This window comes from Burkholderia sp. HI2714 (genome assembly GCF_002223085.1).
In the GTDB taxonomy this organism is placed as follows: Bacteria; Pseudomonadota; Gammaproteobacteria; order Burkholderiales; family Burkholderiaceae; genus Burkholderia; species Burkholderia lata_D.
Map to the genome: position 1 here is coordinate 1 of NZ_NKFM01000055.1, position 56,515 is coordinate 56,515.

53 protein-coding genes and 1 pseudogene (1 of these 54 cut by a window edge) are annotated in these 56,515 nt (G+C 64.6%); 18 read left to right on the forward strand and 36 right to left on the reverse strand.

Annotated features, from left to right (window positions below):
• Positions 1 to 144: 144 nt before the first annotated feature.
• Both CFB82_RS29375 and CFB82_RS29380 read right to left on the reverse strand, forming a co-directional pair.
• Positions 145 to 1,329, reverse strand: a complete 1,185-nt coding sequence (locus CFB82_RS29375) for a hypothetical protein (RefSeq protein WP_089486310.1) — start codon at positions 1,327 to 1,329, stop codon at positions 145 to 147.
• Between the two features lie 150 nt (positions 1,330 to 1,479).
• A complete protein-coding gene (locus CFB82_RS29380) occupies positions 1,480 to 2,268 on the reverse strand; it encodes an NAD(P)H-dependent oxidoreductase (RefSeq protein ID WP_089486311.1) in 789 nt (262 codons plus the stop codon).
• Between the two features lie 86 nt (positions 2,269 to 2,354).
• Between CFB82_RS29380 and CFB82_RS29385 the strand changes: the two genes are divergently transcribed.
• Positions 2,355 to 3,248, forward strand: a complete 894-nt coding sequence (locus CFB82_RS29385; RefSeq protein ID WP_089486312.1) for a LysR family transcriptional regulator — start codon at positions 2,355 to 2,357, stop codon at positions 3,246 to 3,248.
• Between the two features lie 163 nt (positions 3,249 to 3,411).
• Positions 3,412 to 3,816: a DUF2471 family protein gene (locus CFB82_RS29390; protein ID WP_039344831.1), complete on the forward strand. Its 405-nt coding sequence runs from the start codon at positions 3,412 to 3,414 to the stop codon at positions 3,814 to 3,816.
• A 196-nt stretch (positions 3,817 to 4,012) separates the two neighbouring features.
• On the opposite strand, the gene CFB82_RS29395 is transcribed toward CFB82_RS29390, so the two are convergent.
• Entirely contained in the window at positions 4,013 to 6,046 is a 2,034-nt protein-coding gene (locus CFB82_RS29395; RefSeq protein WP_089486492.1) for an NADPH-dependent 2,4-dienoyl-CoA reductase, read from the reverse strand.
• Between the two features lie 85 nt (positions 6,047 to 6,131).
• Here CFB82_RS29395 and CFB82_RS29400 point away from each other — a divergent pair, with 85 nt between their 5' ends.
• Positions 6,132 to 7,232 (forward strand): AraC family transcriptional regulator, encoded by a 1,101-nt coding sequence (locus CFB82_RS29400; RefSeq protein WP_089486313.1) that lies wholly within the window; start codon positions 6,132 to 6,134, stop codon positions 7,230 to 7,232.
• Here CFB82_RS29400 and CFB82_RS29405 read toward each other — a convergent pair.
• Complete coding sequence (locus CFB82_RS29405; RefSeq protein WP_089486314.1) at positions 7,229 to 8,119, reverse strand: LysR family transcriptional regulator; 891 nt, start codon at positions 8,117 to 8,119, stop codon at positions 7,229 to 7,231. The two genes, CFB82_RS29400 and CFB82_RS29405, sit on opposite strands and share 4 nt — an antisense overlap.
• A 155-nt stretch (positions 8,120 to 8,274) precedes the next feature.
• Between CFB82_RS29405 and CFB82_RS29410 the strand changes: the two genes are divergently transcribed.
• The gene (locus tag CFB82_RS29410) at positions 8,275 to 8,694 is read left to right on the forward strand and encodes an ester cyclase (protein WP_089486493.1); all 420 of its coding nucleotides are present in this window, start codon (positions 8,275 to 8,277) and stop codon (positions 8,692 to 8,694) included.
• 44 nt (positions 8,695 to 8,738) lie between these two features.
• Here CFB82_RS29410 and CFB82_RS29415 read toward each other — a convergent pair.
• The 3 genes and pseudogenes from CFB82_RS29415 to CFB82_RS29425 form a co-directional block, all read right to left on the reverse strand.
• A pseudogene (locus CFB82_RS29415) lies at positions 8,739 to 9,204 on the reverse strand (aconitase X swivel domain-containing protein).
• Positions 9,197 to 10,444, reverse strand: coding sequence for an aconitase X (locus CFB82_RS29420; protein ID WP_089486315.1), 1,248 nt, complete (start codon positions 10,442 to 10,444; stop codon positions 9,197 to 9,199). The pseudogene CFB82_RS29415 and the gene CFB82_RS29420 overlap by 8 nt, the downstream one beginning before the upstream one ends.
• Before the next feature lie 187 nt (positions 10,445 to 10,631).
• Complete coding sequence (locus tag CFB82_RS29425; RefSeq protein ID WP_069250990.1) at positions 10,632 to 11,060, reverse strand: MarR family winged helix-turn-helix transcriptional regulator; 429 nt, start codon at positions 11,058 to 11,060, stop codon at positions 10,632 to 10,634.
• 90 nt (positions 11,061 to 11,150) lie between these two features.
• Between CFB82_RS29425 and CFB82_RS29430 the strand changes: the two genes are divergently transcribed.
• The 5 genes from CFB82_RS29430 (at position 11,151) to CFB82_RS29450 (ending at position 16,793) form a co-directional block, all read left to right on the forward strand.
• Positions 11,151 to 12,071 (forward strand): LysR family transcriptional regulator, encoded by a 921-nt coding sequence (locus CFB82_RS29430; RefSeq protein ID WP_089486316.1) that lies wholly within the window; start codon positions 11,151 to 11,153, stop codon positions 12,069 to 12,071.
• Between the two features lie 81 nt (positions 12,072 to 12,152).
• Positions 12,153 to 12,584: a MarR family winged helix-turn-helix transcriptional regulator gene (locus tag CFB82_RS29435; RefSeq protein WP_069250988.1), complete on the forward strand. Its 432-nt coding sequence runs from the start codon at positions 12,153 to 12,155 to the stop codon at positions 12,582 to 12,584.
• Positions 12,585 to 12,648: 64 nt separating this feature from the next.
• Entirely contained in the window at positions 12,649 to 13,743 is a 1,095-nt protein-coding gene (locus tag CFB82_RS29440) for an HlyD family secretion protein (protein WP_089486317.1), read from the forward strand.
• A gap of 13 nt (positions 13,744 to 13,756) precedes the next feature.
• A complete protein-coding gene (locus tag CFB82_RS29445; RefSeq protein WP_089447268.1) occupies positions 13,757 to 15,331 on the forward strand; it encodes a DHA2 family efflux MFS transporter permease subunit in 1,575 nt (524 codons plus the stop codon).
• Between the two features lie 19 nt (positions 15,332 to 15,350).
• A complete protein-coding gene (locus CFB82_RS29450) occupies positions 15,351 to 16,793 on the forward strand; it encodes an efflux transporter outer membrane subunit (protein WP_089486318.1) in 1,443 nt (480 codons plus the stop codon).
• Between the two features lie 50 nt (positions 16,794 to 16,843).
• Here the strand turns inward: CFB82_RS29450 and CFB82_RS29455 are convergent, their stop codons facing one another.
• The 3 genes from CFB82_RS29455 to CFB82_RS29465 form a co-directional block, all read right to left on the reverse strand.
• On the reverse strand, positions 16,844 to 17,026 hold the full coding sequence (locus CFB82_RS29455; protein WP_089486319.1) for a hypothetical protein: 183 nt from the start codon (positions 17,024 to 17,026) through the stop codon (positions 16,844 to 16,846).
• Positions 17,027 to 17,032: 6 nt separating this feature from the next.
• A complete protein-coding gene (gene yfcF / locus CFB82_RS29460) occupies positions 17,033 to 17,665 on the reverse strand; it encodes a glutathione transferase (RefSeq protein WP_089486320.1) in 633 nt (210 codons plus the stop codon).
• Positions 17,666 to 17,807: 142 nt separating this feature from the next.
• A complete protein-coding gene (locus tag CFB82_RS29465; protein ID WP_089486321.1) occupies positions 17,808 to 18,218 on the reverse strand; it encodes a TIGR02594 family protein in 411 nt (136 codons plus the stop codon).
• Positions 18,219 to 18,401: 183 nt separating this feature from the next.
• Here CFB82_RS29465 and CFB82_RS29470 point away from each other — a divergent pair, with 183 nt between their 5' ends.
• From CFB82_RS29470 to CFB82_RS29480, 3 genes are all read left to right on the forward strand, one after another.
• Positions 18,402 to 19,313 (forward strand): LysR substrate-binding domain-containing protein, encoded by a 912-nt coding sequence (locus CFB82_RS29470; protein ID WP_089486322.1) that lies wholly within the window; start codon positions 18,402 to 18,404, stop codon positions 19,311 to 19,313.
• A gap of 138 nt (positions 19,314 to 19,451) precedes the next feature.
• Complete coding sequence (locus CFB82_RS29475) at positions 19,452 to 20,768, forward strand: MFS transporter (RefSeq protein ID WP_089486323.1); 1,317 nt, start codon at positions 19,452 to 19,454, stop codon at positions 20,766 to 20,768.
• Positions 20,769 to 20,780: 12 nt separating this feature from the next.
• Positions 20,781 to 22,016, forward strand: coding sequence for a metal-dependent hydrolase family protein (locus CFB82_RS29480; protein WP_089486324.1), 1,236 nt, complete (start codon positions 20,781 to 20,783; stop codon positions 22,014 to 22,016).
• Positions 22,017 to 22,267: 251 nt separating this feature from the next.
• Here CFB82_RS29480 and CFB82_RS29485 read toward each other — a convergent pair whose 3' ends face one another.
• From CFB82_RS29485 to CFB82_RS29530, 10 genes are all read right to left on the reverse strand, one after another.
• The gene (locus tag CFB82_RS29485) at positions 22,268 to 25,261 is read right to left on the reverse strand and encodes an AAA family ATPase (protein WP_089486325.1); all 2,994 of its coding nucleotides are present in this window, start codon (positions 25,259 to 25,261) and stop codon (positions 22,268 to 22,270) included.
• A complete protein-coding gene (locus CFB82_RS29490; protein ID WP_089486326.1) occupies positions 25,258 to 25,851 on the reverse strand; it encodes an ABC-three component system middle component 1 in 594 nt (197 codons plus the stop codon). Before CFB82_RS29490 ends, CFB82_RS29485 begins: the two co-directional genes overlap by 4 nt.
• A gap of 2 nt (positions 25,852 to 25,853) precedes the next feature.
• Entirely contained in the window at positions 25,854 to 27,821 is a 1,968-nt protein-coding gene (locus CFB82_RS29495; protein WP_143750979.1) for an ABC-three component system protein, read from the reverse strand.
• A 254-nt stretch (positions 27,822 to 28,075) separates the two neighbouring features.
• Positions 28,076 to 28,531, reverse strand: a complete 456-nt coding sequence (locus tag CFB82_RS29500; RefSeq protein WP_089486328.1) for a GNAT family N-acetyltransferase — start codon at positions 28,529 to 28,531, stop codon at positions 28,076 to 28,078.
• A gap of 190 nt (positions 28,532 to 28,721) precedes the next feature.
• Positions 28,722 to 29,510, reverse strand: a complete 789-nt coding sequence (locus tag CFB82_RS29505) for a hypothetical protein (protein ID WP_089486494.1) — start codon at positions 29,508 to 29,510, stop codon at positions 28,722 to 28,724.
• A gap of 105 nt (positions 29,511 to 29,615) precedes the next feature.
• The gene (locus CFB82_RS29510; RefSeq protein ID WP_089486329.1) at positions 29,616 to 31,478 is read right to left on the reverse strand and encodes a methyl-accepting chemotaxis protein; all 1,863 of its coding nucleotides are present in this window, start codon (positions 31,476 to 31,478) and stop codon (positions 29,616 to 29,618) included.
• Positions 31,479 to 31,647: 169 nt separating this feature from the next.
• Complete coding sequence (locus CFB82_RS29515; protein ID WP_089486330.1) at positions 31,648 to 32,322, reverse strand: OmpA/MotB family protein; 675 nt, start codon at positions 32,320 to 32,322, stop codon at positions 31,648 to 31,650.
• A gap of 39 nt (positions 32,323 to 32,361) precedes the next feature.
• On the reverse strand, positions 32,362 to 33,126 hold the full coding sequence (locus tag CFB82_RS29520) for a flagellar motor protein (RefSeq protein ID WP_089447258.1): 765 nt from the start codon (positions 33,124 to 33,126) through the stop codon (positions 32,362 to 32,364).
• Positions 33,127 to 33,139: 13 nt separating this feature from the next.
• Positions 33,140 to 34,381: a cyclic nucleotide-binding domain-containing protein gene (locus CFB82_RS29525; RefSeq protein WP_089486331.1), complete on the reverse strand. Its 1,242-nt coding sequence runs from the start codon at positions 34,379 to 34,381 to the stop codon at positions 33,140 to 33,142.
• 235 nt (positions 34,382 to 34,616) lie between these two features.
• Positions 34,617 to 35,282, reverse strand: a complete 666-nt coding sequence (locus CFB82_RS29530) for a glutathione S-transferase family protein (protein WP_089486332.1) — start codon at positions 35,280 to 35,282, stop codon at positions 34,617 to 34,619.
• Positions 35,283 to 35,571: 289 nt separating this feature from the next.
• Here CFB82_RS29530 and CFB82_RS29535 point away from each other — a divergent pair, with 289 nt between their 5' ends.
• Positions 35,572 to 36,927 carry a polyhydroxyalkanoate depolymerase gene (locus CFB82_RS29535; protein ID WP_089486333.1) on the forward strand — a complete coding sequence of 452 codons (1,356 nt, stop codon included), beginning with the start codon at positions 35,572 to 35,574 and terminating at the stop codon, positions 36,925 to 36,927.
• Between the two features lie 105 nt (positions 36,928 to 37,032).
• Here the strand turns inward: CFB82_RS29535 and CFB82_RS29540 are convergent, their stop codons facing one another.
• From CFB82_RS29540 to kdpF, 13 genes are all read right to left on the reverse strand, one after another.
• Positions 37,033 to 37,500, reverse strand: a complete 468-nt coding sequence (locus CFB82_RS29540) for a DUF3761 domain-containing protein (protein ID WP_069250966.1) — start codon at positions 37,498 to 37,500, stop codon at positions 37,033 to 37,035.
• 61 nt (positions 37,501 to 37,561) lie between these two features.
• Positions 37,562 to 37,699, reverse strand: coding sequence for an HHHH-motif protein (locus CFB82_RS44145; protein WP_167347852.1), 138 nt, complete (start codon positions 37,697 to 37,699; stop codon positions 37,562 to 37,564).
• 310 nt (positions 37,700 to 38,009) lie between these two features.
• Positions 38,010 to 38,444 (reverse strand): cupin domain-containing protein, encoded by a 435-nt coding sequence (locus tag CFB82_RS29545; RefSeq protein ID WP_089486334.1) that lies wholly within the window; start codon positions 38,442 to 38,444, stop codon positions 38,010 to 38,012.
• Between the two features lie 93 nt (positions 38,445 to 38,537).
• Entirely contained in the window at positions 38,538 to 39,305 is a 768-nt protein-coding gene (locus CFB82_RS29550) for an ABC transporter ATP-binding protein (protein WP_089447253.1), read from the reverse strand.
• A 33-nt stretch (positions 39,306 to 39,338) separates the two neighbouring features.
• On the reverse strand, positions 39,339 to 40,052 hold the full coding sequence (locus tag CFB82_RS29555; RefSeq protein ID WP_089486335.1) for an ABC transporter permease: 714 nt from the start codon (positions 40,050 to 40,052) through the stop codon (positions 39,339 to 39,341).
• Positions 40,049 to 40,738: an ABC transporter permease gene (locus tag CFB82_RS29560; RefSeq protein ID WP_089486336.1), complete on the reverse strand. Its 690-nt coding sequence runs from the start codon at positions 40,736 to 40,738 to the stop codon at positions 40,049 to 40,051. Before CFB82_RS29560 ends, CFB82_RS29555 begins: the two co-directional genes overlap by 4 nt.
• 174 nt (positions 40,739 to 40,912) lie before the next feature.
• Complete coding sequence (locus CFB82_RS29565) at positions 40,913 to 41,686, reverse strand: ABC transporter substrate-binding protein (protein WP_089486337.1); 774 nt, start codon at positions 41,684 to 41,686, stop codon at positions 40,913 to 40,915.
• Positions 41,687 to 41,977: 291 nt separating this feature from the next.
• Positions 41,978 to 42,712, reverse strand: coding sequence for a response regulator (locus tag CFB82_RS29570; RefSeq protein ID WP_089486338.1), 735 nt, complete (start codon positions 42,710 to 42,712; stop codon positions 41,978 to 41,980).
• Positions 42,709 to 44,415, reverse strand: coding sequence for a DUF4118 domain-containing protein (locus CFB82_RS29575; RefSeq protein WP_089486339.1), 1,707 nt, complete (start codon positions 44,413 to 44,415; stop codon positions 42,709 to 42,711). Before CFB82_RS29575 ends, CFB82_RS29570 begins: the two co-directional genes overlap by 4 nt.
• Positions 44,416 to 44,495: 80 nt before the next feature.
• Positions 44,496 to 46,544, reverse strand: a complete 2,049-nt coding sequence (gene kdpB / locus CFB82_RS29580; RefSeq protein WP_089486340.1) for a potassium-transporting ATPase subunit KdpB — start codon at positions 46,542 to 46,544, stop codon at positions 44,496 to 44,498.
• A gap of 56 nt (positions 46,545 to 46,600) precedes the next feature.
• A complete protein-coding gene (gene kdpC, locus CFB82_RS29585; protein WP_179255469.1) occupies positions 46,601 to 47,302 on the reverse strand; it encodes a potassium-transporting ATPase subunit KdpC in 702 nt (233 codons plus the stop codon).
• 10 nt (positions 47,303 to 47,312) lie between these two features.
• Positions 47,313 to 49,016: a potassium-transporting ATPase subunit KdpA gene (kdpA, locus tag CFB82_RS29590; protein WP_089486341.1), complete on the reverse strand. Its 1,704-nt coding sequence runs from the start codon at positions 49,014 to 49,016 to the stop codon at positions 47,313 to 47,315.
• Positions 49,017 to 49,154: 138 nt separating this feature from the next.
• Entirely contained in the window at positions 49,155 to 49,481 is a 327-nt protein-coding gene (kdpF, locus tag CFB82_RS43745; protein ID WP_217481555.1) for a K(+)-transporting ATPase subunit F, read from the reverse strand.
• An 89-nt stretch (positions 49,482 to 49,570) separates the two neighbouring features.
• Between kdpF and CFB82_RS29600 the strand changes: the two genes are divergently transcribed.
• The 3 genes from CFB82_RS29600 (at position 49,571) to hutC (ending at position 52,075) form a co-directional block, all read left to right on the forward strand.
• Complete coding sequence (locus CFB82_RS29600) at positions 49,571 to 49,885, forward strand: hypothetical protein (protein WP_083266060.1); 315 nt, start codon at positions 49,571 to 49,573, stop codon at positions 49,883 to 49,885.
• Between the two features lie 184 nt (positions 49,886 to 50,069).
• Positions 50,070 to 51,197, forward strand: a complete 1,128-nt coding sequence (locus tag CFB82_RS29605) for a porin (protein WP_089486343.1) — start codon at positions 50,070 to 50,072, stop codon at positions 51,195 to 51,197.
• A 182-nt stretch (positions 51,198 to 51,379) separates the two neighbouring features.
• On the forward strand, positions 51,380 to 52,075 hold the full coding sequence (gene hutC / locus CFB82_RS29610; protein WP_089428141.1) for a histidine utilization repressor: 696 nt from the start codon (positions 51,380 to 51,382) through the stop codon (positions 52,073 to 52,075).
• Positions 52,076 to 52,090: 15 nt separating this feature from the next.
• Here the strand turns inward: hutC and CFB82_RS29615 are convergent, their stop codons facing one another.
• A complete protein-coding gene (locus CFB82_RS29615; RefSeq protein WP_089486344.1) occupies positions 52,091 to 53,332 on the reverse strand; it encodes a glycosyltransferase in 1,242 nt (413 codons plus the stop codon).
• Positions 53,333 to 53,426: 94 nt separating this feature from the next.
• Here CFB82_RS29615 and CFB82_RS29620 point away from each other — a divergent pair, with 94 nt between their 5' ends.
• Entirely contained in the window at positions 53,427 to 54,047 is a 621-nt protein-coding gene (locus CFB82_RS29620) for a TetR/AcrR family transcriptional regulator (RefSeq protein WP_089486345.1), read from the forward strand.
• A 286-nt stretch (positions 54,048 to 54,333) separates the two neighbouring features.
• Positions 54,334 to 54,687, forward strand: a complete 354-nt coding sequence (locus tag CFB82_RS29630; RefSeq protein ID WP_089486347.1) for a hypothetical protein — start codon at positions 54,334 to 54,336, stop codon at positions 54,685 to 54,687.
• Positions 54,688 to 54,724: 37 nt separating this feature from the next.
• Here the strand turns inward: CFB82_RS29630 and CFB82_RS29635 are convergent, their stop codons facing one another.
• Both CFB82_RS29635 and CFB82_RS29640 read right to left on the reverse strand, forming a co-directional pair.
• Positions 54,725 to 55,540, reverse strand: a complete 816-nt coding sequence (locus tag CFB82_RS29635) for an alpha/beta fold hydrolase (protein ID WP_089486348.1) — start codon at positions 55,538 to 55,540, stop codon at positions 54,725 to 54,727.
• Between the two features lie 109 nt (positions 55,541 to 55,649).
• Positions 55,650 to 56,515, reverse strand: partial view of a LysR family transcriptional regulator gene (locus tag CFB82_RS29640; protein WP_069250953.1) — the 3' portion only. Its footprint extends 52 nt past the window's final position; 866 of the gene's 918 nt are visible here — the last part of the coding sequence; its start codon lies off the right edge, out of view; its stop codon occupies positions 55,650 to 55,652.

Sequence of the window (56,515 nt, forward strand, 5' to 3'; positions counted from 1 at the left end):
GTGCGGTCCGCCTTCGACTGGAAATCAGCGATGAACCAGTTTGCTATCCTGTTCGGAGAGCGATTTATGCAGGCGCGCGGATAACGTGCTGTTCAACCGCCTCGCCCACAAAAATGCGGACAGGTTCTCAGGTTGCCGCGCGCCCTACTTCTTCGCGTCCATCTTGTCGGCGACGTCGTCGCCATACACCTTCGCGACGCGTCGCGCGACGATCGCCTCCATCAGCGTCTTGTCGAAATCGTCGGCGGCTTTCCAGCCGCTGCCCTCCTTGACGAACGTGAAATCGCCCTTCAACTGCAGCATCGACGGCGCGCCGATCGCACCGAGCAGCCGGTCGCGATAATCGATCAGCAACGGACACGACACGTGGTCGCCGTCGATCTGCTTGCAGTCGGCGGCCGGCATGACACCGAGCACGCTGCTCGTCAGCGTCGTCGGCTTGTCGTCGCCGAACATCGGCTTGCCGTAGCGCGGCATGCGCGCCGACACGTTCTTGTCGAGTTGCGCGACGCCCGCCATGAAAGCGGCGCTGATGACGTCGCGGCCGAGCGGTGCGCCGAGCTTCGGATCGAGACCCTGCGCACTGTAGCGAGCCGTCACGTATTCGGGCGGGAACGTCTGCACGACAAAGGCGCTCTTGTCCTTGTCGTCGTGCCGGACCACATAGCCGAGCGTCGCGTGCTCGTCGGCGATACTCACGTCCGTCAGGCAGCCGCGCGCCCGATTGGCCTCGTCGTAGCCGACTTCACGTGGGTTGCTGACGTGCGGAAACGACTTGCTGCCCTGTTCGAGCATCTGCATCGGGTTCTTGAGCATCATGTCCCTGCGCGCGTCGAACAACAGCGAATTCAGCGCCTTGGTGGTGCTCGACGCGCCGCACGCGGGCGCCGATGCGGGCCACAACAGGTAGGCGCCCACCGCGAGCGCGGCAGCCAGGACGCCGAAGCCGATCAGCATCTGCTTCTTCTTTTGCTCACGCTGCATCGATGCGACCGTTTCTTCCAGACGCTGTTTGAAGCGGGGCGGATCGATCTCCTCCAGCATCGTCAGCAGGATGAGTTTCGCGTTGCCGGTCGCATAGTGGCCGTCCAGCAGTTCATGCGTGGCTTTCGCTTCGGCGTCCGCCGTCGTATAGCCCTCGGCGATCAGCCAGTCGAGCATTTTGCGCGCGGAATCGGTGTCGGGAAGCTCGGCCGGCGCGTCCCTCAGACGCTGGGTGACGCGCGCCGCCTGCTCCTCCGTCAGATAGCCGCCGGCTTCGAGTTCGATCAGCAGGACGGCGCGGTTGTCATCGATCGGTTCTGCGTGGCCCGGTGATTCGAAAGTCATCGTTGTTGTTCTCCGTCGAGACCGATTCGCTGCGCAGACCGTGTTGGCTTATTGTGCAGACGAATCGTGTCGGTCACCGGAAACTACTTCATTTGGGCGCAGGTGTCGATATGCCCGCGCGTCGCGTTCTCTCGCGGGCCGCGCCATGCATCATCCATGCTCGTGCGCCAGATGCGCCGCAAATCCCACCTTCCCCGGCACGATTTCGTCCTTCAGCGTCAACGCCGGAATCTCGTAATCGCCCGCGTTCTGCCGGCGGAACGGAATCGGCTGCGTCGTCCACAGTTCGTCCAGGCGCTTGCCGAGCGCCGCGCGCGTTTCGTCGAAGCGCGCTTCGTTCATCTTCCCCGTCCGGTAGATCACGAACGGCGGCAGCACATCGAACCCCGGGTAATACAGCACGCCGTGCTGGATCGGAAACAGCACATCGTCGATCGGCCCGTTGATGCCGCGCGGGCTGTAATGCGACTCCCACCCGCCCGCCGTGACGATGACCATCGCGCGCTTGCCGGCAAACGAGCCTTCGCCGTAGCGATCGCCCCAGTGCGTATCGGAATGCTCGCCGACACCGTACGCAAAACCGTAGGCATACACGCGCTCGAACCAGCCCTTCATGATCGCCGGCATCGAGAACCACCATAGCGGAAACTGCAGGATCACCGCATCAGCCCACTTCAGCTTCTCCTGCTCGCGTGCGATGTCTTCGCTTTGTGTGCCCGCCGCGAACGCGCGCTTCGAGTCGAGCGACGGATCGAACCGCGCATCGGGCGCACGATCGGTCACGTCGTCCGCGTCGAATGCCGCCTTCCAGTTCATCGCATACAGGTCGGTCACCTGCACCGTGTGGCCGGCCGCTTCGAGATGCGTGACGGAAAAGTCGCGCAATGCGCCGTTCAGCGAACGCGGTTCGGGATGGGCATAGACGATCAGCACATTCATGTTCGGTACTCCGTTGATTGAATGACAGCAGGATGCCGCCGCCAACGGTATATTTGAAATGAATTCCTGATATTCCAGGTATAGCCATGAATAATCTCAGACGACTCGATCTCAATCTGCTCGTCACGCTGGACGTGCTGCTCGCCGAGCACAACGTCACGCGTGCGGCCGAGAAACTGAACATGTCGCAGCCGTCGGTGAGCGTGCAATTGCAGAAGCTGCGCGACGTGTTCGGCGATCCGCTGCTGCTGCCGGGGCCGCGTGGAATGCGGCCGACCGCGCGCGCGGAAGCGCTGCGCGAACCGTTGCGCGATGCGCTCGAAGCGGTCGAGCGCGCGGTGATTCCGGCCACGCCGTTCGATCCCGCGACCGCGACGAACACGTGGCGTGTGGCCGCGACCGACTATGGCGAATCGACGATCGTGCTGCCCGCGCTGAACACGCTGCGTTCGGCCGCGCCCGCCACGCGCCTCGCCGTGGTCGAGCTGGTACCGCCGCGCATCGAGCAGGATACCGAACGAAACGGCATCGATCTCGTCTTCCATATGACCGAAGCGTCGCCGCCCGGCATGCGACGCTTGCCGCTGTTCGCCGAGCGTTACGTGCTCATCGGCCGGGCCGGGCACCCGAAGCTGAAGCGGCGCCCGACGCTCGCGCAGTTCGGCACGCTCGAGCACGTGATCGTGTCGCCCGACGGTGGCGGCTTCATCGGCGTGACGGACGAAGCGCTCGCGAAGGTGGGCGCCACGCGGCGCGTCGTGCTGTCGGTGCCGCATTTCCTGTTCGTGATGTCGGCCGTGGCCAGCACCGATCTCGTCGCGATGGTGCCCGAGCGGCTGGCGCGCGACGTGCCCGCGCTGCGTGTCGTGGAAGCGCCCGTCGACGTGCCCGGCTACGAAATGTCGATGCTGTGGCACGAACGCGTGCATCGCGATCCGGCGCATCGGTGGTTGCGGGAGACGATCGCGGCAGCGGTGTAGAGCGGTCGCTGCCCGGTGCGGGCGCCCGCTTCGATCGCCATCGCACGAAATCCTTCATCCGGGGCTTGAAACCGCGCCAAACACTGTATATATTTACAGTGCTTTTGCACCATTTGACCCGAATTCCGTCATTCACAGACGAACGGACTTTTGTGAGGCGACCATGTTCCAGGCATCCGCATTCGATCCCGAGCAACCCGGCTTCAACCCCGTCCACTTTGAGCGCGCCGCGCAGCGGGCGGTCGTCGATCTGCAGCGTGTCGCGGGCGGCCCCGCGCAGCGGGCGCTCGGCCTGCGGCGCCGCACCCATCCCGCGGCCGTCCGCACGATGAGCTGGCAGGCGCTGCTGAACGTCGAAGAGCTGGCATTCTCGAATGCCGGCTTCCTGAGCCGCAACGATCCGGCCGTCGTCGACGCGTTCATCCGGCTGCGCGACAGCCGCCTGGTCGCCGCGGATGTCGAGGAGCCGGTCGACTGGCGCCGCGACGATGACGACCTGCCGGCCATCTACCTGATCGTCAAGGCGATGCTGGAAGCGGAAGAGGAAGAACGGGCCGAAGCGGCCTGAGCCGTATGATGGCCAATCGCCGCCACGGCCTGTCGGGGTAGCGCCGCCACGTTGCGTGGCGACGCGTCCGGCGTGGCGGCTCGTTTCAGTCCTGCGCCGGCGAATCGGTACAGCAGACGGTGAGCCACGAACGGCCGCGCAGGCGGGTCATCGCCCCGCGGCGCACCTTCTCGGTGGCCGTTGCAGCGACCGCCCGTTACAGCCGCGCGGCGAGCCGTGAGCCCTGATCGATCGCGCGCTTCGCGTCGAGTTCGGCGGCCAGTTCCGCGCCGCCGATCAGGTGCACCGAGCGCCCGGCTGCCTGCAGCGGCGCGAGCAACGCGCGCTGCGGCTCCTGCCCCGTGCAGAGCACGATCGTGTCGGCTTCGATCAGTTCGTGATCGGTGCGCTGCTCGCCGTACGACACGTGCAGGCCGCGCGCATCGATCTGTTCATAGTTCACGCCGCCGATCATCTTCACCTGCTTCATCTTCAGCGTCGCGCGGTGAATCCAGCCGGTCGTCTTGCCGAGCCCCTTGCCGAGCGGCGCGGCCTTGCGCTGCAGCAGCGTCACTTCGCGCGCGGGCGCCGTCACCTGCGCACGCGTCACGCCGCCACGCGTCGCGGCCGGGTCGGTCACGCCCCACTCGGCCTTCCACTCCTCCAGGTCGAGCGCCGGCGATTCGCCCTCCTGCACCAGATACTCGGCGACATCGAAGCCGATCCCGCCCGCGCCAACCACCGCGACACGCCGGCCAACCGGCTGCCGGCCCGCGAGCACGTCGATGTAGCTGAGCACGTTCGGCCCGTCCTGCCCCGGGATCTTCGGGTCGCGCGGCGCGACGCCGGTCGCGAGCACGATCTCGTCGTAGCCGCCCGCGATCAGGTCGCTCGCGTCGACGCGGCGGTTCAGGTGCAGGTTCACGCCGGTCAGCTCGACCTGGCGGCCGAAGTAGCTCAGCGCTTCGTGAAACTCTTCCTTGCCCGGAATCCGCTTCGCCATGTTGAACTGGCCGCCGATCTCGGCCGCGCCATCGAACAGGTCGACCTGATGGCCGCGCTGCGCGAGCACGGTCGAGCATGCGAGCCCGGCCGGCCCCGCGCCGACCACCGCGATGCGCTTCGGCTGCGCGGCGGGCGTGTATTTCAGTTCCGTCTCGTGGCACGCGCGCGGATTCAGCAGGCACGACGCGATCTTGTTCTTGAACGCGTGATCGAGGCACGCCTGGTTGCAGCCGATGCACGTATTGATCTCGTCGGCACGGCCCTGCGCGGCCTTGACCACGAACTCCGCATCCGCGAGCAGCGGGCGGGCCATGGACACCATGTCCGCGCAGCCGTCCGCGAGGATCTGCTCGGCCACTTCGGGACGGTTGATCCGGTTGGTGGTCACGAGCGGAATGCCGACCTCGCCCTTCATTTTCTTCGTCACCCACGCGAACGCGCCGCGCGGCACCGACGTCGCGATCGTCGGCACACGCGCCTCGTGCCAGCCGATCCCAGTGTTGATGATGGTCGCGCCGGCGCGCTCGACAGCCTTCGCGAGTCGCACGGTTTCGCTCCAGTCGCTGCCGTCCGGAATCAGGTCGAGCATCGACAGCCGGTAGATCAGGATGAAATCGCGGCCGACCGCTTCGCGCGTGCGCTCGATGATCTCGATCGGCAGCCGGATGCGGTTCTCGTACGAACCGCCCCACTGGTCGGTGCGCTTGTTCGTATGCATCGAGATGAACTGGTTGATCAGGTAGCCTTCGGAGCCCATGATCTCGACGCCGTCATACCCGGCTTCACGCGCGAGCTTCGCGCAGCGGACGAACGCGCGAATCTGCCGCTCGACACCGCGCGCGCTCAGTTCGTGCGGCGCGAACGGCGAGATCGGCGACTTGATCTTCGACGGCGCGACCGCGAACGGGTGATAGCCGTAGCGTCCCGTATGCAGGATCTGCAGCGCGATCTTGCCGTCCTCCGCATGCACGGCGTCCGTGATCTCGCGATGCCGCCGCGCGGCCGCCGACGTCATCAGCGTGCCGCCGAACGGCTTGGTCCAGCCGGCCACGTTCGGCGCGAAGCCGCCCGTCACGATCAGGCCGACGCCGCCGCGGGCGCGTTCGGCGAAATATTCGGCGAGCCGCGGCAGCGTCTTGCGGCTGTCCTCGAGGCCCGTATGCATCGAGCCCATCAGCACGCGGTTCTTCAGCGTCGTGAAGCCGAGGTCGAGCGGTGCGAGCAGGTGGGGAAAGGTCGTGGTCATGATGAGCGTGCCGATTCGTGCCAGTAAGCGATGCGTGACATCGTAGGCGCGCGCCGCCTTGAACGTGAGGGGGCAAACAGCCATAATGCTTGTCATTTCCGGCCAAGACGACATGACCTCCCCTCTCGCCAAGGACCGCCTCGGGCTGCGCCGGCCGACGATTCCGGTCGCCTATCCGCGCCTGATGCTGCAGGCGCTGGCCGCGCGCGGCGTCGACCTGGCCGCCGTGCGCGCCGGCACCGGCCTGCGCGATGCGGTATTGGCCGAACCGGACGCGCGCGTCGCGCCGTCGCAATGGGGGCGGCTCGTGCTCAATGCGATCGAGATCGGCGGCGATCCGGGCATCGGGCTCGCGTTCGGGCTGCTGCTGAAGCCGACCGTGCACGGCTTTCTCGGCTACGCGACGCTGACCGCGCGGGACATCCGGGAAGCGCTCTCCGTCACGCAACGCTACTTCCGGATGCGCAACCGCCAATATCGGCTGGTCTATGAAGAAGACGAACGCGGCGCGACGCTCGAACTGCACGGCGTACAGGCCAGCCCCGTTCTGCAGCATCACGTGATGTTCGAGTTCGTGTTGACCGGGCTTGCGCAGAACATCTCGCAATGGGCCGGACGCACGTCGCCGCCGATCAAGATGCAGTTCGCGTGGCCGGAGCCACCCTATTTCGCGCGCTATCGCGATCAGTTGCCGCCGGTCGAATTCGGCTGCGCCGCCAACGCGCTGTGGATCGCGCGCGACGTACTCGACTGGCCGCTGCCGCTCGCCGACGAAGTCGCGCACCGGCAGGCGCTCGTGCAGGTGGAGCGCGAGTATGCGCAGGTGCGTCAGGAGGAAGGCGATCTCGTCGAACGCGTGCGCGCGGAGCTGGCACGCGGCGCCGACGACTACCCGGGGCCGGAGACGCTCGCCGACGCGCTGCTCGTGTCGACGCGCACGCTGCGGCGCCGGCTGGAGGAAGCCGGTTCGAGCTATCGGCAATTGCTCGACGAAGCGCGGTTTCGCGACGCGAAGCAGTTGCTCGCCGCGTCGGATCTCGACCTGAAGACGATCGCCGAACGGCTGCAATTCACCGACCCGGCCAATTTCACGCGCGCGTTCCGGCGCTGGGCCGGGCAGACGCCGAGTGCGTATCGTGAAGCGGCTGCCGGGTTGACGGGACAGAAGCCGGAAAGCGCATGCTAATCCGCTTCGATCGTCGCATCCAGGCTCGTCGACGAACGCGCCGTCAGGACTTCGACGAACATGCCGACGAGCGGCTCGACGACGGACTGCGTGGCCGGGCCCTCACCGATCACGGCGACTTCGGACGCGGGCAGCGCCGGCCATTGCGCGGACGTCGGCAGGATCTTCATGCCGGGCTGCAGGAACGACTTGCCCAGCGCGGTGACCCCCAACCCACCCGCCACCGCGGCCTGCACGCCGGCGAGATTGCTGGCCGTGCAGCCCACCGACCATTCGCGGCGTGCCGCATCCAGGCTTTCGGTCATCACTTCGCGATAGGCGCAAGGCGGCGGCATCATGACGAGGCGCGCAGGGCGGCCCGGGTCGTTCCGGTAGTTTTTCGCGGCCAGCCACACCAGCGGCTCGCGCCAGATCACGCGGCCGCGCAGTGGCGCGCCTTCCTGCTTCTGCCGCGCGAAGACCACGTCGAGCAGGCCGGCCCGATGCGCGTCGGCGAGTTCCTGGCTCGATCCGGTGACGAGTTCCAGCTGAACGGCCGGGAAGCGCTCGCCGAAGCGCGCCAGGATGAGCGGCAATTGCGCGTGCACGAGATTTTCGGAGACGCCGAGCCGCAGCCGCTCGACTCGCGGCGGCTCACGCCATTCGCGCATGAACGCGTCGTACTGCGCCAGCAACCGCCGCCCGCCGGCGAGCACGCGCTCACCTTCCTGCGTCAGCCTCAGCGAGCGGCTCGTGCGCTCGAACACGCGCACGCCCAGCGCATCCTCGAGCCGCAACACTTTCTGGCTGACGGCCGATTGCGAACGGCCGACGACGTCGGCAGCCGCCGTGAAACTGCCCGTCTCGGCCACGGCGACGAACGCGTGCAGCAAATCCAGATCCAGCATCGTGCCCCATCCATTCGATAATCTTCTAGATCCGAGAAAGATTATTCGTTTGTTTTCTTGTTCGCAAGTTCACACAATGACTGCGTGTCAGCCGGACTCGATCGCGAGTCGCGGCAGGCAACGGATCAATGACGCTGTTTCAACGGAGCAGGAAGATGAGCAAACGCAATTCGGTCGAGATCGTCGAGCACTTCTGGCGGGAAGTCTGGCAGGCGCGCAACCCCGACGCGGTGGACGCACTCGTCGCCGAGGATTTCGCGATCACGTCGGGGGGCGTGGTCATCCGCTCGCGCGCGGCATTCAAGACGTGGGTCGCGGCGTTCCTCGCGAGCATCGACGACTTCCGGTTCGAAGTCGTCGAAACGTTCCAGAACGAAGCGGGCGACCGCGTCGCGAGCCGCTGGCGCGTGACGGGGAAAAACAACGGGTTCATGGGATCGGCGCCGTGCGGGTCGCCCATCGACATGACGGGCACGGCCGTCTGGCACGTGCGCGACGACGGGCTGCTTCAACACAACTGGGTCGAACGCAATGCGCTCGAAGTGCATCGCAACCTGAAGGGGTCGCAGCTGTAGCGCTCGGATGCGGCGAGCCGGAGCGCTCGCCGCGCGCGAATCGGTCAGGCCGAACGCGCCGCGTCGCCCAGATCAATCCGCGCGCCGCTGTCCCCCTCTTCCGCCTCGATCCGCACCTCCCCCGTCGCGGCGACGATCGCGTCGTACACGTCGTCGGTCACGCACACCACCGGCACCGCGATCGCATACAGCTCGGCCGCCACGATCGCGCCGATCGAGATGATCAGGTCGCGCTCCTTCAGCACGATCGCGACCGGCCCCGTGCCGTTGCGCACGGCTTCCGCCAGCACGCTGCTGCTCGAACTCGAGCCCTTCGCATGCGGCATCACCATCACCTTGCCGGCGAGGCTCGCACCGGCCTGCGGATGCCCGCGATCGACGATTCTTTCCCGCGCCCGAGTCGTAGCCGCCCCAGAAGCTGAGCGGCTTGTCGAGCACGAACGGGCGCGCGCATGCGCTGCCCGGCACGAGCGTGTCGCCCGTCAAACCCTTGCGCGTGGCTTCAGTCATCGAATCGCACCTTTCCTTCGTATGCCGAACGTACGCATTCGCGCATGCTGCCGTACGCGACCGTCACGCCGATGTTCGCGGGCGCATACGACGCCCATTTCCCCGAATTGGTCATCACGAGCCCCGACAGTTGCTTCATCACCGGCGTGATGTACGTGCAGGTATCGACGACGATCTGGATGCCGCGTGCAGCGAATTTCTCCGCGAGGCCGGCCTCCTCCAGCTCCCACAGGATGAACCGGCTCGTGTTCACGTAGAAATCGCAGGCCGGCTTGCCGTCGAACGCGTCGAGCAAGGTATCGAGCGTGCGGAATTCGGCCAGCGAGAAATGCGGCGTGCCGAGCGCCACCGCGACGAGCGCATCGCCGGCCGCGCCGTGGTTCAACGTGCGGCGAATCTCGTCGAGATCGGCCATCGCGACATCGACCGTCCGTTGCGCCGCCTGCCCGTGCAATGCGGCGTCGAGCGTGGGCGCTTCCGGCGTCACACCGACCGCATGGAACAGCGCGACAGCGCCACTCGACGCGGCAGCCGCACCCAGCGCCTTGAGTTCGTCTTCCGTGGTGTCCGCCGGCAGCCCGACGATCGCCGGCACGACCGCGCCCGCGATCCTGCCGATCAGCAGCCCGAGCGCGGCGAAATAGATGTCGCGCGAGGCCAGGCGGCTGAAATCCGGTGCGTTGAACACGATCCTCGCAGCGCGATTCGCTTCGACATGCAGCCCCGCATACGGCGCACGCCCGGTGATCGCGGCGGCCAGGTCGAGAAAATCGCCATACCGGCTCGTCCGCGCGCCGAGCACCGAATTCGCGAACACGATCGCGTTCGATTCGGCCCATGCGATCTGCTCGCCTTTCGCGGGACGATTCTTCAGCTGATAGGGCGCACACGTGAAGCTGGATTCGCAGCCGAGCTGCAGATGCGCGTCCATCAGGCGCTGCGCATCGCGCTGAATCGTGCGGTCGCCGTGGTACAGCTCGGGATGGATCAGGTCGAGCGACCCGACGTTCAGCGTGGTCGGCACCGCGACCTTCGCGCCGGTATCGACGAAATACTCGACGAAGTCGAGGCTGGTCTGGCCGTGGTAAAGACAGCCGTCGATATGGGCTGACGTGATGTCGATCAGGTGCGGCGCGGACATCACGTGCGCCGTGCGGGCGACGATCCGCATCGCGCGCGCGACGCCCTCGCCGAAATCCCCGCGCAGCATGGCGCTGTCGCGGTCACTCAACTGCAGCATCGCTTGCTCCTCTGACGCGTGCCGGCGGCGCCGGCTCGTGAAATCCGTCAGGGAACTCTACAACTGGAAATAAAAACTGTCCAGATCGCCATCGATCCGGACAATTTCAAAACCAATTTGCGCCATTGAACGCCAGTGAAGCGATCAATGGCTCGGATTCCGCTCCAGTTTGCCGCCAGCCCGCCGGCTAGCGTTCCGCGGTCACACTGAACAGTTCGTCGCGCAGCGCCTTCGCGCGGTCGCGGCCGAACTGCGTCTCGAATTCCTCCTGCGCGGCCTGCCATGCGACTTTCGCTTCAGCGAACGTGCGCTCGCCCAGCTTCGTGAGGCTCAGCGCATGCGCACGCGTATCGTGCTCGGAAGCGGCCGTCGCAACGAACCCGTCGCGCTGCAGCGGCTTCAACGCGCGCAGCAACGTCGTGCGGTCCATCACGAGCGTATCGGCGAGTTCGCTCATCAGCAGCCCGGGCTGACGCGTCAGGTTCGCCATGATCGAAAACTGGGCGGGCGTGACGCCGACCGGGGCCAGATGGCGTTCGTACAGTTGCGTGACGAAGCGCGCCGCCTGACGCAGCGCGAGACAGTTGCACGCCTGGGCAATCGAGGTGTCGTTCATGTTTCGCAATTTATATGTGCATATGCATAAAGTCAATGTACACTCGCCGTAACAAGGCCGGCGGCCGGCCCTCGCGTCAAGGAGACGGACATGGACTACATCGACAAGCTGCGGATTTTCCGGTCGGTGGTGGAGATGCGCAGCTTCACGCGCGCCGCCGACATGCACGGCCTCGCACGGCCGGTCGTGTCGCGCGCGGTCGCGGATCTGGAAGCGCGTTTCGGCAGCCGGCTGCTGCACCGGACCACGCGTCAGGTGTCGCTGACCGAAACGGCCGAGCGCATCTATGAGCGCTGCGCGGCCGTGCTCGACGAACTCGACTCGCTCGAAGCGGAAGCGCAGGCGCCGACGCGCGAACCCGAAGGCCTGCTGCGGCTCGTGGCGCACACGACGGCCACGCTGAACCGGCTGGTGCCGCTGATTGCCGGCTTCAAGGCTGCGCACCCGCAGGTGCGCCTCGACGTGACGCTGACCGAGCGCCCCATCGATCTCGTCGGCGAAGGCTACGACATCGCGATCGTCGTACCGTACATGCTGACGAACGAATCGACCGTCGTGCGGCTGATCGAGCGGATTCCGCTCGTGATCGTCGCGACACCCGCCTACCTGCGCGCCCATTCGCGCCCGGTCACGCCGGCCGATCTTGCCGACCATCCGTTCGTGCCGATGTCACCGTCGCTGCGCCGCCCCGCGCTGTCGTTCCGCGTCGACGGCGACCTGCTGACCGTGCCGTTCCGCTTCGACATCTCGTCGAACAGCCCCGTCTTCAATCGCGAAATGGTGACGCACGACTTCGGCATCGGCGTCGTGCCGAAAACGCTCGTCCAGGCCGAACTCGCGTCGGGCGCGCTCGTGCAACTGCTCCCGGATGCCGATCTCGTCGACAAGTTCGTCGAGATCAAACTGGCTTACGCGAACCGCGCGCTGCTGCCCGCGAAGGTCAAGGCGTTCATCGACTACACGGTCGCCTATTGCGACCACGAAGGCTGGATCGTTCCGGCCGCAGCCTGACGCCGATTGGTACAGCCGTGACAACAATCTGATCGCGCCCCGCCACTCGCCTCGGGCCGCATTGCCTCCTAACATGTGTACATGCACAAGATGACGCTCACCGATGACGATTGCTTCGCGGTCCGGCAGGCCGCCCGCCGGATCTCGCAGTTCTACGAGCGCTATCTGTCGCGGGCGGGCGTGACGCCGTCGCAGTACAGCATTCTCGCGCTGCTGCGCGACCGGCCCGGCTTGACGATGGCGACGCTGTCGACCGTGCTGGTGATCGAACGCACCGCGCTGCTGCGCGCGCTCAAGCCGCTCGTCGGCGCGGCGCTGGTGGCCGGCCGGATCGAGCCGCGATGCCGCCGCCAGACGTTCGCGCTGACCGCGCACGGCGAAACGAAGATCGCCGACGCGCACGTGCACTGGCTCGCCGCGCAGGAAGCGTTCGAGCAGCGGTTCGGGTCGGCGCAGGCGGCCCGCCTGAGAGACGAATTGTTCCGGATCACGCACAACCTGCCGGAACGCTAGCCCCTTCCCCGATCGACGACACGTTGTCGGTCGCTTTGATAAGTGCATATACATAGGTGAATCGATGGAAACGACCCAAGCCGCTGCCTCATCCCGTGAAGCAGCCACACTCGACCAGCCCGCGAAGCAACAGCGCCGCGTGCCGTGGATGCGCATCGCGGTGGGTGCCGTCGTCATCGTCGTCGCCGCCGCCGCGCTCGACTGGCTGTTCGTGCTGCGCTTCCAGGAAAGCACCGACGATGCGTATGTCGGCGGCGACGTGACCGTGCTCGCGCCGAAGGTCAACGGCTTCGTCGACAAGATCCTCGTGACCGACAACCAGCGCGTGAAGGCCGGCGACGTGCTCGTGCAGCTCGATGCGCGCGACTACGACGCGAAGCTCGCGCAGGCCAGCGCCGAAGTCGACAGCGCCCGCTCCGCCGTGACCGAACTCGAGGCGAAGCAGCAATTGCAATATGCGGTGATCGGCCAGCACACGGCCGACAAGAATGCATCGTCGGCGGAGCTGACCCGTGCCGCGTCGGATCGCGTGCGCTACCGCGAGCTCGTGAAATCCGACGCCGTGTCGAACCAGATCGTCGAACGCGCGGACGCCGATTACTCGAAGGCCGGCGCCGCCGTCGACCGCAGCGACGCCGCGCTGCTCGCGTCGAAGCGGCAGCTCGACGTGCTCGGCGCACAGCTCGCCGATGCGCGGGCCCGCGTGAACACCGCACTCGCCGCGCAGCGCGTCGCCGCGCTCAACGTCGAATACACGACGATCCGCTCGCCGGTCGACGGCTACGTCGGCAATCGCACGGGCCGCGTCGGGATGCTCGCGAACGTCGGCGTGCCGCTGCTGACGGTCGTGCCGGCATCCGGGCTGTGGATCGACGCGAACTTCAAGGAAGACCAGCTGCGCAAGATGCACGCCGGCGATCGCGTCGACGTGTCGCTCGATGCGTCGAACACGAAACTGCACGGCCGCGTCGACAGCCTCGCGCCCGCCACCGGCGCGACCTTCAGCGTGCTGCCGCCCGAGAACGCGACCGGCAACTTCACGAAGATCGTCCAGCGCGTGCCCGTGCGCGTGCATCTCGATCCGCAGCCGGGCCTCGACCACGTGCTGCGCCCCGGCCTGTCCGCGGTCGTGACCGTGCACACCGGCCACGCAAGCTGAACGGGAGACGACGATGACCACCGCGTTTTCCGGCGACCCCGCGTCGCAACCAACCAAACAGCGCGTGTTCGCCTTCGCGCTGATGTGCGTCGGCTTCTTCATGGCGACGCTCGACATCCAGATCGTCGCGTCATCGCTGCGCGACATCGGCGGCGGACTTTCCGCCAGCCAGGACGAACTGTCGTGGGTGCAAACCGCCTACCTGATCGCCGAGATCATCGTGATCCCGATGTCGGGCTGGCTGTCGAAAGTGATGTCGACGCGCTGGCTGTTCGCCGCATCGGCGGTCGGCTTCACGATCACCAGCATGCTGTGCGGCGTCGCGTGGGACATCAACTCGATGATCCTGTTTCGCGGGCTGCAGGGTGCGCTCGGCGCCGCGATGATCCCGACCGTGTTCACCACCGCGTTCGTGCTGTTCCCCGGCAAGCAGCGGCTGATCGCATCGACGACCATCGGCGCGCTTGCCTCGCTCGCTCCTGCGATCGGCCCCGTGATCGGCGGCTGGATCACCGATCAATGGTCGTGGCACTGGCTGTTCTACCTGAACCTCGTGCCGGGCATCGCGGTGGCCGCGCTCGTGCCGCGCTACGTGCACATCGACGAACCCGACCTCAGCCTCATCAAGCGCGGCGACTATCTCGGCATCATGCTGATGTCCGGCTTCCTCGGCTGCCTCGAATACGTGCTGGAGGAAGGCCCGCGCAAGAACTGGTTCGGCGACGACGCGATCGTGATCTGCGCATGGATCTCCGGCATCTGCGGTTTCCTGTTCATCGTGCATGCGCTGACCGCGAAGGATCCGATCGTCGACCTGCGCGCGCTCGTCGTGCGCAACTTCGGGATCGGCAGCCTGCTGTCGTTCGTGACCGGCATCGGGATCTTCGTGACCGTGTTCCTGACGCCGCTGTTTCTTGCGCAGGTGCGTGCATTCAGCTCGCTGCAGATCGGCATGGCGCTGCTGTCGGTCGGTGCGTTCCAGCTGATTGCGCTCTGTGCGTATGCGTTCGCCGCGCGCTTCTTCAGCCTGCGCGCGCTGCTCGTGTTCGGGCTGATCTGTTTCGGGCTCGGCTGCTACCTGTACACGCCGATCACGCACGACTGGGGCTGGCGCGAACTGCTGCTGCCGCAGGCGCTGCGCGGCATCGGCCAGCAGTTCAGCGTGCCGCCGATCGTGACGATGGCGCTCGGCTCCTTGCCGCAGTCGCGCCTGAAATCGGCGAGCGGCCTGTTCAACCTGATGCGCAATCTCGGCGGGGCGATCGGCATCGCGGTGAGTGCGACGATGCTCAACGACCGGCTGAACTTTCACTACCTGCGCCTGAACGAGCACGTGAGCGCCGGCCAGCCGCAGATCGCATCGCTGCTCGACCGGCAGGCCGCGTACTGGACGTCGGTGGCCGGCAACACGCTGGACACCGCGCAAGCCGGGCTCGCGAACCTGCATCACCTGATCTATCGCGAGGCGCTCACGCTCACCTATGCGGATGCGTACTACGCGCTGTCGCTGTGCTTCGTCGTCGCGCTGCTCGCGGTCGTCTTCTCCAAACCCATTTCCCTGAACGCGCCGCCGCCGGACGCGCACTGAGGTTGAGGTCATCACCATCATGAAAAAACTTCTCGTCGCCCTCGCCGTCAGCGCACTCGCCGCAGGATGTGCGGTGCAGCCCGCGCAGCATCCGGCGCTTCAGGATTCGGTTCGGACGCTCGCGCCGGATGCATGGGACACCGATGTGCCGCGCGCGGACATCGACGCCGCCGCGTGGTGGGCGCAATTCCACGATCCCGCGCTCGACCGGCTGATCGCCACCGTACTCGACGGCAACCTCGATCTGCAGGCCGCCGCCGAACGCGTGAAGCAGGCGCAGGCATTGACCGTACAGAAGCGCGCGGTGCTGCTGCCCGAACTCGACGCGACCGCGCATGCGGCCGACGCACGGCAGAACACGCCGCCGCCGCTCGGCTATGTGCGGCAGGCGGGTGCCGGGCTCGCGTTGAGCTGGTCACCCGATGTGTTCGGCGGTGAACGGCTCGATCTGCTTGCCGCGCAAGCCGAGCTCGTCGGGCAGAAGCATGCGGAGGATGCGATGCGGCTCGCACTCGCGGCCGATGCGGCTTCCGCGTATGTCGATCTGCGCTGGGCGCAGCAGGAGTTGAAGATCCTGCAGGACAACGCGAAGATCCGGCAGCATGCGCTCGAACTCACGCGCAAGCGGCAGGCGTTCGGGCTGTCGACCGAGCTCGACGTCACGCGTGCGCAGAACCAGCTCGATGCACTCGAAGCGCGGATTCCGCCGACGCAGGCGCAAATTGCGCATCAGCTCAATCTGATTGCGGTGTATTCGGGGCGGACGCCGGAATCGGTCGACCGGCTCGTGCTGGCGCAGGCTGGGGAGATTCCCGCGCCGCCGGTGGGCTCGCCGGGGACGCTGCCTTCGCAGGCCTTGCTGCGGCGACCGGATGTGCTGACGGCGTATGCGCAGGTCGAGCGACGGGCGGCTCAAGTCGGTGTGGCGAAGGCCGAACGGTATCCGAAGTTTTCGTTGAACCTGACGGACGGGATTCTGGCGGCTTCTTATCTCGGGTTGCCGACGTTGACCGATAACCTGTTCAGTGCGGCGTTGAGTGCGACGAGTCCGATCTTCAACGCGGGGCGGATTACCGCCGACATCTCGCAGAGCGAAAGCCGGATGCGCGAGTCGGAACTCGGGTTGCGGCAGACGATGCTCCAGGCGTTGCGGGAAGTCGAGGATGCGCGGGCGAATCTCGTCAGCTCCGATGAGGCAACGCGCAGGCTGGGTAGCGCGCTGGCTGCTTCGGACAAGGCGCTTGGGTTGGCGAATCAGCTCTATAAGGGCGGTGCGACGGATTTTCTGGATGTGCTGTCCGCGCAGGAGGTGTATCTGCGAGATTCGGATTCGCTGAATCAGGTCAAGCGCGAGCATGCGCTGGCGGCGGTGGCGCTGTATCGGTCGCTTGGGGGTGGGTGGAGCAGGAATGACGCGGCGGGTGGGCCGCCGACGGAAACGGAGGCTGTGGCGAAAAACTAGGCGGGATCACGACAGGGCGCCGGCATCCATACTTGCCGGCGCCCCGCTCTTCAGCCGCACGATCCGAGACATTGGACCGTCGTCAACGCAATCGAGTAAGCCACGATCCACGCAATACCCAATCCGACGATCACGGTGACGATACGCGTGATGAGCTTGTGCCAGAACCGGATCGCAACGAACACGCCTGCCGCCAACAGGAGCACCATGAGGATCGGCCAGATCACGTTCATAGCGAATTACAACGGCGGCCGCTTCAGCTTCACACAGCGCTGCACCAACGGCCGTTCCCACTGCGCACGCGCGTAGTCGGCGAGACGCTGCGGCACCGGATCGTCGTTCAGCACCAGACGGTTCAGCATCACCGCCAGGTCGACATCCGCGATGCTCCACTCGCCGAACAGGTTCGCCGCGCCCGGCGCGAGCAGCTTGTCGGCAGCCGTGAACAGCTTCTGCGCGGCGGCCTGCGCCAAGCTCGACAGCGGCTCGCTCGACGGCCCGTAGAACAGCACTTCGGTCGACCGCTCCGTCCGAACCGGCATCAGGTCGCTGCGCAGCCACGCCTGCACCTGCCGTGCACGTGCGCGCTGGCGCGGCTCGACCGGATAGAGCCGCGTACCCGGGAAAGTCTCGTCGAGATACTCGGTGATCGCCGACGATTCCGACAGCGCGAAATCGTCGTGCACGAGCGTCGGCACGCGTTGCGTCAGCGACGTCGCCGCGTAGTCGGGGGCGAAATGCGCGCGGTTGCCAAGGTCGACGGTCACCAGTTCGTACGACAGCGATTTTTCGTCGAGCGCAACGAAGACCGACATCGCGTAAGAGCTCGTGTATTGCGTATCCGCGTAGAGACGGAGATGACCGGTTTGCACTGCTGGCTCCTTGTGGGTGCGGAGACCGGCGGCGGCTCGTTGATGCGCCGGCGGGCTCCGGGTGGGTCGATGCGGTTGCGTGACAGGTTAGCAGCAGCTGGTTACGCGGTGTTCGGGGTTTTGTGTGTGCTCAGCGTTGTGATCATGCGGCGTCGGGCCAGCGGTAGCCGATCACTTCATTCAACGGATACGCAAGTTCGCGCACTTCTTCCAGTTGGTTGCCGCCGAAGAGATACACCTGTTCGTCGTCGTGACGCAGGTAGAAACCGACGTGCCCTTTCCAGCTTGCGGGATCGTCACGCGTCAGGATCGCGATGCAACCGTAGACAGGCCGTTCCAGCGGCCTCCCCCATTCAAGCCACGAACGCGCCAGCGCAGAACCCGTGCCACGAATACCGACATGCGTCATGCGCCAGTTGACGAAGGACGAACACCAGGAAATCTTGTCGTCGTAGCCGACCAGGTTCGTCTGGTTGTTGTATTCGACGATGCGCGGGTTGATGCTGCCGGGCGGATGGCGGCGGATGCCGAGTTCGGCCATCGCGACGGGCATCCACGGCGGATGGGCGGCTTCCGGTTTGCTCTCAGGGTTGAATGGGGTCACGTCGTTCTCGGGCGAGTGTGTTGTGCGGTCAATCTTCGCATGAATGCGGTGACTGGGGCACCCTGCTTCCTTGTGTTTTCCTTTCGATCCGCTCGTATCATATCGGCAGCCTCCTCGACCTCCCAAGCTGCCATGCGCATCACGCCCCTGCCGCCCCTTCAGTGCCTCATCGCGTTCGAAGCCGCCGTGCGGCATGCGAGCTTCACGCGCGCGGCCGCCGAGCTGCATCTGACCCAAAGCGCGATCAGCCGCCAGATCCAGCAGCTCGAGGAATTCCTCGGCCGCTCACTATTCGTGCGCGAACATCGTTCGCTGCGGCTCACGATCGCCGGCGAGCAATACGCAGCGCAGGTGCACCATCTCCTCACGCAATGCGCGGAAGCCACGCACGATGTGATGAAACCCTACGGCGATCTCGAACTGACGATTGCGTGCTCGTCCGGTGTGGCGCTGCTGTGGCTCACGCCGCGCCTGCCCGAGTTTCGCGCCGCCTATCCGGACATCAAGCTGCGGCTGATCGTGCGCGACGGGCTCGCGTCGATGTCGGCGGCGGAGTTCGACGTGGGCGTCTACTACGTGCGCCAGCAGGCGCCCGCCGAATACACCGCGCGCCGCCTGTTCGACGAGGAAGTGTTTCCCGTCTGCGCGCCGGGTTACCTGGCCGGCCGCACGCTCGCCGCGGCCGATCTCGCGAACGAGACGCTGCTGCGCCTCGAGGACGGGCAGCGTCAGTGGATGTCGTGGTCCGAATGGTTCGACCAGAACGACATCGACCGGCAGAAGGCACAGCCGCAGGACATCACCATCAACTCGTATCCGCAGATCGTGCAGATGACGATTCTCGGCCAGGGCGTGTCGCTCGGCTGGCGCTACATGATCGATGCATGCATCGAGGCTGGTCTGCTCGTGCGCGTGACGGAGGCATCCGCGAGCCACGGTGGCGGCTATTACGTGATCTCACCCAACGACCGCGCGCAGAACCACGCCGCACGCCTGTTCACACGCTGGCTGTTCGAACAGGCGGAGCGGCAGACGGCGCCCTGACCCATCCATCACGCAATGCATGCGTCCAGCGCATGCGTGCATGCAAATCTTTCGTTTCAGAAAAAAATCGCGCTGTCCTTAGCATGGGTTCACGCGGGGCAGCCGTCCCGTCTTCTGATTCCGATAGAGGAAGAGACCATGCAAGGAACGCTTTCCCCGCGCGCCGCGCCTGCCGTCGACGCGGCCGTGCAGCAGCGCCGCCGCGCCATCGTCGCGACCGTGATCGGCAACGGCCTCGAATGGTTCGATTTCACCGTCTACAGCTTCTTCGCGGTCATCATCGCGAAACTGTTCTTTCCGACCGGCAACGAACTGACGTCCGTGCTGCTGACCGTCGCGACGTTCGGCGTCGGCTTCTTCATGCGGCCCGTCGGCGGCATCGTGCTCGGCGTCTACGCCGACAAGGTCGGGCGCAAGGCAGCGCTGTCGCTCACCATCCTCATGATGGCCGCCGGCACCGCGCTCATCGGGCTCGCGCCGACCTACGAACAGGCCGGTATCGCCGCGCCGCTGCTGATCGTCGTCGCGCGGCTGCTGCAAGGTTTCTCGGCCGGCGGCGAGATGGGCGGCGCCACCGCGTTCCTCACCGAATACGCGCCGCCGGAGAAGCGCGCGTACTACTCGAGCTGGATCCAGTCGAGCATCGGCTTCGCGGTGCTGCTCGGCGCCGCGACCGGCACCTTCGTCACGACGTCGCTCGACACGCAGGCGCTGCATAGCTGGGGCTGGCGGCTGCCGTTCCTGCTCGGGATCATCGTCGGGCCCGTCGGCTACTACATCCGCAGCCATATCGACGAGACGCCCGCATTCAGTGCCGTCGAAGCGCAGGCAAAGGAGAGCTCGCCGCTGAAGGAAGTGCTGTCCACCTACCCGCGCGAGACGTTCGCGAGCTTTTCGATGGTCATTCTGTGGACCGTCTGCACCTACGTGCTGCTCTTCTACATGCCGACCTATTCCGTGCGCACGTTGCACCTGCCGCAATCGACCGGCTTCGCGGCCGGCATGGTCGGCGGACTGATGATCATGTGCTGCTCGCCGATCGTCGGCCGGCTCGCCGACGTATGGGGACGACGCGTGTTCCTGTCCGGATCGGCGCTCGCCATTTTCGTGCTCGCGTGGCCGATGTTCGCGTGGATCAACCACGCGCCCGGGTTCACGTCGCTGATCGTGTTCCAGGCCGTGTTCGGCGTGCTGATCGCGACCTACACGGGGCCGATCCTCGCGGCGTTCGCCGAACTGTTCCCGACCAAGGTGCTGTCGACCGGGTTATCCGTTGCCTACAACTTCGCGGTCACGATCTTCGGCGGCTTCGCGCCGTTCCTGATCACGTGGCTCATCGCCCGCACCGGCAGCAACATGGCGCCGGCCTTCTACGTGACGCTCGCGGCGGCCGTCAGCTTCATCGGGACGCGTTTCGTGAAGGACGCCAAGCGGGCCGCTTCCGTCAATCGATAAGGATCTCTCTCCATGACCATTACCGTGCTTCAAGGCGGCAACGTCCTCGATCTCGAACGGGGCGTGCTGCTCGACCATCATCATGTCGTGATCGACGGCGACCGGATCGTCGAAGTCACCGATCGGCCGGTGGATTTTCCGAATGCGCAGGTGATCGACGTGCGCGGCAAGACCGTGATGCCGGGGTTCATCGATTGCCATGTGCACGTGCTGGCTTCGAATGCGAATCTCGGCGCGAATGCGACGCAGCCGAATATTCTTGCGGCGATTCGGTCGTTGCCGATTCTCGATGCGATGTTGTCGCGTGGGTTCACCAGCGTGCGCGATGCAGGCGGCGCGGACTGGAGCTTGATGCAGGCGGTCGAAACCGGGCTGGTGTCGGGGCCGCGGATTTTTCCGTCGGGTAAAGCGTTGTCGCAGACGGGCGGGCACGGGGACTTTCGGCCGCGCGGGGACTTGCTGGAGCCTTGTTCTTGCTGTTTCAGGACGGGGGCGATCGCTCGGGTGGTGGACGGGGTCGAAGGTGTGCGGCTTGCCGTGCGTGAAGAAATTCAGAAAGGCGCGACGCAGATCAAGATCATGGCGTCAGGTGGCGTGGCGTCGCCGACCGATCCGATTGCCAACACGCAGTATTCCGAGGACGAGATTCGCGCGATCGTCGACGAGGCCGAGGCCGCGAATACTTATGTGATGGCGCATGCGTATACGGGGCGGGCGATTGCGCGGGCCGTGCGATGCGGCGTGCGGACGATCGAGCACGGGAATCTTGTGGATGAGGCTGCGGCGAAGCTGATGCGTGAGCATGGCGCGTTTGTGGTGCCCACGCTTGTCACTTATGACGCGCTTGCCAAACACGGTGCGGAGTTCGGGATGCCGCCCGATTCGGTGGCAAAGGTGGCTTCCGTTCAGCAGAAAGGACGCGAATCGCTCGAAATCTATGCGAACGCCGGCGTGAAGATGGGGTTCGGGTCGGATCTGCTCGGGGAAATGCACGCATTTCAAAGCGGAGAGTTTCGGATTCGGGCCGAGGTGCTGGGGAATCTGGAAGCGCTCAGGTCGGCGACGACCGTCGCGGCGGAGATCGTCAACATGCAGGGGCAGCTTGGGGTCGTGGCGGCGGGAGCGATCGCGGATCTGGTCGTGCTGGATGGGAATCCGCTCGAGGATATCGGGGTGGTGGCCGGTCAGGGGGAACGCGTTGAATATGTGTTGCAGCGGGGGAAGGTTGTGAAAGCGCGCGCGGGTTAGGGTTCGCGGTTGCGCGGGTCCCTCCGCGTACAGCGGTCGTGACAATAGTTAAAGGTGAACATCAACATGAACACGGTGCCCGCAATAGCGCCCGCTCTCAGTTGTGTTCTCGCGGAAACAGCAATCCAGCATCAACGGCCACGCGAAGCGGCCCTTGATGCTTATGCCTGTTCCTCTTCCTGAGGCTGCCGCACTGTAAGGCTGCTCGCGCTCAGCGAGCACTTAAATCGACGCCCGTAAAAATATCTGCATTATTGAATGCGCTGTTTCGAGCTCCCCGCTTGCGCAGTGACGCCATTTTCAGTCGGCACGAGCGTCCAGATCTTGGCATCAATTCCGTCGTTTTGCAGCTTGCGCAGGAAGTAACGTGCCTGCAGAGCGTCATGGGTAGCGATCACGACCTGGAAACCATGATCAACTATGTAGTCACGCAGCAAATCGAAAACAGCAGAGGCATGCACCAGATCGTGGTGCTGCGTCGGGTCATCCAACAACAGTGCTTTCCAAGGAGACCACTGATGACTCATGGCCATTGAGAGTAGGAAGGTCAGTTGAAGATCCGCCAGCTGTGCCTCACTCGCGATATCAGGTACTGGTACCGCTTTATTGCCAAGCGGTACAGAAACACCAGCACGATCCTTGTTATATGAGCTGAAGAACTTCAGGCTTGCCTCGTGGAACCTGGACTCCCGCACGACTCGTTTCAGCAGCGCTTGCCAGCGGGGCACCACCTTGGCGACATGCTTTTGAACGTTCTCAATTTCTTTCTTGAGTGAGCCGTCCAGCAAATCCATCGCTTCCGAGATCAAGGTCAATCGCAAGAAGCTGGATTGCGCCGCATTGATGCTGTCATTGAGGAAAGCTTCGAAGACCTCTTCTGAACGGTCAAGACGCTGAGCATCAATCAGCCGCTGGGCCAGTTGTGATTCATTCAACTTGGACCAAGCAGAGATTTCTACCCCAATACCTTCGAGTGCTGAAACATAGCCCTCAAGGAGCGTCAACGTAGCGTGCAGCGTCGCTTCACGGGCCTGTGCAGCCTCCGCAAGTGGGTCACCGGTCAACTCCAGCTCTTGCCAGCTTGCCCGGAATTGAAGAAGGCGAGTTTGAACCCTTCTGATTTCTTCCTCAATCCTCTTGACAACGGCCGATGACTCAAGCAGCTGATGCTGTTGGGTTTCTAGGGCGGATTGCACAGTCCCGACCTTACCGTTTAGATCGCTGATCTGCTGTTCCAGCTGAGCTTTTGCTGCAGTGAGTTGCTCTATCGTACGAACCGGCGGTTCCCCATAGGTGAGCGTGGCCAGTGCGATGACTGCTTGATCCAGTCGCGTGGCCGCTTCGGTCTGTTGAACTCGGGCCAAGTCAAGCATGTGCTGTGCCGAGTTGAATGCTCTCTCAGTTTGTTCAAAGGCTTCAGGGGTAGGAAGAGCGTCCAACGCCGCTCGCTGATCAGCCAAACGCTTTTTGGCAGGAGAAATGCCATCAAGTTGCTGTCTGAGTGTCTCCCTTGCCAACGAAAGCGAGTCACTAGCCAAAATCGGATCGGTACGAAACTGCGAAACTTGCCGTCCCAGTTCCTTGCGGCTTGACTCCAAAGCACCCAACTCTCCTCGACTGAGGTCTAGTGCTTGCTGCGCTTTCTCAACCGCGATTTCACCGGCCGTTAACGCTTCCACCGCAGCCCGCAATTGCTGCTCAGCTGAGGTCAAACTAGGATTGATCGCATCAAGGGCTTGAGCCACACGGAACTGAAGTTCGGCTGCACCATGCGGCTCCAAGCAAAGCGGGCATTGATCTTGGTCAGCGGGAAGATGTTTCGCTATGGATGCAACAGCCTGACGGATTGCATCGGCGGAAGAACTGAGCGTCTCATAGTGTGATCGGGCACTGGCCTCCGCAACCTTACGCGTCTCATACGACGCACGTTCGGCATCCCGATTGATGGTCTGTTTATCGATGAGCACTTCGAGAGCTGTGATTCGCTGAACAACCTCGCTGATCCGCTGCTCAGTGGCCTGCCAGTCGGCAAGCATTAGTCGAGCCGCGTCCAGGAGATGCTCAGTCTGACTGATGCCCTGAAGCTGGGCGTCAATCTGAGCATGCTGATTACGAACGCGTTGGTTGTGCTCATGCTGCTCGCGAAGTACGCGAGAATCTTTTTCAGCCTCACGCAGGACAGCAATCGCTGACGTCAACGCATCATTACGGTGAACGATTTCCTGTTTGGCAGTTTTTTCTCCAATCAGGCGCTCAAGTTGCTGCCCGATACTAGTAAGCTCTTGCCGTGCAGAGTAGATACTGGCCTGATACTCCTGCAATGCGGCACTGCCTTGAGCCCTTGTAGTTGTGTGGCGCTCAAACGCGTCACTTGCCGCTGTGAGGTCTTCATTGAGCTTTTCAAGCTGCTCCTGCGCCGAAACGAAGCTTTCAACAAGATCATTTACCAATGCGAGGCTTGAGATATGCGTCCGAACCCTGTCAACCTTTCCTTGCAAAATCTCGGACAGTGCGGAGTGTGCAATCGCCAGCCCCTCTTGGCTTATAGGTCCGGTCAACAACCCGGGTGGAATCTGGCTCAGGCTTTGCGTCTGGTTTGCAGCTTCAGAGAGCATGTCAGCAATTCGATCGCGCGGGCGTAATGCACCTACTGCACCGGCAGCAGCAATGTCACGCTCCTGAAGTAGACGAATCCACTCGTTCAAATCAGTCTTATGCCCAATCAGCGCTTCTTCCGCACGGTTTTTTTGCTCCGTCAGCGAGCGTCGCACAGCAGCAAGGGTGGCGCGAGCTTTAGAGCCATCGCTACCGATCGGCAGCTTGGCGAGCTGTGATCCTGCTTCTTTTTCCTCCGCATTGACGATCCACCCGTTCTCCCTCTGATCTAAAATGTGGGTTAGACGCAGCAAGAATGGGACGTCATTTTCGGATACATTAGGGAAGACGCTGCTTAAGTCTCCGTCCTGGCTAACCTTGCCCGCTGCAGTCACGCGTGATGTCGCAGTTAGCTCAGAGAAGTTCAGACTGACTGTCGCTGCAGCCTGATCATCACGAATGATGTGGGTAAGGTCGTCGCGGAGCCGCGCGATTTTCCCGGTTAGGCCAAACTCGATCGCCTCGAATACTGTTGTTTTGCCGGTACCATTGGGTGCGAGCAAAATAGTCGCTCCGGGACTCAGCTCGATCGTGACGTCAGACCCGAATTTGCGCAGGTTCGACAGGGTGATGGAATTCAACGTGCTCACGACTGAACCTCGCTTTCACTCAGCGAATCGGTAAGGACACGCACCACATCCGCTCCGCTTGGGTTGGTCAGAAGCTGCGCTTTCCAGGCAGCAATGTGAGGAGCCGACCAAGGGTGCGCAATGGACAGTGTGTTCAACGCCGACACCAAAGGATCGCTAAGTGTCTCGTCATCGCCAGCCGGATCCAAGGCCGCCAAGAATGTCCGGTTAAGAAAGTCACCAGCCGCTTCAGATTCACGCACAACAACCTTGCGGCAAAACCTGTCATCAGTCTCAATACGAGCTGCATCATCCTTGGCAATACCGCTGATCATCAGAAACATATAGAGGTCTGCAGTCTCTGGCTCCGGCAGCACATCCCGGACATCGGCAGCCCATTGATTGGCCGCCTGCAGGGCCGTTAATGGGAGCTCCATGAGCAGAACTGTCCGCCAGCCCGCCCGTTCCATATGTGAGCGTTTGAGCCGAACAACATGCGAGTCGCACTCGACCTCAGGCAGCATAAGCTCCGTTACGTCCCTGGGACACACGTCATACCGCCCCTCTACACGCTGAATGATTGCGCCAGTCAATTCCTGCAGTGTCAGCATGATTAATGTCCTTCCCCATGAGCTTGGATTGCACCTTCGCGCGCATCGCGCCAAGCATCCCAATGACGTTTAAATTGCCCCTGCAGCTCGGCAAGTGTCCCGGTTCGCAGGTACTTGAGCACCCCAAATCGCGTCACCAGCAACTTGGGCTGTCGCTCAGCTGCCATGCTATTGCGGGTCTCAAAATCATCAGCCATTCCGGACTCGAGCAGACTCGTGGGAGACCCTTCGACGCCTGCAAGAATGACCACCGGCGCTGGTGAAGGCCCCAAGACGGCCATCAGGTCATCGGCAAGAGGCCTGGCGCCGCCGTGATCGCCTGAAGCGCCCGACCAGTTCTTCAACGCGATGCTAAGAACATCCCCAACTTCAGGGATTTCACGCCAATTGCCGTCGTCGTTGCCGATTGCGACGCACACTAGAAGCAGCATCAAAATAGCGGATTCGAGCAGGTCTGCAGTGCGAGGCCCGACGCGTAGCGCGTGCTTCCCGTCCAAGCCTTCTGTTTTGGGGTACATCAGCTGCTCAAACAGTGACTCACGCGCAGTGGCGTCAGCTGTTAACTCAGCGGCCCAGGAGCGCCATTTCGGTTCCAATGCTGCCAACAACGGAGTGTCGGATACCGCGTTCAACCTGGCCGTGATGCGGGTTTGTAGCTGCTCCCACACAAGATCGTTCATTGCAGTGTGAAGTGCTGAAGACTCGTCCCGAGTTGCCAGGATCGTCGAAAGCTCGCGACTCGACGCGCACGACAGCGCCTCTAAATTCTCTATCCAAGGAAGCTCATCAAGGTCACTTTCGCTGATCCCAAGCGTTCTACCGAGCTCGTTCCCGGCCCCTTGCCGCCAGAGTGGCTCACCCAAAAGCAGGCAATGGCTCCCGCTTTTCAAGTGCAGAGCCAAGCGAAGGATGGCGGAGGGGAGAGCCACAGCATTTGGCGTAGGCGGGCAGTAGGTAGCGTGCAGCCGCAGCCTTCTGTTGTTACCGCCCGCCGTCCAGTGGTGACCGACAATTTCCGCGGCAGCATGACGCACTGGAAAGCTCGACGTGCCGTTAAGGTTGTGGGTACCAGCTACCATCCAGCTCGACCCAGCCGGCGGCTTCATGAGGTATTGCGTCCAGGTCTCAGCGTCTGATCGAAGTGCGTCTTTGAGATGGTTGATCATCGCATGACAGCTGATGGCGTTAACATCCGTGGTACTTGTTGAAATGTACCCTACCAGCTTCTCAAGGGTCACCCGCGGATCATTGAAGTGCCGTCCTAACGACTCGCACGCACGGTCTTCAAGGTTCTCTTCACTCCCAACGGCATGGATCGTGAGTGCCCGCATCGTTTGGCGAACGTGATGCCAGTCGGTAAAACCGCACCAGGTTGTCAACCATTTGTAGACATTTTGCGTTGGGGTATCGGTGCGGCTGGAGAGGGCCGCCAGGTCAAGGCCATCCTGCTTGCAGAGTCGGCAAAACTCATGCAGGTGATTCGCGGTAATGGAATCATTCGATTTGCCCTTGATGATGACTTCCAGGCCGAGCAGGATGAGTGAAAAGGCACGGGCTGGCGGCTGCTTGGACTGCGGATTGAGACTCCAGGCAGACAAGCTCTTCATGGCCTTATCAAGCTCAGAATCGATCGAGCTATCGGGAGGGACAACTGGTGTAGCACTCGCTGCCGCCTTGCTGCTGGCCTTGGGTTTATAGGACTTGATGTAGTCGGCTTTATCGATGTGCTTATCGCTGAAGGGGGTCGTCTGCCGTTTGATCTGGAAGTGCTCGTAATGCTCATCCGCATGGTAAACGACCACGTCATCCCATTCGCCGATACCGCCCTGCTCGGCGCCGATCAGCAACGGTGCAGTGCGCCCATCCAGGTATCTGTCCACCATTTCCGACAAACGTTGAGCAATTACCAGCTTCTCATAACGGCCTTTTTGCTCAAGCCGGAACCTTCTTATCATTCTGAATCCCTTCAAGCATTTCGTTACCCAAAACACCAATGGCAGATGGCTACATAGTAGCGAGACGGCTTGGCCGAAGAAACAGCGCTCTCAACACCTTCCCGTAATTTAGTAGCAGTTGGCATCAGAGTCCAGCCTGCGAGCAGTCAACTCAGCGCTGTAAGAAAGCTGCCTGGTTCAGGATTGTTACGACAGGCTGCTTTTGGCCGAAACCGGATGACCAACTGGACACCACTAGATACCATTGCGAGTCCATTCGAGCCTCCCCCTCAGGACGCGATGTGTTTTTGCATGAAAACGCTCAACGGATCGTCCGTGTAATGACCAAACGGTCCCCGACGCTGATATCCGGCAGACGCATACAAAGCCAGCGCCTCAGGTTGATAGGGGCCAGTCTCAAGCCTGATCACCTTGCAACCCGAACCGACTGCCCGGGACTCAAGCATAGTCACAAGCTTCCTCGCCACACCCTGCCCGCGGCCACGTGGGCTGACATACATCCGCTTCAATTCGCCAAATTCGGCGTTGAGGACAATCGCCCCGCAGCCGATCGCCTGCCCCTCACTGTCCCGCGCAACGGCGAACAGCACATTGGATTGGTTCAGCGACGCGATATCCAGAGCGTGCCGGCTCTCAGGCGGATACAGGGTGTCCTGGTACGCATCCAGATCGGCGATGAGGGCGATCACGTCGGGTTGGTCGGGAGACTCGAAAGCAATAGTCATAGCAAACGAAGCTTGGCAAAAAGGGAAATTGAAGTACCCGGCGAAAGCGCCGTGCTCGACATCGATGGCCGCCTGGTCTTCAGCCGCCGATTGTCAGCGATGTCCAGTGCTGTCGAACCGCTCAAAAGAACGGGCGAATCCGACCCATCGTGATATCGCCCGACTCACCGACCATCGAAACAATCGCATCCTACTGAACAACCGCATCGACCATCGCTTGCGCTTCGGACACAAACCGCGAATAGCGCCGCTGTTTAGGCAATTGCTGCGCGAAACAGGCTGGCCGCGGTTCCTCGGCCACGTGCCCCGCACTGCAAGCGACAATCGTCGGCAACGTCGCATCCCGCCACATGAGATAAACCCGTGCGCCCTGCTTAATCGACACCATCAACGTATTCGGCCCATCCGGCATCCCGTCCTGGCTGTCACCCAGCAGCAACGCCTTCACCACCGCATCAGCCGGTTTCCGCTTCACCGGCAATTCGGCAAACCGATACTCCGCAGCGTCGCCACCGAGTACGTCGGTATAAAACGTCTCGTTATCGAAGATAACGGCAACATCATCCGCCGACTTGATCCCCGCATCCGCCGTCGCCACCCAGGCCTTCAAAAGCGGAACCGTCGTCACAACGAGATTCACCTTCCCGTCATTCGACTTCAAGAGCAGTCCATCCGGCCCGGGCGTCATCCCGTTGTCGATGTAGAGGGTCTCCACGGTACTCCCCGCCTTTGCGGAAAACCCTCTCGCCCTGACCGTCCCGACAAGCTTAACCAGCCGCGCATTCACCTCGGCCGTGTATTTCTTGTCCAGATCCGCCTGATCTTCCGTTCGCGCGGCTGTAATCGCGTCAACGGCCTTCTTCCGATAGGTAAGGTAAGAATCGGTCGGCGACGCAATCACCTTCGCCCCCACCGCAGCCGCCACCGCGACGAGCACCGCCGCCCCCACCCCGATCTTCCATTTGGAAATGCGTTTCATTTTTATAGACGTCACCGAATCCCGCGCAAACATGCAAAAACGGCTGCCGTAACCCCACGGCAGCCGTCCCTCAGAAACGCCTTATTCTAAATCGCGAATCAGACTTTAATCATCCACCTTGAAAGCCGATACCAGCCGGGTCAATTCCGCCGCCTGCTGCTTCAAGCTCGCCGCAGCCGCCGCGCTTTCTTCCACCAGTGCCGCATTCTGCTGCGTCATCTGATCGAGCGACTGCACCGCATCCCCGATCTGATCGATCCCGGCACTCTGCTCGAGGCTGGCTTCGGCGATCTCGCTCATCATCGCGCTCACGCCTTGAACCTGCGACACGACATCGCGCATCACCTTCCCGGCCTCACTCACCAGCCGCGACCCGGTATTCACCGTGCCCGCGCTATGCTCGATCAGCGTCTTGATCTCCTTCGCCGCCTGCGCGCTGCGCTGCGCCAGATTCCGCACTTCCGAAGCGACCACCGCAAACCCGCGCCCCTGCTCGCCAGCTCGCGCCGCTTCCACAGCCGCATTCAACGCCAGAATATTCGTCTGAAACGAAATGCTGTCGATCATCACGATGATCTCCGAGATCCGCTGCGACGCGTCGCTGATCTCCTGCATCGTGGTCACAACCTCACCCACCACCTGCCCACCACGCGCCGCCGTATCGGCAGCACCGTTGATCATCTTCGCGGCCGTCGTCGCCGTTTCGGTGTTGTTCCGCACCACGGCCGTGATCTCTTCCATCGACGAAGCCGTGCGCTCCAGGTTGCTCGACTGCCCTTCAGTGCGTTCGCTGAGATCCGCATTCCCCGTCGCAATCTGCGCCGACCCGGTCGCAATCGACGAGGAAGCCGCGCGAATGCTGTGCACCAGCGTCGACAGCGACGACACGAACCGGTTGAACGCATCCGACAACTGCCCGATCTCGTCCTGGCTCTCGACCGTCATCCGGCGCGTCAGGTCGCCCTGACCGCTGGCGATCTCCGACAGCAGCGTCGCCGCGCGACGAATCGGCGCGGCAATCGCACGCCCCACCAGCCAGATCACAAGCAGCGCAACACCCAGCCCCACCACCGCCGCAACCAGCGCCGCGCTGCGAATCGCACGCGTCACCGGCCCAAGCAGCTCAGCCTGCGGCACCTCGACAACGACATACGCATTCAACTCCGGAATGAACGAAGTCGCGATAAAGCGCGCGCCGCCATCACCGTTGTAGCTCAGATACGCATACGGCTGACCAGCCAGCAACGTCGACGACGCATCCCCCGGCAACCCCTGCTGATCCTTCATGAAATGCTTCCCATCGATCAGCGCCGTATCGCGATGCATCATGATCGCGCCGTCGGGACGCACGAGATACGCGAACCCGGTCTCGCCGATCCGGTAAGCAGCGATACCCTTCGCGAGCGCATCGACGGACAGGCTCATGCACGCAGCGCCAATCGGCACGCCATCGAGTTCAACCCGGCTGTTGATGAACATCATGTAGCCACCGACCGTCACCTCACGGTCCATGTTCACGTCGAACGCCTTGCCGGACGACAGGAAGCCGGTCAGCCACTGATCCTTGTCGGTCACCTTCCGCTGCAGGCCGGATTCGTTGTAGTAGTTGCCGCTCTTCACGGACACCCACTGCACCGACGCCGCCTTCTGCTCGTCCTTCACGTTCTTCGCGAGCTGGATCCAGTTGCGCGTGCCGGCGTCGGGTTCGCCGTCGGCTTCCCATTGCAGCAGGAACGCATCGCGCGCGAGAATCCGCGACGCGGCGATCGGCCCGGCCATCTGCCGCTGCACGTCGGCGCGGATGCCGTTCACGGCCGTCGGCAGCTCTTCGCGGACGACGCGATCGCGCACCGCGTTGCCGATCAGGCGGATGCTGAGTCCGCTCGAGATCGCGACGAACACGAGCAGGCAACTCGTCATGCTGAGAATCAGCTTGTTCTGTATGGAAAGCTTGCGCCAGAAATGCATGGGGAACCCTCGATAACCGCTCGGTCTGAGCCAGTTTGGGTTATCGGCATGCACGCGCAGAACCGCATCGCTGATTTCACATGCTCATCATGCGAGATTCGTTATGTTGTTGTCAGGCGGGCATATGCGGCCGCTTATAGATGCGCAAACAACGAAAATTCAGCGGCAATCAGTATGCAACGAAGATCGTGACACGCCGGTTGCGCGCCCGCGCGGCGGCATCGTCCCCCGCGACGAGCGGCTGCGTATCGGCCCGCCCGATCGCCGCGAGCCGGTGCGGGGCGACGCCGCGCTCGGTCAGGTAGCGCACGACGCTCCCCGCGCGCGCCGACGACAGCTCCCAGTTCGATTCGTATTTCGCGTTCGCGATCGGCACGCTGTCGGTATGCCCTTCGACGAGAATGTCGCCGGTCGCGTGATCGCTCAGTGCCTGAGCGATCTGGTTCAGCACGGGCGACGAATCGGGCAGCAGGCGCGCATCGCCGACATTGAACAGGATCTTCGCGTCGATGCCGATCTCGACGCCATGCGGCGCTTTCACGAGCGAGATCCGGCCGTTCGACTTCAACGAATCGAGCAAGGCGAGCCAGGGCGGTGCGTGCTCGGGCGTCACGGCAGCGGCAGTTGATGCACTCGCGGCACTTTCGGCATGCCGCGCGAGCGTCTGGTAACGCGCATCGAGCGCGTTGTATTTCGCGAGCTGGAGCACGTACAACGCGAGAAACAGCACCATCAGCGTCGTGATGAGATCCGCGTACGAAATCAGCCAGCGGCCGGATTGCGCGCCTTCGAGTTCGTCGTCGTCGCGATCGGCGGCGGATGCACCGTCAGTTCGAGCAGTCATGCTGTTGGAAGTCCGGGTTCGTCGTACGACACACGCCCATCACGCGAGCGATTCGACCGCGCGCCCACGCACGTCACCGGTCAGGCGCGTCTCGATCGTATGCGGCGATTCCTTGCGTGAAATCGCCAGCAATCCATCAAGATACAGCTTGCGAAACCTTAACTCGCTGTCGATCTGCGCGCGCAGCTTGCCGTAAAGCGGCAGGAACACGAGGTTCGCGAGCGCCAGCCCGTACAGCGTCGCGATGAACGCGACCGCGATGCCCGGCCCGAGCTGCGCCGGTTCGAGAATATGGCTCGTCACCTGCACGAGCCCGAGCACCGACCCGAGAATGCCGAACGTCGGCGCATAGCCGCCGGCCTGCTGCCACACGCGTGCGGCGGCCAGGCGGCTGCGTTCGTAGGCATCGAGTTCGCGCTGCAACGCGTCCTCGAGCACGGCGGTCGACACACCGTTCGCCAGCAGTTCGAGCCCGCGGCGCGCGAACGGATGGATGCCGCTCACGTCCATCGATTCGAACGCGAGCAGCCCGTCGAGCTTCGCGCGGTCACCCCATTCGAGCAGGTCGGACAGGTTCTTGCGATCGACTTCGCGTGCCCGCACGAACGCGAGCCGCAATTGCTTCACCGCGTCGAAGAAGCGCGCCCAGGTGTTCTGGATCATCACCGCGCCGAGCGTGCCGCCGAGCACGATGACGAGCGCCTCGAACTGGAACAGCATCGAGAAATGCCCGCCTTCCAGCGCGAAACCGAACACGATCGCCGCGCCGCCCAACACCACGCCGGCCAGAGTCAACAGATCCATGAGCGTCTCCTCGTCAAGCATCCGATGCCGATGCGACAGGCGCAGTGCCCGCCGCCGGCGCCTTCGCCGCGCGCACGGCATCCAGCACGCGCCGCTCGATGTCCTCGATCTCGACCGGATCGAGCTTGAGCTCACGGCGCATCACCCACGACACCTCGTTGCGCCGCGCCTCGGTCATCACGGAGAACAGCTTGTCGGCCACCGCGCGATCGTCGAGATTCGCGATCAGCTTCGCGAGATCGTAGGTATCGAACGCGCTGATGACGTCGAACAGCGTGCGCTGGTCGATCGACACGAGATCCTCCAGCGCGCGCACCTCTCCACGTCGCGCATTGCGCCGCGAGAAGTACGTCACCCCCTTCTGTTCGACGTAACTGAGGACCTTCGATTTGCGGAACGCGAACAACTCGTCGGCAATCTCGCCGTTCGACAGCTTGTTGAGCAGCATCGTCTTCTCGACGCCGATCAGCGCTTCGAGATCGGCGAGTTCGATGAGTTCGAGTTCGCTGTTGATCGACAGGTCGAGATCGTGATCGGCCACCTGCTGCGCGCGATCGATCACGCGCGCGGCGTCGAACGTAACGACCTGGCGCGCATCCGACGACGCAGCATAGTCGACCGCTCCGCCCACATGGTCCGCCTGCGCCGCTTCGATCGTGACGAGATTGAGCTTCTCCATGCGTCGCAGCATCGCGAGCACGTGCGGCCGCGAATGGCCGGCAATCGCGCGGCATTTGCGGATCACGTCGGCGAGCGGCACCGAGGTTTCGGCCGCGTGGGCCTGCATCGGCCGGCGCGTCCACGCGTCGCCGCCATCGCGCGCTTCGGCGCCCGCCATCAGCGCCAGAACATGCGCATACGACAGCACGCCCGGCATGAAGTCGGCATGCGTGTAGGTAGCGAGTTGGTCGTCCTTGCGCTTCACGCGGCGGATCATCGTTCGCACGATGTGGCGCAGCAGCGCCGACACGCGCTCGATTTCTTCATCGAGCATGCCGGCCGGCACGACCGTCAGCTGACAGAATGAAAGAGCCTTCGCGGTATGGGCACGCGGCTCGGCCGCGAGCAGCGCCGACTCACCGAAGAACTCGCCGCGGCCGAGCGTCGCGACGACGACGCGCTTGTCGTCGCATCGCGTGGACAGCTCGACCTTGCCGTCGGTGATCAAGAAGATGACGGGCTCACCCGCAAAGCCTTCGGAGTAAATGATCTCCCCGGGCGCCGCTGTACGCGTCCACGATTGCTGACGATTCACGTCGATTCCCCTGCTGCGCTGATTTTTTCGGACTGCGCGTCGCACGTCGAAAGCGTGTGATCGCGAGTCATCCCCGTGACTCGTTTACGTCATCGGGCTCAACATCCTTTAGGGAATTCGTCCTCGCTTCGAACCGAAATCAAGGTAAAACGTTTGCGGGTTGCGCATCCACACCGAAAAGCATTTCGATGCCTGCGCGTGTAGTGCAATTGAAAGCGCCGGGCGGACCCGTGCGTCAGAACTCCATATCGAGTTCGTCGATGTCTTCGTGCTCCGCCTTCGCCGCATCGATCCATTCCATCACGAACGGATGCGCGAGCACCTGCATGCAGTACTCGGCGATATCGGGTTCCAGTTTCACGTCGTAGGTCAGGAAGCGCGTGACGACCGGCGCATACATCGCGTCGGCGATGCCGATCTCCGCACCGAACAGCCAGGGGCCGCCGTACGCGGCCAGGCACTCGCGCCAGATCGTCACGATCCGCTGGATATCGTGCTGCGCGCGCGACCAGATGCGAAAGCCGGGGAAATGCGCGCGCAGGTTCATCGGCAGCGCGGAGCGCAACGCGCTGAAACCGGAATGCATCTCGCCGCAGATCGACCGGCAATGCGCGCGGGCTCTCCGGTCTTCAGGCAGCAGCCGCGCCTGCGGCCGGATTTCGTTCAGGTATTCGGCGATGGCGAGCGTGTCCCACACCGTGTTGCCGTCGTGTGTGAGGCACGGCACGAGAATCGACGGCGACAGCAGCAGCAACTCCGCACGCGACGCGGCATCGATCGGCACGCTGACCGTCTCGAACACGAGGCCGCTCAGCTTCGCGAGCAGCCAGCCGCGCATCGACCACGACGAGTAATTGCGGCTGCTGATGGTCAGCGTCGTCTGTCCTCCGGTGACGTCCATGTCGCTCCCCTGTTCAAAACCGTTCGTGCCCCTGCACCGAAAACAGACGCCGTGTGGCGTCACCCGCACCATGCCGGTGCCGCGCATTCGCCGAACTGGCGCAGCGCCGCACACAGTCGCGTCACGTGCCGCACGACAGGCCGGCCGGGCAACGCATCACGTGCGGCTGCCGTATGTCGCGTACCGCTTGCGTCGCCGCACTCCCGAACCACGTGCAACGCGCGTGCCAGCCGCAGGCTGGCACATCGCTTGCCTCGTTCATTGCAACGCAGCACAACGAGCGACAGCCATGAATCTGCTTGCCTATCCGTTCTATCAATGGTCTGCAGAATGCACGCGCCCGGCGCGCGCATGGGCCGCCGCTGCGCGCGCCACGATGTCGCTATGGCCGCCCTCCACCGCGACACCGACCGGCCGCATGCTCGACGCGCTGTGCGAACTGCTCGAATGCTGCGCGTTCTCGCATCGGCGGCCACCGTTCGGCATCGCGTCGATCGTCGTCGACGGCGAAACGGTGCCGATCGTCGAGGAAGCCGCCGCAGCCACGCCGTTCGGCACGCTGCTGCATTTCCGCAAGGCGTTGCCGGTTGCACGCCAGCCGCGCGTGCTGATCGTCGCGCCAATGTCCGGGCATTTCGCGACGCTGTTGCGCGGCACGGTACACACGATGCTCGCCGACCACGACGTGTACATCACCGATTGGCACAACCCGCGCGACATCCCGCTGACGGCCGGACGATTCGGTTTCGACGAATACGTCGCGCACGTGATCGACTTCATCCACCAGATCGGCCCGGACGCGCACGTGCTCGCGATCTGCCAGCCGACCGTCGCCGCGCTCGCGGCAGTCGCATTGATGGCTGCCGGCGGCGATCCGGCGCAGCCCGCGAGCCTGACGCTGATGGCGGGCCCGATCGATTGCCGCGTGAATCCGACGAAGGTCAACGCGCTCGCGACGAGCCAGTCGATCGAATGGTTCGCACGGAACCTGATCAGCGTCGTGCCGGCGGGCTTCGTCGGTGCGCAGCGCTGCGTGTATCCGGGCTTCGTGCAGGTCGGCGCGTTCATGTCGATGAATCCCGATCGCCATGCGGCGTCGTTCGCCGATCTGTATTTCGAACGCGCGAAAGGCGATCCGGCGAAGGCCGACACCCTGCGGCACTTCTACGACGAATACTTCGCCACCGCGGATCTCACCGCGGAGTTCTATCTGGAAACGGTCGAGAAGGTGTTCCAGCAATACGCGCTCGCGCGCGGCGAGCTGACGGTCGGCGATCGGCTCGTCGAACCGGCGGCGATTCATCGCACCGCGCTGTTGACGATCGAAGGCGAGAAGGACGATATCTGCGCGGTCGGCCAGACGGTGGCCGCGCAGGAGTTGTGTTCGGGGTTGCCGCCCTACCTGAAGACGCATCACGTGCAGACGGGCGCGGGCCACTACGGCGTGTTCAATGGCAGCCGCTGGGAAAAGCAGATCTATCCGATCGTGCGCGCGACGATCCACGACAACGAGCCGTACGATCGCACTGCCGGTGCGGAAGACAACGCGGACGGCACGCACTACGTGACGCTGCGCGCGCTGCTCGACGCCCGCGCAGCCGCGCACGACGCGGCGACCGACACGCAATCGCAGCTCGCGCACTGAAGCCGGACGGCGCTGAAAATGAAACGCCCCGCCGGGGGTGGCGGGGCGTGAGGTGATGCTGCGTGCGGACGACGCGCGAGGGAGCGGCTCGCGCGTCAGTCTGCGTTACGAGCAGGCCTTGCCGTGCGACGCGTGGTAGCCCTTCGCCTTCGCGTCGGCTTCCGACATGTAGCTGCCGTGCTTCGTCTTGCCGTAGTACTTGTCGGTCGAGCAGTGATAGACCTTCGTGCTGTCGTTCGCCCACACCTTGCCCGCGCCGCCGCCCGGCGCTGCCGCCGCGGTCGTTGCTGCCGCGCTCTTCGCCGGCGCGGTACCGGATGCGGGGGCTGCGGAGGCTGCCATGGCCGGCGCTGCGGCCGGTGCGCTGGCGGCTGCCGCCGACGATGCGCCGTACCAGGTCTTCACACCCTTATGGCCCGCGCATGCGCCCTTCTTCGACGCGCCCGAGTAGAACGAGCCGTCCTTGCACAGACCGGTCGTGCCGGCCGGCGCGCTGGCCGGAACCTGCGCGAACGCACCGATCGACATACCCATGCCGGCGACCAGCGCGGCGATCAACATCGTCTTTTTCATAGTCCTCTCCTGATTTGCCTGAATGATGCATGCGTTCCGGGTTTCCCCGGGAAAGTCGCGGTTACCGCACCCAGCGGCACACGCGATGGTGGTGATGATCGAAATGACACACACGGTGCGAATGCGCTTCGGCCAGTGCCGGAGCAAGAACGGCACATGCCACTGCGGTGGCCGTCAGGATCTTCGCGATGCGCTTCATGAAACTCTCCCGGGTAACCCAACCGGTGATCCGGCTGTACCTCCTTAACGCCGGACGTCGACAGGCCGTGCACCGCACCCACGCACAATTGACGATCTTTGACATCGCGGCGCCGTCAACGCATCGAAGCTGACGAATGTCTTTCTTTTCTTTCCGGATCTTCAGCTTCGCGACCATTCGGAATTCGAAAGAATGTGACGAAAGGGAAAGTGGATTACACGGAAGCTTCCGCGACAGAAGCAACGAAAAAACCGCCACGAAGGCGGTTGATCACAAGCGTGCGGATGATGCGTGCCGGAATACCGCGCAGCTACGCCCCTGCCTCTCCCCACGGCGTCGGCGGCGGCACCGCGCACGGCCCTTCGACGTCGATCGACTTGAAATCGGCGGGCCCGACGATCTCCAGGTACTCCATGTCCGGCGAGTAGTCGAACAGGTAGTGGACGATCCCCGGCGCCTGGTGCACGCAGTCGCCGGCCGCCACCAGCGTTTCCTGCTCGCCGTACATGAAACGCGCCCAGCCCTTCAGCATGATCACGATATGGAAGTCGGCCTCGTGGCGGTGCCAGCCGGTGCCCGCCTCCGGTGCATGATTCGCCCGGACGAGTTGCGCGACGACCTTGCCGTTCGTCGCGGCCGCGATACCGAGATCGCGATAGAGGAAGAAGTCGCGCAGGCCTTCGCCGCGATACGCGGTGTCCTGGGGCTTCACATGGGAAAAGGCGGTGGTGGTGGGTGTGCTCATCGCGGTGCTCCTTCGTCGAAGGGATCACATGCGACAAGCATTTAGCGTTCCAGGGTGCGGCGTCCCGGGCAGTCCGCGACGCCGCCTGCCTGCTTACTTCAGCCGCCCGGACAGAAACTGCCCGAGCCGTTCGCTCTTCGGATTCACGAGAATTTCCTGCGGATCCCCTTCCTCCTCGATCTTCCCCTGATGCAGGAAGATCACGTGATTCGACACGTTGCGCGCGAAGCCCATCTCGTGCGTGACGACGACCATCGTCCGGCCTTCCTCGGCGAGCTTCTGCATCACCTTCAGCACTTCGCCGACGAGCTCCGGATCGAGCGCCGACGTCGGCTCGTCGAACAGCATCACTTCCGGCTCCATCGCGAGCGCGCGTGCAATGGCCACGCGCTGCTGCTGGCCGCCCGACAGGTGCGACGGATACATGCCCTCGACACGCGGCGCGAGGCCGACCTTCTCCAGGTACTTGCGCGCCCGCGCGATCGCTTCGTCCTTGCCGACGCCGAGCACGGCCATCGGCGCTTCGATGATGTTCTCGAGCACCGTCATGTGGGCCCACAGGTTGAAGTGCTGGAACACCATCGACAGCTTGGTGCGCATCCGCTGCAGCTGCTTCTGGTCGGCCACGCGCAGCGAGCCGTTGCGGTCGCGCGTGGTCTGGATCGGCTCGCTGCCGATCGTGATCTGCCCCGAGCACGGCTGCTCGAGGAAGTTGATGCAGCGCAGGAACGTGCTCTTGCCGGAGCCGCTCGAGCCGATGATGCTGATCACGTCGCCGGCCTTCGCCTTCATCGACACGCCCTTCAACACCTCGTTGTCGCCGAACTTCTTGTGCAGGTTGTCAACGGTAAGCTTGTACATGCTGGGTCCTTCCTTGCGAATCTTGCGAATGCGTTAATGGCCGCGCGGCGAGAGGTACGCGAGCCAGCGCGTCTCGAGCTTGCGGAACGCCCAGATGAGCGTGAACACGACGACGGCGTACAGCACGGCCGCGATGCCGTAGGCCTGGAACGACATGTAGGTCGCCGAATTGACGTCGCGCGTGACCTTCAGGATGTCGGGCACGGTCGCGGTGAAAGCGAGCGTCGTTGCATGCAGCATCAGGATCACTTCGTTGCTGTAGCTCGGCAGCGAGCGGCGCAGCGCGGAAGGCAGGATGATCCGCGTATAGAGCTTGAAGCGCGACATCCCGTAGGCCATGCCGGCCTCGATCTCGCCGGCCGACGTCGCCTTGATCGCACCCGCGAAGATCTCGGTGGCATACGCGCATTCGTTCAGCACGAACGCGAGCAGCGTGCAGTTCATCGCGTTGCGGAAGAACGTGTCGAGCAGCACGTGGTTGTGCACGACCTGCAGGCTGTAGATGCCCGTGTAGCACATCAGCAGCTGCACGTAGAGCGGCGTGCCACGGAACACGTACGTATAGAGCCACACCGGGCCGGAGATCCAGCGGTTCGACGACGCGCGCGCGATCGCGAGCGGCACGGCGAGCGCGAAGCCCAGCGCGATCGACACGACCAGCAGCCACAGCGTGATCGCGAGGCCGCTGAAACGGTAGCCGTCGGTGTAGAGATAGCTTTGCCAGTACTGGCTGATGAGTTCGATCACAGTGCGAGCCTCCGGACGCCGACGGAATAACGCTTCTCGAGGTGATGCAGCACGACGTTGGAGACCGTCGTGATCGCGAGGTAGATCGCGCCTGCAGCCAGCGTGAAGAAGAAGAAATCGAGCGTGCTCTTGCCCGCGTCCTGCGACGCCTTGACGACGTCGGCGAGGCCGATGATCGACACGAGCGCGGTGGCCTTCACGAGCACCTGCCAGTTGTTGCCGATGCCGGGCAGCGCGAAGCGCATCATCTGCGGGAACAGGATGCGGCGGAACACGCGCCAGCCGCTCATCCCGTACGCGAAGCCCGCTTCGAGCTGGCCGCGCGGCACCGCGAGGAATGCGCCGCGGAACGTCTCGGTGAAGTACGCGCCATAGATGAAGCCGAGCGTGATGACACCGGCCACGAACGGGTCGATGTCGATCTGGTCCCAGCCGAGCATGTCGGTGACGTGGTTCAGCAGGATCTGGATCCCGTAAAACAGCAGCAGCATCAGCACGAGGTCCGGCACCGCGCGGATCAGCGTCGTGTAGAAGGTGCCGATCGACTTGAGCACGCGGTTCGTCGACAGTTTCGCGCTTGCGCCGATGAGGCCCAGCACGAGCGACGCCGCGAGCGACAGCACCGCGAGCTTCACGGTTTCCACCGTGCCGGCCCACAACAGCGGGCCAAATCCTTGGAAGATCATAGGAGGGATCCAGAACGATGTGGCTGGATTGTCAATAGCCATTACCCGGGTATCAAACGATATCTACGCACTACCTGATGCAACCTGCTCATCAAGTCGGACGCGTCACGCGAAGCGGGCCGCACCCACGACAGCCGCGGCGCGCACCGCAACCGATGCGCGCCGGATGGCGGGTCAGCCGCCGTAGACGTCGAACGCGAAGTACTTCTTCTCGAGCTTCTTGTACGTGCCGTCCTTGATGATGTCGGCGATCGCGTGGTCGATCTTCGCCTTCAGGTCGGCGTCGTCCTTGCGCAGCCCGATGCCCGCGCCGTTGCCGAGCGTCTTCGGATCGTCGATGTCCTTGCCGGCGAATTCGAAGTTCGCGCCGCGCGGCGTCTTCAGGAAGCCGATGTCGGCCTGCACCGCGTCCTGCAGCGCCGCGTCGAGACGGCCCGACATCAGGTCCTGGTACACGCCGTCCTGGTTCTGGTAAGGCACGACCCGCACGCCCTTCGGCGCCCAGTAGGCCTTCGCGTAGGTTTCCTGGATGGTGCCCTGCTCGACGCCGACCGACTTGCCCTTCAACGATTCGGCCGTCGGCTGCAGGTTCGCGCCCTTCTTCGTGACGAGGCGCGTCGGCGTGTTGAACAGCTTGTCGGAGAACGCGATCTGCTCGGCGCGCGCCGGCGTCATCGACATCGACGACAGCACGCCGTCGAACTTCTTCGCCTTCAGCGCGGGAATCATCCCGTCGAAGTCGTTCTCGATCCACACGCATTTCGCCTTCAGGCGGGCGCAGATCTCGTTGCCGAGATCGACGTCGAAGCCGACGACCTTGCCGCTTGCGTCCTTCGATTCGAACGGCGGATAGCTGGCGTCGACGCCGAACCGGATCGTCGACCAATCCTTGGCGTGGGCACCGACCGCGATGCAGGCAAGGGCAATACTGAGCGCGAGTTTCTTCATGGCGTTCCTGTCAAAGGCGAACTGGGCGAGGGTCCCGTCGGGCGGCGCCGCCGCAAACCCTTCCAACCCGGAGACCGCCCTTTCCGGCGACGCCCCAAGTTGTACATACAACTTTGCCTTTTCAGCGGGTGCGCCAGCAATCCGTGTTTATCTCTAGTTGTCGGCGGATTGTTTAACGAATGTGAATTTTCCTTTATCTTCAATTAATTACGAATTACAAAAAACTAAACAACAGCTTTCTCCAGACGGTCGCACGCCGCCGTGAGCCGGCTTTCACTTGTCTAGACCTGGCTACGCCGCACCGCGCGGCCCGTCCGCCATCCCGACCGTTTCCAGACCGACCACCCGGTAGCCGAACTGCAATTCCGTCAGCAGGTGCCGCGGGCGCGCCGGCACCGGTTCGAGCTTCTGCCGCAGGTTCGTCATGTACACGCGCACGTAATGCGCGCGGTCGGCATCATGGATGCCCCACACCTCCGCCAGCAATTGCCGCGCGGCGATCACGCCGCCCCGCGCGCGAATCAGCGCGGCGAGCAGCCGGAATTCGAGACGCGTCAGGTGGACCGGCTCGCCGCCGCGCGCGACTTCGTGCTTGCCGAGATCGACGGTCACGTCGCCGAACCGCACGATCGACGACGATTGCCCGTCGGCCGATACGAACGCCGCGCGCCGCAACTGCGCGCGTGCCCGCGCGAGCAGTTCGGGCACGCCGAACGGCTTCGGCAGGTAATCGTCCGCGCCCGCATCGAGCGCCGCGACCTTCTCCACTTCCTGCTGCCGCGCCGACAGCACGATCACCGGCACCGTCGACCACTCGCGCAGCTCGCGGATGAAGGTCTTGCCGTCGTCGTCCGGCAGCCCGAGATCGACGATCACGAGATCGGGCTTGCTGCTCGACGCATACATCCGCGCCTCGCGGGCCGTCGATGCCTCGCAGGTGTCGAGCCCCTCCTGTTCCAGCGCCATCCGCACGAAACGGCGGATGTCCGATTCGTCCTCGACGATAAGTACGCGCGATCTGATCATGTCCGGCTCTCGTGTTCGATATCGGGCGGCGCGCCCAGTGGCAGGCGAATCTCGAACCGCGCGCCGTGCGGATCGAGCGGCACCGCGCGGATCGAGCCGCCGTGCGCGTTGACGATGCTGCGGCACAGCGCGAGCCCGAGCCCCACGCCGCTGATCGACGATTCCTTGCGTTCGCGCTCGAACGGCTCGAACAGCGGCTCGGTGTTGCGCGCGATGAAGCCGGGCCCGTCGTCCTCGACGAATACGTACAGCGTTTCGCCGAACACGCGCGCCCGCACCGCCACGGCCGCGTCCGTGCCCGCGTACTTCGACGCGTTGTCGAGCAGGTTCATCAGCACGCGCTCGATCAGCAGCGCGTCGACGTCGATCAGCGGCAGGTCGGCCGGCAAGTCGGTGCTCACGTCGCGGCCGGCCAGCACGCCGGCCGAATGCGCGAGCGCGCTGCCGACGATCTCGTCGAGCATGTGCCACTCGCGATTCAGCCGCACGCCCTCGCTCTGCATGCGCGCGAGGTCGAGCAGGTTCACGACGAGCCCGTGCAGCGCCTCGGCCTGGTTGCGGATGCCGTGCGCGAGCGCGGCCGGCTGCCCGTCGGCCAGCCGCTCGGGCCGCTCCAGCGTCTCGGCCAGCCCGCGGATCGCGGTCAGCGGCGTCTTCAGGTCGTGCGACACCGCGGCGAGCAACGCGTTGCGCAGCCGCTCGCCTTCGATGCGGACCAGCGTGTGCTGCGCGACGCCGACGTAGTGCACGCGTTCGAGCGCCATCGCGATCGACGAGCACAGCGCATCGATCAGGCGGCGATCGTCGGGGTCCGTGGGGACCGGCTGCGCGTCGCCGAACAGCACGAGCACGCCGCGCACGCGCATCGGCGCCTTCAGCGGCAGGTACTGCGCGGCCGCGCGCTCGAACGGCGGCATTCCGCACCCGGCGCCACGTGCATTCTCGTAGACCCAGCGGGCAATCGGTGCTTCGACGAACCGGGCGTGCTGCGCCGGCATCAGATGGTCGTCCGCATCCGGCAGCACGAGTGCGACGCGCACGCCGAGCAGCGGCGCGATCGTGCCGGTGCAGATCGATGCGATCTGCTCGGTCTCGATCGCCGCCGACAGGTCATGCGCGACCCGGGCCAGCGCCGCCGAACGCTTCTCGTTCGCGCGTGCGGCCCGCGCCTCCGCGCGCAGGCGCGCCGCGAGCTGGCCGATCGCGAGCGCGACGGCCAGCATCAGCGCGAACGTGAACACGTACTGCGTATCCGACACCGCGAACGACAGCCTCGGCTCGACGAAGAAGAAGTCGAAGCAGCCGACGCACACGAACGCGGCCCACGCGCCGGCGAGCCGGCCGAGCCGCAGCGCGATCAGCACGACGGTCATCAGGAACAGCATCACGACGTTCGACAGGTCGAACACGCGCAGCAGCGCGCTCGCCGCCAGCGTCGCCAGCGCGCACACGAGCGTGGCAAGCAGCAGCGGCACCGCGTATTGCGATACCCACACGTGCGTGCGCGGTCGCGCTTCGCGCACGGCCAGCGTCGGCCGCGTATCGGGCCCCGCGCCCGCGATGCGGTCGGCCAGCATCGCGCACGCGCGCAGCACGCCACGCCAGCGGTCACGGCGCACGCCGTCCCCGCCGCGGCGGGCGGCGGTGTCCCGCGGCCCCGTTGCCCGTCGATTCGCTTCGCTCACGTTCACATTCACATCCATGATCGCTTCCGGCAATTGAAACGCCGAACGGCCCCGCGCACGCCATGCAGGCGTGAGCGGGGCCGCGACGGCGCGTTCGGTCAGATAAACGGCGTCAACAGCATGTCGATCAGCTTGATGCCGATGAACGGCGCGATGATCCCGCCCACGCCATAGATCAGCAGGTTGCGCCCCAGCAGCTTTTCGGCCTGCTCCGCGCGATACTTCACGCCTTTCAGCGCGAGCGGGATCAACGCAACGATGATCAGCGCATTGAAGATCACCGCCGACAGGATCGCCGACGTCGGACTGTGCAGCCCCATCACGTTCAGCGCGCCGAGCGCCGGGTACGTCGCGACGAACGCGGCCGGGATGATCGCGAAATACTTCGCGAGATCGTTGGCGACGCTGAACGTGGTCAGCGCGCCGCGCGTCATGATCATCTGCTTGCCGACTTCGACCACCTGCATCAGCTTCGTCGGGTTGCTGTCGAGGTCGACCATGTTGGCCGCCTCCTTCGCCGCCTGCGTGCCGCTGTGCATCGCGACGGCCACGTCGGCCTGCGCGAGCGCGGGCGCGTCGTTGGTGCCGTCGCCCGTCATCGCGACGAGATGGCCCTTCGCCTGGTGCTCGCGGATCAGCCGCAGCTTGTCCTCGGGCGTCGCTTCGGCGAGGTAGTCGTCGACGCCGGCTTCCGCCGCGATCGCGGCCGCGGTGAGCCGGTTGTCGCCGGTGATCATCACCGTCTTCACGCCGACCTTGCGCAGCTCGGCGAAGCGCGCGGCGATCCCGTGCTTGACGATGTCCTTCAGTTCGATCGCACCGAGCACGCGGGCGCCGTCGGCCACGACGAGCGGCGTGCCGCCGCGTCGCGCGATATCGTTGACCGCCGTCTCGACCGCCTGAGGAAACACGCCGCCGAGCGCATCGACGTGTGCGCGGATCGCCGACGCCGCGCCCTTGCGCACCTGACGCTCGCCGACGTCGAGGCCGCTCATCCGCGTACGTGCGCTGAACGGCACCGTGATGCTGCCGGCGGTCGCGACCACGTCCAGCGAGAAGCGCTGCTTCGCGAGCGCGACGATCGAGCGCCCTTCCGGGGTCTCGTCGGCGAGCGACGACAGTTGCGCGGCCTCGGCCAGCGCACGCTCGTCCACGCCCGGCGCCGGCCGGAACTGCACGGCCTCGCGGTTGCCGAGCGTGATCGTGCCGGTCTTGTCGAGCAGCAGCACGTCGACGTCACCGGCCGCCTCGATCGCGCGGCCCGACGTCGCGAGCACGTTCGCGCGCATCATGCGGCTCATCCCCGCGATGCCGATCGCCGACAGGAGCGCACCGATCGTCGTCGGGATCAGGCACACGAGCAACGCGATCAGCACGGTCAGGCTCACCGCCGTGCCCGACGCGTTCAGCAGCACGCTGAACTGCGAGAACGGCAGCAGCGTCACGCACACGAGCAGGAAGATGATCGTCAGCGCGACGAGCAGGATCGTCAGCGCGACCTCGTTCGGCGTCTTGCCGCGCTTCGCGCCTTCGACCATCGCGATCATCCGGTCGAGGAACGCTTCGCCAGGTTGCGCGGTGATCTTCACGATGATCCAGTCGGACAGCACGCGCGTGCCGCCCGTCACCGACGAGAAATCGCCGCCCGACTCGCGGATCACCGGCGCGGATTCGCCGGTAATCGCCGATTCGTCGACCGACGCGACGCCGTCGATCACTTCGCCGTCGGCCGGAATCGTGTCGCCGGCTTCGACGAGTACGATGCTGCCGGCCGCAAGCTCGTCGCTCGGCACGCGATGGCTGGTGCTGCCGAATTGCTTCGGCTCGTCGAGCACCTTCGCGTACACGCGCTTGCGCGCCGCGCGCAGCGCATCGGCCTGCGCCTTGCCGCGCCCTTCGGCCAGCGCCTCGGCCGCATTCGCGAACAGCACGGTGAACCACAGCCAGCATGCGACCGCGAAGATGAAGCCGGCCGGCGCGTCGCCCGTGCCGGTCAGCGCCTGCAACCACAGCACGGTCGTGACGATGCTGCCGAGATACACGACGAACATCACGGGGTTCTTCAACTGCACGCGCGGCGCGAGCTTGCGGAACGCCTCGCGCAGCACGGCCGTCCAGCGCATCGGCAGCACGCCGCCGGCCGGCATCGCCACTGGATTGATCGGGGTTTCGATATGGGACATGAGTGACTCCGTGGTTCCTGCTATTGCTTCGCGCCGGCCGCGTGGCCGAATGCGCGGTCCAGCGCGAGGTTCAGGTCGAGCACGCGCACGCGCGGTTCACCGAGCACGCCGAGCTGGCGCGGCAACGCGATCCGGTCGACCAGCGCCGTGACCTGCGCGGCATCGACGCCGCGCGCCTGCGCGACCCGCGCCGCCTGCAGCCGCGCGTTCGCGACCGAGATCTCGGGATCGAGCCCGGACGCCGACGCGGTCACCGCATCCGCCGGCACCGGCGTGCCGGCGGCGAGCGCGTTCTCCTGCCGGTAGGTGCGCACACGCAGCGCGATATCCGCGAGCAGCTTCTTGCTGGTGGCACCCTGGTTGCTGGCGCCGCTGCCGGCCGCGTTGTACGGCTGGTCGACCGTCTTCGACGGATTCGCTGGATCGGTGCCGACCGTCGCGCTCGGCCGCCCGTGGAAGTAGCCGGCACGCGTGAACTGCTGCCCGATCACCGCCGAGCCGACCGTCGTGCCGTTCTGCTGCACGAGACTGCCGCGCGCCTGCGACGGGAACAGCACGTTCGCGACGCCCGTGGTGAGCAGCGGATATGCGATACCCGTGACGAGCATGAACAGCACCGACGACGCGATCACGGGCCGCACGAGGCCGCGCGTCGCCGCGCCGAACGAAGAACCGGGTGCCGGCGCGGCGGCGGCCGCTGCCTGGCGATTGCCTTGCATCATGATGTTTTCCTCAGAAGAGTTGGCCGCCCGACATCATCAGGTGCTCGACGATCGGGCCGAGCGCGAGCGCCGGCAGGAACGTGAGGCCACCGACGACCAGGATCACGAAGACCAGCAGGCCGGCGAACAGGCCCGTCGACGTGGACAGCGTGCCCGCGCTTTCCGGCACGCTCTTCTTCGCGGCGAGACTGCCGGCGACCGCGAGCATCGGCAGCAGCGTCAGGTAGCGGCCGATCAGCATCGCGAAGCCGATCGTCGTGTTGAAGAACGGCGTGTTCGCGTTCAGGCCCGCGAACGCGGAGCCGTTGTTGGCCGTGCCCGACGTGTACGCGTACAGCACTTCGCTGAAGCCGTGCGGACCGAGGTTCGCAAGGCTGTCCATCGTCGCGTGCAGCATCGCCGCCACGGCGGTGAAGCCGAGGATGCTGAACGGATGCGCGAGCACCGCGAGCATCACGAGCTTCATCTCGCGCGCCTCGATCTTCTTGCCGAGGAATTCCGGCGTGCGCCCGATCATCATCCCGACCAGGAACACCGTGAGGATCGCGAACGTGAACAGGTTGATCAGCCCGACGCCGTCGCCGCCGAACACGTTGTTCAGCATCATCTGCGCGATCGGCACGAGCCCGCCGAGCGGCGTCAGCGAGTCATGCATCGCGTCGACCGAACCGGTGGTCGCGGCGGTCGTGACGGTGGCGAACAGGCTCGTCTGCGCGATGCCGAAGCGCATCTCCTTGCCTTCCATGTTGCCGCCCGGCTGCGTGGCGCTCATCTGCTGGTCGACGCCGAGCCCGGTCACGAGCGGATTGCCGTGCTGCTCGGCCGAATAGATCACGGCCAGGAAGCCGACGAACATCACGACGAACGCGGCGAGGATCACCCAGCCCTGGCGGCGCCGGCCGATCATCGTGCCGAGCGCATAGGTCAGCGCGGACGGAATCAGCAGCATCGACAGCATGTGCAGCGTGTTGGTGAGCGGCGTCGGGTTCTCGAACGGATGCGCGGCGTTCATGCTGAAGAAGCCGCCGCCGTTCGTGCCGATATGCTTGATCGATTCGAGGCTGGCCACGGGCCCCATCACGATCTGCTGGCGCGCGCCTTCGAGCGTGGTCGCCCATGCGTCGGACGCGAGCGTCTGCGGCATGCCCTGCCACACGTACACGAGCGCCATCACGAAGCTGAGCGGCAGCAGCACGCGATAGGTCACGCGCGTGAAATCGACCCAGTAGTTGCCGATGTCCACCGCGCTCTTGCGGCTCAGCCCGCGGATGAAGCCGCCCGCGGCCGCGACGCCGGTCGCCGCGCTGACCACCATCAGGAACGTGATGACGGCCATCTGCGAGAAGTTCGACAGGCTGCTCTCGCCTGCATACGCCTGCCAGTTCGTGTTCGTGATGAACGACGCGGCGGTGTTGAACGCGAGGTCGGGGCTTTGCGACGCGCGCTGCAGCGCGTCGAACGGCAGCGTGTCCTGGATGCGCAGCAGCAGGTAGCCGAGCAGCATCATCCCGGCATTGCTGAGCAGCAGCACCATGCCGTAGCGCTGCCACGACATCGTTTCGTCGGGATTCACGCCGAGCAGCGCATAGGTACGGCGTTCGACCCACGCATGGCGCGGGCTCGTAAAGGCGTGCGCGAGCCATTTCCCGACGACGGGCACCAGCGCCAGCATGATCGCGAGAACGATCGCGAATTGAATGAGATTGTTGAACATGTCGTCGCTCGCTCAGATCCGGTCAAGGCCGGTGATGAAACCCGCCGTCAAGGCAAAGAACGCGAGCGTGAACAAGATGAAAAGCAGATCGCTCATGACATTCACCGATATTTTCGAATTCCTGTTGAATCGCGCCGATCAATACCGCTCGGGTTTGATCAACGCATGAAACAGATAGATAAAGAGCGCGAGCGACAACGCGCCGGTGATCCACAACATGGCTTTCCCCTTTTTCATATGCGCGGCAACGCCGCGCGATCGTCGGCGCATCGGGCCTTGCCGTGTCGGCGCGGGCCCGTGTGGCGCCCCCATGCTCATCTGGCGAATGGGATGCGACAGTGTAGAAATCCGCGTATCAAAGCGGTGTTCAATTTCCTTACGCGGAGTAAAAAAGCTGTAAAGACGAAAGCCGGTGGCGATGGCGTTTTTATGCGTTCTTTTCAGGGCCAATACGAGTCTATACACCGTATGTTCACCGCGATTCCTAGAATGGGCGACATGTCCAAGACGAGATCTCCGCGGTGCGGAGCACGATCCGACCCGGGGATGCCAGCATGAAACCGACCAGAACCGAAACCGCCGCCTCACGCGATCTGCCGCCCGTTCGTTCGCGGCGCCGGTGCGCTGCCGACGAACTCGTGCTGCTGTCGATCCGCGTCGAATCGGACAACCTCGCCGTCGTGCGGCGCCTGCTGCACCAGGCGGTCGGCACCGCGCTCAACTTCTATACGGCCGCGATCGACAATCGCACCGGGCGCGCATGCATCGAGCTCGAAGTCGCGCGGTCGCAGGCGTCACCCGCCATCCTGTCGATCCTCCGCCTGCTGCCGGCCGCCGAATTCGGCACGATCCGCCTGCTGCAGCACTAGCCGGCCTCCATTGCGGCCGCGCGTGACACGCGTCACGCGCCCGCTCCCCCTTTCATCGATTCGAACGCGCGTTGCCGACGCGAACGCGTGCGGTTCGTCTTCATCACGAGCCGCACACGCTCGCCGCCGGTGCGCGCGCCGGATCGTCGTTCCCGTCGCTACGGGCCTTTCCAGGAAGCACGCAATGAATAAAGCAGTCGCCGGTACCCTCTCCCTCGCGTTCCTCAGCGCCGCCGCGCATGCGCAAAGCAGCGTCACGCTCTACGGGATGCTCGATGCGGGTATCGTCTATACGAACAACCAGTCGGGTAAAAGCGCGTGGCAGCAAGGCAGCGGCCTGCTGTCGAACACGGTCTTCGGCCTGAGCGGCAACGAGGATCTCGGCGGCGGCCTGCATGCGCTGTTCCGCCTCGAAAACGGCTTCAACCTGAACAACGGCACGCAGTCCTACAAGAACACGATGTTCGGCCGCCGCGCGTACGTCGGCCTGCAAAGCGACCAGTACGGCGCGCTGACGCTAGGCCGCCAATACGACGCCGTGGTCGACTACCTCGGCCCGCTCGCGATGGCAAACAACGGCGACGGCAACAACCTCGCGTCGCATCCGTTCGACAACGACAACATCGACGATTCGTTCTACATCGACAACGCGGTGAAATACACGAGCCCGACGCTCGCCGGCTGGCAGTTCGGTGGCCTGTACGGGTTCAGCAACGCGGCCGGCGGCTTCGCGAACAACCGCGCATACAGCGCGGGCGTGTCGTATGCGAACGGGCCGGTCAGCCTCGGCGCCGCGTACCTGCAGCTCAACCGCGGCGGGCTGACGGCCGGCAGTGCACTGTCGACCAACGACGGGCCGAACTTCCCGGCCGTGCGCCAGCGCGTGATGGGCGCGGGCGGCAGCTACGCGTTCGACCAGCTGACGGTCGGCGCACTGTGGACGCATTCGATGTTCGACGAAACGGCCGCGTCGTCGCTGCCCGGCGCGCTGAATGCGCTGCGCTTCGACAACTTCGAGGTCAACGCGCGCTATGCGCTGACGCCGGCCGTCTCGTTCGCGGGCGCCTATACGTTCACCAACGGCCGCTACGACGACGCAACCGGCAGCCATCGGCCGAAATGGCACCAGGTGACGCTGATGGCCGACTACGCGCTGAGCAAGCGCACCGACGTGTACGCGGAAACCGTCTACCAGCACCAGTTCGGCGTGCCGGCGGGCGCGACGCTCGGCTTCGCGAACGTCACGGGGCTCGCGGCTTCGTCGACCAACACGCAGGTGGTCGGGACGGTGGGCATCCGGCATCGGTTCTGACCGCACGCCAGCCGCCCAAGGCCGGCCGCTCTGTGCAATCCCGCATGGACGCGCGCCGGCCGAACAGGGATCATTCGGGAAATCCGGGCCCGCGTGTCCGCGAAACCGGTACACTCGGCGCCGGGCGCGCGCCGGATCGGCATTCGGCGGCGGGCCGCTGCCGACTCTGGAATCGTGATCCCATGACCACACCGATCTATCAGGAAATCAAGGACTTCATCCTCGCGCGCATTCATGCCGGCGAATGGGCGGAAGGCGACCAGGTGCCGTCGGAGAACGAGCTCGCGCGCGAATTCAACGTCGCGCGGATGACCGTCAACCGCGCGCTGCGCGAGTTGACCGCCGAGCAGGTGCTCACGCGCACGCGCGGCTCCGGCACGTACGTCGCGTCGCCGAAGTACGAATCGACGCTCGTCGCGATCCGCAGCATCTCGGACGAAGTCGCCGCGCGCGGCCACGGCTATCGCGCGCAGGTGCTGCAGGTCGGCGCGGCCGTCGCCGATGCGAAGCTCGCCGACGAGCTGCAGATCGACACGGGCAGCCCGATCTTCCATTCGCGCGTGCTGCACTTCGAGAACGACACGCCGGTGCAGCTCGAGGAGCGCTGGGTCAATCCGGCCTGCGCGCCCGAATACGCGTTGCAGGACTTCACGACGACGACGCCGAACCAGTACCTGACGCGCGTCGCGCCGCTGCAGCGCGTCGAATACCGGATCGAGGCCGCGATGCCCGACGCCGAAACGCGCCGCCACCTGACGATGGACGACCGCGAGCCGTGCCTGTTGCTGCATCGGCGCACGTGGTCGCAGGGGATGGTCGCGTCGGTCGCCAATCTGTGGCACCCGGGCAGCCGTTACCGGTTCACCGGGCATTTCTGAGGTGGATGCGCGGGCTTACCGCGCGCGCGGCTGTCCCCATCGCTCGATTGCGCTGACGGCTCGCTTCAACCCTTCTTCTTGCGCGATACGCGCGCCGAGTTCGATCGCGCGCGCCTTCGTTTCGTCCCGTTCGGCAAACGCGATGGCCCGCGCCAGTGCGGCGGCGTCCACGCGTCGCCCCGGCACCGGCGCATCCGCCACGCCGAGCCTGTGCAGCCGGTTCGCCCAGAAGAACTGATCGCCCGCGAACGGCACGACCACCGACGGAATGCCGGCCCGCGCCGTCGAATGCGTGGTGCCCGATCCACCGTGATGGATCGCCGTCGATACGCGCGGGAACAGCCAGTCATGCGGCGTATCGCCGATCAGGTGAACATGTGCGGGCAGCATCGACGCGTCGATGCCGCTCCAGCCCGGATAAAACAGCGCGCGCCGGCCGGCGAGCGCACGCGTCAACGCATCGATCATCGCGGCGCGATCGAAGCCGGCCATGCTGCCGAAGCCGACGTACACGGGCGGATCGCCCGCTTCGAGAAAGGTCGAGAGGTCAGGCGGCGGCGCCCAGGCATGCGCATCGATCCGCCACTGGCCGCACGCCTGTACATTCGACGGCCAGTCGCCCAGGCCGGACAGCAGCGCCGACGATACGCCGTACAGCATCGGATGATCGGTCCACACATGCTTGCGCGGCGGCAACCCGCACACGCTCGCTCGTGCCGCATTCGTCGCCTTCCTGAACGCCTGCCACAACAGCGCGTTCACGAACCGGTGGCTCGCGCGATTCAGCCAGCGCGGCAACTTCCCCGGCGGCAGGAACGGCGACGCGAATTCGGTGGTGGGCGTGATCGGGATCATGCCGGTGCCGATCGCCGGCACGCCGCGATACTCGGCGACCGACAAGCCGACGAACGATGCGAGCCCCGACACGAGAATCGCGTCGCAGCCTGCCGACGCATCCGCGATTTCGCGCATCCACGCAGCCGTGTTCGCATTGGCGATCGCCGCGAGCGCCTTCGACGTGTCATTGAAACCGCCGCGCCCGCGCACCGCATCGGCCAATGCGCCATCCGGCGCAATCGCCCGGCGGATGTCGCCGGACAACGACGCCGACGGTACGCCCAGCACCGCGGCCGACCCGAGCGTCGCCGCATCGGCCAGCAGCCGGACATCGTGGCCGGCATCGATCAGCGCACGGCCGAGCGCCGCAAGCGGGCGCGTGTCGCCTTCGGTGCCGTAGGTGGCGATGACGAGTTTCATGCGTGACTCCTCGTACCCGGCTGGAACGGGTGGATTCAAAAAAATGCACGTCGTATACTAATGCAACTTGTGCACTTTCAGTCAATCCCCCGCCATGACGACTCCGACCGACGATCCGGGCCGCCGCGCACGCAAGCGCATCCAGATGCTCGCGCATCTCGCCGCCACCGGTGCACGCCTGTTCGACGCGCACGGCTATGAAGCCGTCACGATGGAACAGATCGCCGCGCAGGCCGATGTCGCGAAGCGCACGCTGTACAACCACTTTGCAACGAAGGAAGCCGTGCTCGCGCACTGGCTCGAGGGTGAACTCGCACGCGATCTCGCGCATCTGCAGCGCGACGTCGCGCGGCGCAAGACCTTCGCGTCACGCATCGGCTGCGTGCTCGATGCGTCGGCTGCGTGGTGCGAGCAGCATCCCGCTTACCTGCTCGCGTATCTGCGCCATCGCTTCCTGAGCATCGACGCGGTCGAACCGGCAAGCGGTGGGGAAAACGGCAGCGATATCACGCGCGTGTGGCAGCAACTGATCGCGGCCGGGCAGCAATCCGGCGAACTGAACGGCACGCTGCGGGCCGACCAGCTCGCGACGTGGTTCCATCACCTGTATCTCGCGGCGATGCTGCGCTGGCTGACCGTGCCGGGGCTGTCGCTGAAACGGGAGTTCCAGGCGATCGCGACGCTGTTCGTCGAAGGCGCGGAAGCGAAAGGCTGAGCGGCACCGTGCGCGGTGAGCGATGGCCGTGGCTGGTCGGGCGCTCGCCGGGTGCGAGCGCCACGGAGACGGTCGACGCGGCGTTTCCGGCGAATACGACGAGACGAACGCGTCGCGCGGCACAGATGCATTTTTACGACGAACGCACGCATCGCATGCCAAATTTCCCGTGCAGCAGTATGCTGACGTCGTACGGCCGCGCACGACGCCTCGGGTAATCCCTTCGTTTGCACGTTGTCGCGCCGCCGTCGCGACCGCAATCATGCGTTGCAAGGAGGGATTCGTGATGGCAACCACGCATCAGCACTTCCACCTCGAACTACGGCACGCCACCGCGCCGACCTACATCATCAGTTACCTGTTCCCTGCGTTGCTGTTCGTCTACGAACTGCTGCGCGTCGGCCAATGGATCCGCGATCACGGGATGCAATTCGCCGCGTTCAAGCAGATGGGTTACGAGTATCTGCTGATGCTGCTGTTCGTCGGACTGCAGATCGTCGTCGAGGCGATCTTCCTGCTCGGCGCCGCGATGCGTCGCGACAATCGCGACTTCGAGCACCGGCTGCCGAACGTGGTCCTCGGGATCGGCCTCTCGATCGCCGTGCTCGCGATCGACCTCGCCATCCAGCTCGCGTTCTGATGGCCGGCGGGCGCCTGCCCGCCGGTGGCTGCAGCGCTCAGGCGCGCGCGTCGCGCAGCAACGTCGCGACGGCGGCCAGCACGTCGTCCGTGCGCTCACGGTGCGGCATGTGTCCGCAGCGTGCGAGCAACAGGAACGACGACGGCCCCGCGACGCGCGCGGCGATCCGCTTCGGATGCACGTCGGACCCGTATTCGTCGTCTTCGCCGTGAATTGCGAGCGTCGCGCATTGCACGCGCGGCAAGTCGTCGTCGAGATTCCAGTCGCGAAAAGCCGGCGACAGCCACGTGTCGACCCACGCGCGCAGCACCCACTCGGCCTTGTCGCCGTGATAGCGCGCGAGCCGGTCGAGCTGGCCCGGTTCGTCGAACTGCTGCCCCGCGTCGCGGATGCCGGCCAGCGTGCGATCCTCGACGAATGCCTGCGCGGCGATCGTCACGAGCGCGCGGCAACGCGCCGGATGCGCGGCCGCACACCCGACCGCCATTCCGCCGCCAACGCTGTGCCCGAACGCGACGAACGCGTCGACGCCCAGTTGTTCGAGCAGTGCCGCGAACGCGTGATCGGCCTCGTCGCGCACGAACGTCGTGCCGAGTGCGCCCGGATGGCGATCGGAACGACCGAAGCCGAGGCGATCGTAGGCGATCACGTCGCGCTGCGTGGCGCGCGCAAGCTGCGCGGGAAAGTCGCGCCACAGTTCGACGCAGCCGAGCGAATCGTGCAGCAGGACGATTGGTGCGTGGTGCTTCGACGCCCCCGCCGCTTGCTGCTTCGGCCCACCGCGCCAGCGTTTCGCAAAGAGGCGCCCTTGCGGCGTCTCGACGGTTGTCTCCTCGATCGGGATATCGGTCATGTGTGTGTCGTCTGCATGAAAGCGGCCGCCCCTCGGCGGCCGTATCGGATCCTGCGATGTTGGCCCGCCCCCGCACGCAGCGTCAAGCAAACCCCCACCGCCCGCGCGTTCATTCGGGCTGCGGCGGCAGATACTCCATCTGCGCCTCGTCGTACAGCCGGTAGATCAGCGCCTGCATCGCGCGGAGATCCTCCGATTCGTCGAGCATCCGCATGCTCATGATGATCGGCGACACGAGGTTCGGATCGTCGAGCGGCTTGTAGCTGATGTCGTCGCGCTTCAGCCCGTACACGCTTTGCGGCACGACCGACACGCCCTCGCCCATCGCGACGAGGCCGAGCGCGATCTGCAGTTCGCGCGTCTCGTAGATCTTGCGCGGCTGCAACGCGCGATCGTGAAAGGCCGCGAGCACCTGGTCCGCATAGCTCGGGCGCGGCGCCTTCGGAAAGATGATCAGCGTGTCGTTCACGAGATCGTGCAGCGACAGCACGGGCTTCGCGCTGTCCAGCACATGGCCGACCGGCAGCGCGACGATCATCCGCTCCTCGCGCAGCACGACGCGCCGCACGCTCGGATCCTCGTGGCGGATGCGCCCGAACCCGACGTCGATGCGCCCTTCCTTCAGCGCCTTGATCTGGTCCATCGTCGACATCTCGTGCAGGCTCAGCTCGACCGCCGGATACTCGCTGCGAAAGCGCCGGATGATCTTCGGCAGCATCCCGTACAGCGTCGAACCGACGAAGCCGACCGACATGCTGCGCTCGATCTTGCCGACCCGCTTCGTCATCGATTCGAGTTCGGTCGTCTGCGCGAGCAGCTGCACCGCGTGCGAATAGAAGAAGCGGCCCGCATCGGTCAGCTTCAGCGGCCGCGCATTGCGCTCGAACAGCGGCACGCCGAGCGCTTCCTCGAGCTGCTGGATCTGCCGGCTCAGCGGCGGCTGCGCGATATGCAGCCGTTCGGCCGCCCGCGTGA

Excerpts from the sequence above, each read along its gene's own strand:
- CFB82_RS29550 (WP_089447253.1), bottom strand. The coding sequence starts at position 39,305 with ATGTACAAGCTTACCGTTGACAACCTGCACAAGAAGTTCGGCGACAAC.
- CFB82_RS29545 (WP_089486334.1), bottom strand. The coding sequence starts at position 38,444 with ATGAGCACACCCACCACCACCGCCTTTTCCCATGTGAAGCCCCAGGAC.
- CFB82_RS29515 (WP_089486330.1), bottom strand. The coding sequence starts at position 32,322 with ATGACTGCTCGAACTGACGGTGCATCCGCCGCCGATCGCGACGACGAC.
- hutC (WP_089428141.1), top strand. The coding sequence starts at position 51,380 with ATGACCACACCGATCTATCAGGAAATCAAGGACTTCATCCTCGCGCGC.
- CFB82_RS29570 (WP_089486338.1), bottom strand. The coding sequence starts at position 42,712 with ATGATCAGATCGCGCGTACTTATCGTCGAGGACGAATCGGACATCCGC.
- CFB82_RS29500 (WP_089486328.1), bottom strand. The coding sequence starts at position 28,531 with ATGACTATTGCTTTCGAGTCTCCCGACCAACCCGACGTGATCGCCCTC.
- CFB82_RS29490 (WP_089486326.1), bottom strand. The coding sequence starts at position 25,851 with ATGCTGACACTGCAGGAATTGACTGGCGCAATCATTCAGCGTGTAGAG.
- CFB82_RS29400 (WP_089486313.1), top strand. The coding sequence starts at position 6,132 with ATGCTTGTCATTTCCGGCCAAGACGACATGACCTCCCCTCTCGCCAAG.
- CFB82_RS29435 (WP_069250988.1), top strand. The coding sequence starts at position 12,153 with ATGCACAAGATGACGCTCACCGATGACGATTGCTTCGCGGTCCGGCAG.
- kdpC (WP_179255469.1), bottom strand. The coding sequence starts at position 47,302 with ATGATGCAAGGCAATCGCCAGGCAGCGGCCGCCGCCGCGCCGGCACCC.
- CFB82_RS29520 (WP_089447258.1), bottom strand. The coding sequence starts at position 33,126 with ATGGATCTGTTGACTCTGGCCGGCGTGGTGTTGGGCGGCGCGGCGATC.
- CFB82_RS29390 (WP_039344831.1), top strand. The coding sequence starts at position 3,412 with ATGTTCCAGGCATCCGCATTCGATCCCGAGCAACCCGGCTTCAACCCC.
- CFB82_RS29480 (WP_089486324.1), top strand. The coding sequence starts at position 20,781 with ATGACCATTACCGTGCTTCAAGGCGGCAACGTCCTCGATCTCGAACGG.
- CFB82_RS29600 (WP_083266060.1), top strand. The coding sequence starts at position 49,571 with ATGAAACCGACCAGAACCGAAACCGCCGCCTCACGCGATCTGCCGCCC.
- CFB82_RS29425 (WP_069250990.1), bottom strand. The coding sequence starts at position 11,060 with ATGAACGACACCTCGATTGCCCAGGCGTGCAACTGTCTCGCGCTGCGT.
- CFB82_RS29575 (WP_089486339.1), bottom strand. The coding sequence starts at position 44,415 with ATGGATGTGAATGTGAACGTGAGCGAAGCGAATCGACGGGCAACGGGG.
- CFB82_RS29420 (WP_089486315.1), bottom strand. The coding sequence starts at position 10,444 with ATGCTGCAGTTGAGTGACCGCGACAGCGCCATGCTGCGCGGGGATTTC.
- CFB82_RS29380 (WP_089486311.1), bottom strand. The coding sequence starts at position 2,268 with ATGAATGTGCTGATCGTCTATGCCCATCCCGAACCGCGTTCGCTGAAC.
- CFB82_RS29560 (WP_089486336.1), bottom strand. The coding sequence starts at position 40,738 with ATGATCTTCCAAGGATTTGGCCCGCTGTTGTGGGCCGGCACGGTGGAA.
- CFB82_RS29385 (WP_089486312.1), top strand. The coding sequence starts at position 2,355 with ATGAATAATCTCAGACGACTCGATCTCAATCTGCTCGTCACGCTGGAC.
- CFB82_RS29450 (WP_089486318.1), top strand. The coding sequence starts at position 15,351 with ATGAAAAAACTTCTCGTCGCCCTCGCCGTCAGCGCACTCGCCGCAGGA.
- CFB82_RS29395 (WP_089486492.1), bottom strand. The coding sequence starts at position 6,046 with ATGACCACGACCTTTCCCCACCTGCTCGCACCGCTCGACCTCGGCTTC.
- CFB82_RS29465 (WP_089486321.1), bottom strand. The coding sequence starts at position 18,218 with ATGCCCGTCGCGATGGCCGAACTCGGCATCCGCCGCCATCCGCCCGGC.
- CFB82_RS29455 (WP_089486319.1), bottom strand. The coding sequence starts at position 17,026 with ATGAACGTGATCTGGCCGATCCTCATGGTGCTCCTGTTGGCGGCAGGC.
- CFB82_RS29505 (WP_089486494.1), bottom strand. The coding sequence starts at position 29,510 with ATGAAACGCATTTCCAAATGGAAGATCGGGGTGGGGGCGGCGGTGCTC.
- CFB82_RS29530 (WP_089486332.1), bottom strand. The coding sequence starts at position 35,282 with ATGGACGTCACCGGAGGACAGACGACGCTGACCATCAGCAGCCGCAAT.
- CFB82_RS29440 (WP_089486317.1), top strand. The coding sequence starts at position 12,649 with ATGGAAACGACCCAAGCCGCTGCCTCATCCCGTGAAGCAGCCACACTC.
- CFB82_RS29565 (WP_089486337.1), bottom strand. The coding sequence starts at position 41,686 with ATGAAGAAACTCGCGCTCAGTATTGCCCTTGCCTGCATCGCGGTCGGT.
- CFB82_RS29635 (WP_089486348.1), bottom strand. The coding sequence starts at position 55,540 with ATGACCGATATCCCGATCGAGGAGACAACCGTCGAGACGCCGCAAGGG.
- CFB82_RS29620 (WP_089486345.1), top strand. The coding sequence starts at position 53,427 with ATGACGACTCCGACCGACGATCCGGGCCGCCGCGCACGCAAGCGCATC.
- CFB82_RS29410 (WP_089486493.1), top strand. The coding sequence starts at position 8,275 with ATGAGCAAACGCAATTCGGTCGAGATCGTCGAGCACTTCTGGCGGGAA.
- CFB82_RS29470 (WP_089486322.1), top strand. The coding sequence starts at position 18,402 with ATGCGCATCACGCCCCTGCCGCCCCTTCAGTGCCTCATCGCGTTCGAA.
- CFB82_RS29445 (WP_089447268.1), top strand. The coding sequence starts at position 13,757 with ATGACCACCGCGTTTTCCGGCGACCCCGCGTCGCAACCAACCAAACAG.
- CFB82_RS29430 (WP_089486316.1), top strand. The coding sequence starts at position 11,151 with ATGGACTACATCGACAAGCTGCGGATTTTCCGGTCGGTGGTGGAGATG.
- CFB82_RS29475 (WP_089486323.1), top strand. The coding sequence starts at position 19,452 with ATGCAAGGAACGCTTTCCCCGCGCGCCGCGCCTGCCGTCGACGCGGCC.
- CFB82_RS29535 (WP_089486333.1), top strand. The coding sequence starts at position 35,572 with ATGAATCTGCTTGCCTATCCGTTCTATCAATGGTCTGCAGAATGCACG.
- CFB82_RS29405 (WP_089486314.1), bottom strand. The coding sequence starts at position 8,119 with ATGCTGGATCTGGATTTGCTGCACGCGTTCGTCGCCGTGGCCGAGACG.
- CFB82_RS29540 (WP_069250966.1), bottom strand. The coding sequence starts at position 37,500 with ATGAAAAAGACGATGTTGATCGCCGCGCTGGTCGCCGGCATGGGTATG.
- kdpB (WP_089486340.1), bottom strand. The coding sequence starts at position 46,544 with ATGCCGGCCGGCGGCGTGCTGCCGATGCGCTGGACGGCCGTGCTGCGC.
- kdpA (WP_089486341.1), bottom strand. The coding sequence starts at position 49,016 with ATGTTCAACAATCTCATTCAATTCGCGATCGTTCTCGCGATCATGCTG.
- CFB82_RS29605 (WP_089486343.1), top strand. The coding sequence starts at position 50,070 with ATGAATAAAGCAGTCGCCGGTACCCTCTCCCTCGCGTTCCTCAGCGCC.
- CFB82_RS29630 (WP_089486347.1), top strand. The coding sequence starts at position 54,334 with ATGGCAACCACGCATCAGCACTTCCACCTCGAACTACGGCACGCCACC.
- CFB82_RS29510 (WP_089486329.1), bottom strand. The coding sequence starts at position 31,478 with ATGCATTTCTGGCGCAAGCTTTCCATACAGAACAAGCTGATTCTCAGC.
- CFB82_RS29615 (WP_089486344.1), bottom strand. The coding sequence starts at position 53,332 with ATGAAACTCGTCATCGCCACCTACGGCACCGAAGGCGACACGCGCCCG.
- CFB82_RS29375 (WP_089486310.1), bottom strand. The coding sequence starts at position 1,329 with ATGACTTTCGAATCACCGGGCCACGCAGAACCGATCGATGACAACCGC.
- CFB82_RS44145 (WP_167347852.1), bottom strand. The coding sequence starts at position 37,699 with ATGAAGCGCATCGCGAAGATCCTGACGGCCACCGCAGTGGCATGTGCC.